General features: G+C 39.0%; 61 protein-coding genes, 1 other RNA gene and 1 riboswitch (2 of these 63 only partly in view). Of the genes, 47 read left to right on the top strand and 15 right to left on the bottom strand.

Annotated features, from left to right (window positions below):
• From MMB68_RS18635 to ssrA, 4 genes are all read left to right on the top strand, one after another.
• A protein-coding gene (locus tag MMB68_RS18635; protein ID WP_221785824.1) for an alpha/beta hydrolase crosses the window boundary here: on the top strand, window positions 1–116 show its final stretch. It extends 625 nt beyond the left edge of the window; the window shows 116 of its 741 coding nt (coding positions 626–741); its start codon lies beyond the left edge, outside the window; its stop codon occupies window positions 114–116.
• 38 nt (window positions 117–154) lie between these two features.
• Window positions 155–2,497 (top strand): ribonuclease R, encoded by a 2,343-nt coding sequence (gene rnr, locus MMB68_RS18630; RefSeq protein ID WP_277549246.1) that lies wholly within the window; start codon window positions 155–157, stop codon window positions 2,495–2,497.
• A gap of 145 nt (window positions 2,498–2,642) precedes the next feature.
• On the top strand, window positions 2,643–3,110 hold the full coding sequence (gene smpB, locus MMB68_RS18625; protein ID WP_013059694.1) for an SsrA-binding protein SmpB: 468 nt from the start codon (window positions 2,643–2,645) through the stop codon (window positions 3,108–3,110).
• A 137-nt stretch (window positions 3,111–3,247) separates the two neighbouring features.
• Window positions 3,248–3,609: a transfer-messenger RNA gene (gene ssrA, locus MMB68_RS18620) on the top strand.
• A 155-nt stretch (window positions 3,610–3,764) separates the two neighbouring features.
• Here the strand turns inward: ssrA and modB are convergent.
• The 4 genes from modB to fdhF all read right to left on the bottom strand — a co-directional run bounded on the left by modB (window position 3,765) and on the right by fdhF (window position 8,782).
• Window positions 3,765–4,421 (bottom strand): molybdate ABC transporter permease subunit, encoded by a 657-nt coding sequence (gene modB, locus MMB68_RS18615; RefSeq protein WP_221785822.1) that lies wholly within the window; start codon window positions 4,419–4,421, stop codon window positions 3,765–3,767.
• Between the two features lie 7 nt (window positions 4,422–4,428).
• A complete protein-coding gene (gene modA, locus MMB68_RS18610) occupies window positions 4,429–5,226 on the bottom strand; it encodes a molybdate ABC transporter substrate-binding protein (RefSeq protein WP_277448459.1) in 798 nt (265 codons plus the stop codon).
• Window positions 5,227–5,351: 125 nt separating this feature from the next.
• Entirely contained in the window at window positions 5,352–5,831 is a 480-nt protein-coding gene (locus MMB68_RS18605; RefSeq protein WP_277448458.1) for a helical membrane plugin domain-containing protein, read from the bottom strand.
• An 11-nt stretch (window positions 5,832–5,842) separates the two neighbouring features.
• The gene (fdhF, locus tag MMB68_RS18600; RefSeq protein WP_277549245.1) at window positions 5,843–8,782 is read right to left on the bottom strand and encodes a formate dehydrogenase subunit alpha; all 2,940 of its coding nucleotides are present in this window, start codon (window positions 8,780–8,782) and stop codon (window positions 5,843–5,845) included.
• Window positions 8,783–9,145: 363 nt separating this feature from the next.
• Here fdhF and MMB68_RS18595 point away from each other — a divergent pair, with 363 nt between their 5' ends.
• From MMB68_RS18595 to moaA, 3 genes are all read left to right on the top strand, one after another.
• Window positions 9,146–9,490 (top strand): Na-translocating system protein MpsC family protein, encoded by a 345-nt coding sequence (locus MMB68_RS18595; protein ID WP_013059689.1) that lies wholly within the window; start codon window positions 9,146–9,148, stop codon window positions 9,488–9,490.
• A gap of 66 nt (window positions 9,491–9,556) precedes the next feature.
• On the top strand, window positions 9,557–10,303 hold the full coding sequence (gene fdhD, locus MMB68_RS18590) for a formate dehydrogenase accessory sulfurtransferase FdhD (RefSeq protein ID WP_372452299.1): 747 nt from the start codon (window positions 9,557–9,559) through the stop codon (window positions 10,301–10,303).
• A 46-nt stretch (window positions 10,304–10,349) separates the two neighbouring features.
• On the top strand, window positions 10,350–11,366 hold the full coding sequence (gene moaA, locus MMB68_RS18585; RefSeq protein ID WP_277549244.1) for a GTP 3',8-cyclase MoaA: 1,017 nt from the start codon (window positions 10,350–10,352) through the stop codon (window positions 11,364–11,366).
• 12 nt (window positions 11,367–11,378) lie between these two features.
• Here moaA and mobA read toward each other — a convergent pair whose 3' ends face one another.
• Window positions 11,379–11,948, bottom strand: coding sequence for a molybdenum cofactor guanylyltransferase (gene mobA / locus MMB68_RS18580; RefSeq protein ID WP_221785817.1), 570 nt, complete (start codon window positions 11,946–11,948; stop codon window positions 11,379–11,381).
• Between the two features lie 161 nt (window positions 11,949–12,109).
• On the opposite strand from mobA, the gene MMB68_RS18575 reads away from it, so the two are divergent.
• The 5 genes from MMB68_RS18575 to moaD are packed head-to-tail and all read left to right on the top strand — an operon-like array spanning window position 12,110 to window position 15,621.
• Complete coding sequence (locus MMB68_RS18575) at window positions 12,110–13,126, top strand: molybdopterin-synthase adenylyltransferase MoeB (RefSeq protein WP_264408665.1); 1,017 nt, start codon at window positions 12,110–12,112, stop codon at window positions 13,124–13,126.
• 17 nt (window positions 13,127–13,143) lie between these two features.
• On the top strand, window positions 13,144–14,409 hold the full coding sequence (locus tag MMB68_RS18570) for a molybdopterin molybdotransferase MoeA (protein WP_269870870.1): 1,266 nt from the start codon (window positions 13,144–13,146) through the stop codon (window positions 14,407–14,409).
• Window positions 14,397–14,924: a molybdopterin-guanine dinucleotide biosynthesis protein B gene (gene mobB, locus MMB68_RS18565; protein WP_264408664.1), complete on the top strand. Its 528-nt coding sequence runs from the start codon at window positions 14,397–14,399 to the stop codon at window positions 14,922–14,924. The genes MMB68_RS18570 and mobB overlap by 13 nt, the downstream gene beginning before the upstream one ends.
• Window positions 14,921–15,385 carry a molybdenum cofactor biosynthesis protein MoaE gene (locus MMB68_RS18560; RefSeq protein WP_025752620.1) on the top strand — a complete coding sequence of 155 codons (465 nt, stop codon included), beginning with the start codon at window positions 14,921–14,923 and terminating at the stop codon, window positions 15,383–15,385. Before mobB ends, MMB68_RS18560 begins: the two co-directional genes overlap by 4 nt.
• A 2-nt stretch (window positions 15,386–15,387) precedes the next feature.
• Window positions 15,388–15,621 carry a molybdopterin converting factor subunit 1 gene (gene moaD / locus MMB68_RS18555; protein ID WP_042991825.1) on the top strand — a complete coding sequence of 78 codons (234 nt, stop codon included), beginning with the start codon at window positions 15,388–15,390 and terminating at the stop codon, window positions 15,619–15,621.
• Window positions 15,622–15,655: 34 nt separating this feature from the next.
• Here the strand turns inward: moaD and MMB68_RS18550 are convergent, their stop codons facing one another.
• The 3 genes from MMB68_RS18550 to MMB68_RS18540 all read right to left on the bottom strand — a co-directional run bounded on the left by MMB68_RS18550 (window position 15,656) and on the right by MMB68_RS18540 (window position 17,864).
• Window positions 15,656–16,297: a nitroreductase family protein gene (locus tag MMB68_RS18550; protein WP_013059680.1), complete on the bottom strand. Its 642-nt coding sequence runs from the start codon at window positions 16,295–16,297 to the stop codon at window positions 15,656–15,658.
• A 27-nt stretch (window positions 16,298–16,324) separates the two neighbouring features.
• Entirely contained in the window at window positions 16,325–16,762 is a 438-nt protein-coding gene (locus tag MMB68_RS18545) for a MarR family winged helix-turn-helix transcriptional regulator (protein ID WP_264408663.1), read from the bottom strand.
• Window positions 16,763–17,237: 475 nt separating this feature from the next.
• On the bottom strand, window positions 17,238–17,864 hold the full coding sequence (locus MMB68_RS18540) for an undecaprenyl-diphosphatase (protein WP_209368010.1): 627 nt from the start codon (window positions 17,862–17,864) through the stop codon (window positions 17,238–17,240).
• Between the two features lie 162 nt (window positions 17,865–18,026).
• On the opposite strand from MMB68_RS18540, the gene MMB68_RS18535 reads away from it, so the two are divergent.
• From MMB68_RS18535 to MMB68_RS18525, 3 genes are all read left to right on the top strand, one after another.
• Window positions 18,027–19,154 (top strand): MGDG synthase family glycosyltransferase, encoded by a 1,128-nt coding sequence (locus MMB68_RS18535; protein WP_115655042.1) that lies wholly within the window; start codon window positions 18,027–18,029, stop codon window positions 19,152–19,154.
• 158 nt (window positions 19,155–19,312) lie between these two features.
• Complete coding sequence (locus MMB68_RS18530) at window positions 19,313–20,038, top strand: response regulator transcription factor (protein WP_221785812.1); 726 nt, start codon at window positions 19,313–19,315, stop codon at window positions 20,036–20,038.
• A complete protein-coding gene (locus tag MMB68_RS18525) occupies window positions 20,016–21,371 on the top strand; it encodes a sensor histidine kinase (RefSeq protein WP_115655041.1) in 1,356 nt (451 codons plus the stop codon). Before MMB68_RS18530 ends, MMB68_RS18525 begins: the two co-directional genes overlap by 23 nt.
• Window positions 21,372–21,404: 33 nt before the next feature.
• Here the strand turns inward: MMB68_RS18525 and MMB68_RS18520 are convergent, their stop codons facing one another.
• Entirely contained in the window at window positions 21,405–22,118 is a 714-nt protein-coding gene (locus tag MMB68_RS18520) for an FTR1 family iron permease (RefSeq protein WP_221785811.1), read from the bottom strand.
• A 213-nt stretch (window positions 22,119–22,331) separates the two neighbouring features.
• Between MMB68_RS18520 and MMB68_RS18515 the strand changes: the two genes are divergently transcribed.
• From MMB68_RS18515 to MMB68_RS18505, 3 genes are all read left to right on the top strand, one after another.
• Window positions 22,332–22,958 (top strand): FMN-dependent NADH-azoreductase, encoded by a 627-nt coding sequence (locus tag MMB68_RS18515; protein WP_221785810.1) that lies wholly within the window; start codon window positions 22,332–22,334, stop codon window positions 22,956–22,958.
• A 157-nt stretch (window positions 22,959–23,115) separates the two neighbouring features.
• Window positions 23,116–24,009, top strand: coding sequence for a LysR family transcriptional regulator (locus MMB68_RS18510; protein ID WP_014457861.1), 894 nt, complete (start codon window positions 23,116–23,118; stop codon window positions 24,007–24,009).
• A 136-nt stretch (window positions 24,010–24,145) separates the two neighbouring features.
• Complete coding sequence (locus MMB68_RS18505; RefSeq protein ID WP_014457862.1) at window positions 24,146–24,577, top strand: carboxymuconolactone decarboxylase family protein; 432 nt, start codon at window positions 24,146–24,148, stop codon at window positions 24,575–24,577.
• Between the two features lie 37 nt (window positions 24,578–24,614).
• Here the strand turns inward: MMB68_RS18505 and MMB68_RS18500 are convergent, their stop codons facing one another.
• Window positions 24,615–25,817 (bottom strand): MFS transporter, encoded by a 1,203-nt coding sequence (locus MMB68_RS18500; RefSeq protein WP_277549243.1) that lies wholly within the window; start codon window positions 25,815–25,817, stop codon window positions 24,615–24,617.
• 129 nt (window positions 25,818–25,946) lie between these two features.
• Complete coding sequence (locus MMB68_RS18495; protein ID WP_221785809.1) at window positions 25,947–26,741, bottom strand: SDR family oxidoreductase; 795 nt, start codon at window positions 26,739–26,741, stop codon at window positions 25,947–25,949.
• A 170-nt stretch (window positions 26,742–26,911) separates the two neighbouring features.
• Between MMB68_RS18495 and MMB68_RS18490 the strand changes: the two genes are divergently transcribed.
• Window positions 26,912–27,496 (top strand): DUF502 domain-containing protein, encoded by a 585-nt coding sequence (locus MMB68_RS18490; RefSeq protein WP_277549242.1) that lies wholly within the window; start codon window positions 26,912–26,914, stop codon window positions 27,494–27,496.
• Between the two features lie 24 nt (window positions 27,497–27,520).
• Here the strand turns inward: MMB68_RS18490 and MMB68_RS18485 are convergent, their stop codons facing one another.
• Window positions 27,521–28,393 (bottom strand): TetR/AcrR family transcriptional regulator, encoded by an 873-nt coding sequence (locus MMB68_RS18485; RefSeq protein WP_129705292.1) that lies wholly within the window; start codon window positions 28,391–28,393, stop codon window positions 27,521–27,523.
• Window positions 28,394–28,662: 269 nt separating this feature from the next.
• Here MMB68_RS18485 and MMB68_RS18480 point away from each other — a divergent pair, with 269 nt between their 5' ends.
• Together MMB68_RS18480 and MMB68_RS18475 are read left to right on the top strand one after the other, a co-directional pair.
• Window positions 28,663–31,785, top strand: coding sequence for an efflux RND transporter permease subunit (locus tag MMB68_RS18480; RefSeq protein ID WP_277549241.1), 3,123 nt, complete (start codon window positions 28,663–28,665; stop codon window positions 31,783–31,785).
• 36 nt (window positions 31,786–31,821) lie between these two features.
• Window positions 31,822–31,959 (top strand): hypothetical protein, encoded by a 138-nt coding sequence (locus MMB68_RS18475; protein ID WP_192997141.1) that lies wholly within the window; start codon window positions 31,822–31,824, stop codon window positions 31,957–31,959.
• Between the two features lie 33 nt (window positions 31,960–31,992).
• Here the strand turns inward: MMB68_RS18475 and MMB68_RS18470 are convergent, their stop codons facing one another.
• Together MMB68_RS18470 and MMB68_RS18465 are read right to left on the bottom strand one after the other, a co-directional pair.
• A complete protein-coding gene (locus MMB68_RS18470) occupies window positions 31,993–32,166 on the bottom strand; it encodes a YozQ family protein (RefSeq protein WP_013085357.1) in 174 nt (57 codons plus the stop codon).
• Between the two features lie 111 nt (window positions 32,167–32,277).
• Window positions 32,278–33,264, bottom strand: coding sequence for an ABC transporter substrate-binding protein (locus MMB68_RS18465; RefSeq protein ID WP_269870862.1), 987 nt, complete (start codon window positions 33,262–33,264; stop codon window positions 32,278–32,280).
• 177 nt (window positions 33,265–33,441) lie between these two features.
• On the opposite strand from MMB68_RS18465, the gene MMB68_RS18460 reads away from it, so the two are divergent.
• From MMB68_RS18460 to MMB68_RS18435, 6 genes are all read left to right on the top strand, one after another.
• On the top strand, window positions 33,442–34,446 hold the full coding sequence (locus MMB68_RS18460; RefSeq protein WP_221785806.1) for a FecCD family ABC transporter permease: 1,005 nt from the start codon (window positions 33,442–33,444) through the stop codon (window positions 34,444–34,446).
• On the top strand, window positions 34,443–35,492 hold the full coding sequence (locus tag MMB68_RS18455; protein WP_013059665.1) for a FecCD family ABC transporter permease: 1,050 nt from the start codon (window positions 34,443–34,445) through the stop codon (window positions 35,490–35,492). The genes MMB68_RS18460 and MMB68_RS18455 overlap by 4 nt, the downstream gene beginning before the upstream one ends.
• 26 nt (window positions 35,493–35,518) lie before the next feature.
• On the top strand, window positions 35,519–36,346 hold the full coding sequence (locus MMB68_RS18450; protein ID WP_013059664.1) for an ABC transporter ATP-binding protein: 828 nt from the start codon (window positions 35,519–35,521) through the stop codon (window positions 36,344–36,346).
• The gene (locus MMB68_RS18445; RefSeq protein ID WP_221785805.1) at window positions 36,336–37,106 is read left to right on the top strand and encodes an IucA/IucC family C-terminal-domain containing protein; all 771 of its coding nucleotides are present in this window, start codon (window positions 36,336–36,338) and stop codon (window positions 37,104–37,106) included. The genes MMB68_RS18450 and MMB68_RS18445 overlap by 11 nt, the downstream gene beginning before the upstream one ends.
• Complete coding sequence (locus tag MMB68_RS18440) at window positions 37,099–37,356, top strand: YusU family protein (protein ID WP_028409614.1); 258 nt, start codon at window positions 37,099–37,101, stop codon at window positions 37,354–37,356. The genes MMB68_RS18445 and MMB68_RS18440 overlap by 8 nt, the downstream gene beginning before the upstream one ends.
• A 173-nt stretch (window positions 37,357–37,529) precedes the next feature.
• The gene (locus MMB68_RS18435; protein WP_221785804.1) at window positions 37,530–38,447 is read left to right on the top strand and encodes a proline dehydrogenase family protein; all 918 of its coding nucleotides are present in this window, start codon (window positions 37,530–37,532) and stop codon (window positions 38,445–38,447) included.
• Window positions 38,448–38,526: 79 nt separating this feature from the next.
• On the opposite strand, the gene MMB68_RS18430 is transcribed toward MMB68_RS18435, so the two are convergent.
• The gene (locus tag MMB68_RS18430) at window positions 38,527–38,676 is read right to left on the bottom strand and encodes a YuzL family protein (RefSeq protein ID WP_013059660.1); all 150 of its coding nucleotides are present in this window, start codon (window positions 38,674–38,676) and stop codon (window positions 38,527–38,529) included.
• A 184-nt stretch (window positions 38,677–38,860) separates the two neighbouring features.
• Here MMB68_RS18430 and MMB68_RS18425 point away from each other — a divergent pair, with 184 nt between their 5' ends.
• The 20 genes from MMB68_RS18425 to yunB form a co-directional block, all read left to right on the top strand.
• Entirely contained in the window at window positions 38,861–41,242 is a 2,382-nt protein-coding gene (locus MMB68_RS18425; RefSeq protein ID WP_277448500.1) for a 3-hydroxyacyl-CoA dehydrogenase/enoyl-CoA hydratase family protein, read from the top strand.
• Window positions 41,243–41,254: 12 nt separating this feature from the next.
• Entirely contained in the window at window positions 41,255–42,433 is a 1,179-nt protein-coding gene (locus tag MMB68_RS18420) for an acetyl-CoA C-acetyltransferase (protein ID WP_014457877.1), read from the top strand.
• 23 nt (window positions 42,434–42,456) lie between these two features.
• Window positions 42,457–44,241: an acyl-CoA dehydrogenase family protein gene (locus MMB68_RS18415; protein ID WP_221785803.1), complete on the top strand. Its 1,785-nt coding sequence runs from the start codon at window positions 42,457–42,459 to the stop codon at window positions 44,239–44,241.
• A gap of 115 nt (window positions 44,242–44,356) precedes the next feature.
• Entirely contained in the window at window positions 44,357–44,713 is a 357-nt protein-coding gene (locus MMB68_RS18410; RefSeq protein ID WP_221785802.1) for an arsenate reductase family protein, read from the top strand.
• Between the two features lie 135 nt (window positions 44,714–44,848).
• The gene (gene gcvH, locus MMB68_RS18405) at window positions 44,849–45,232 is read left to right on the top strand and encodes a glycine cleavage system protein GcvH (RefSeq protein ID WP_013059655.1); all 384 of its coding nucleotides are present in this window, start codon (window positions 44,849–44,851) and stop codon (window positions 45,230–45,232) included.
• Between the two features lie 79 nt (window positions 45,233–45,311).
• Window positions 45,312–45,557, top strand: coding sequence for a YusG family protein (locus MMB68_RS18400; protein WP_014457881.1), 246 nt, complete (start codon window positions 45,312–45,314; stop codon window positions 45,555–45,557).
• Between the two features lie 181 nt (window positions 45,558–45,738).
• Window positions 45,739–46,089, top strand: coding sequence for a toprim domain-containing protein (locus MMB68_RS18395; protein ID WP_025752660.1), 351 nt, complete (start codon window positions 45,739–45,741; stop codon window positions 46,087–46,089).
• Window positions 46,090–46,103: 14 nt separating this feature from the next.
• On the top strand, window positions 46,104–46,403 hold the full coding sequence (locus tag MMB68_RS18390) for a thioredoxin family protein (RefSeq protein ID WP_277448443.1): 300 nt from the start codon (window positions 46,104–46,106) through the stop codon (window positions 46,401–46,403).
• A 180-nt stretch (window positions 46,404–46,583) separates the two neighbouring features.
• Window positions 46,584–46,691: riboswitch (SAM riboswitch) on the top strand.
• 131 nt (window positions 46,692–46,822) lie between these two features.
• A complete protein-coding gene (locus MMB68_RS18385; protein WP_277448442.1) occupies window positions 46,823–47,848 on the top strand; it encodes a methionine ABC transporter ATP-binding protein in 1,026 nt (341 codons plus the stop codon).
• A complete protein-coding gene (locus MMB68_RS18380) occupies window positions 47,841–48,509 on the top strand; it encodes a methionine ABC transporter permease (protein ID WP_013085342.1) in 669 nt (222 codons plus the stop codon). The genes MMB68_RS18385 and MMB68_RS18380 overlap by 8 nt, the downstream gene beginning before the upstream one ends.
• Before the next feature lie 17 nt (window positions 48,510–48,526).
• Window positions 48,527–49,363: a MetQ/NlpA family ABC transporter substrate-binding protein gene (locus tag MMB68_RS18375; protein ID WP_221812507.1), complete on the top strand. Its 837-nt coding sequence runs from the start codon at window positions 48,527–48,529 to the stop codon at window positions 49,361–49,363.
• A gap of 122 nt (window positions 49,364–49,485) precedes the next feature.
• A complete protein-coding gene (locus MMB68_RS18370) occupies window positions 49,486–49,851 on the top strand; it encodes a carboxymuconolactone decarboxylase family protein (protein WP_013059648.1) in 366 nt (121 codons plus the stop codon).
• 239 nt (window positions 49,852–50,090) lie between these two features.
• Entirely contained in the window at window positions 50,091–50,876 is a 786-nt protein-coding gene (gene sufC, locus MMB68_RS18365) for a Fe-S cluster assembly ATPase SufC (protein ID WP_013059647.1), read from the top strand.
• Window positions 50,877–50,893: 17 nt separating this feature from the next.
• A complete protein-coding gene (sufD, locus tag MMB68_RS18360) occupies window positions 50,894–52,201 on the top strand; it encodes a Fe-S cluster assembly protein SufD (RefSeq protein WP_014457887.1) in 1,308 nt (435 codons plus the stop codon).
• Window positions 52,201–53,421: a cysteine desulfurase gene (locus tag MMB68_RS18355; RefSeq protein ID WP_014457888.1), complete on the top strand. Its 1,221-nt coding sequence runs from the start codon at window positions 52,201–52,203 to the stop codon at window positions 53,419–53,421. Before sufD ends, MMB68_RS18355 begins: the two co-directional genes overlap by 1 nt.
• A complete protein-coding gene (gene sufU, locus MMB68_RS18350; RefSeq protein ID WP_013085338.1) occupies window positions 53,411–53,845 on the top strand; it encodes a Fe-S cluster assembly sulfur transfer protein SufU in 435 nt (144 codons plus the stop codon). Before MMB68_RS18355 ends, sufU begins: the two co-directional genes overlap by 11 nt.
• A 45-nt stretch (window positions 53,846–53,890) precedes the next feature.
• The gene (gene sufB / locus MMB68_RS18345) at window positions 53,891–55,288 is read left to right on the top strand and encodes a Fe-S cluster assembly protein SufB (protein ID WP_016765826.1); all 1,398 of its coding nucleotides are present in this window, start codon (window positions 53,891–53,893) and stop codon (window positions 55,286–55,288) included.
• 102 nt (window positions 55,289–55,390) lie between these two features.
• Window positions 55,391–56,245, top strand: a complete 855-nt coding sequence (locus MMB68_RS18340; RefSeq protein ID WP_277549240.1) for a DUF72 domain-containing protein — start codon at window positions 55,391–55,393, stop codon at window positions 56,243–56,245.
• Window positions 56,246–56,365: 120 nt separating this feature from the next.
• On the top strand, window positions 56,366–56,668 hold the full coding sequence (locus tag MMB68_RS18335; RefSeq protein WP_013059641.1) for a YunC family protein: 303 nt from the start codon (window positions 56,366–56,368) through the stop codon (window positions 56,666–56,668).
• An 89-nt stretch (window positions 56,669–56,757) separates the two neighbouring features.
• Window positions 56,758–57,246, top strand: the 5' portion of a protein-coding gene (yunB, locus tag MMB68_RS18330; protein ID WP_013059640.1) for a sporulation protein YunB. Its footprint extends 264 nt past the window's final position; the window shows 489 of its 753 coding nt (coding positions 1–489); it begins with the start codon at window positions 56,758–56,760; its stop codon lies off the right edge, out of view.

Genomic DNA, 57,246 nt, shown 5'->3' with positions numbered 1-57,246 from the left:
CTCCTACAAAAGATATAAAATGGTACGAAGAATCTGGTCATACCATTACCTTTGATAAAGAGCGTGATCAGCTTCATGAGGATGTATATGCATTTTTGGAATCACTTGATTGGTGATAGAGATAATACGAATAAAGAAAAAGGAGGGACATGATGTGAAAGAAGAAAATCAGCCCTATATAAATGAAATATTGGATTTTATGAAAAGGGATAATTATAAACCTTTGACTGTCCAAGAGCTTGCAAAAGAATTCAACACTGAGGATGCAGAGTCATTCAAAGAGTTTGTAAAGGCACTTGTTATTATGGAAGAGAAGGGTTTAATTATCCGAGCAAGAAACGATCGCTACGGGCTGCCGGAACAAATGAATTTTGTCAAAGGGAAAGTAAGCGGACATGCAAAAGGGTTTGCGTTCGTAGTTCCTGAAGAAAAAGATGCGGGTGATGTATTTATTCCCCCTACCGAAACAAACAATGCTATGCACGGAGATATTGTGCTTGCAAGAGTGTCATTAGAATCATCAGGTGCTCGTCGTGAAGGAACCATTGTAAAAATCTTAGAACGAGGTACTCAGCAAATTGTAGGTACGTATACGCAAAGCAAAAATTTTGGCTTTGTGATTGCGGATGACAAAAAAATTGCAGGTGATATCTTTATTCCCAAATCAGCAAGAAACGGTGCAGTTGAAGGGCATAAAGTAGTAGTAGAACTGACAACCTATCCGGAAGGCCGCATGAATGCAGAAGGAAAAGTGGTTCAAATCCTTGGACATAAAAACGATCCCGGGATCGATATCATTTCTGTTATCCATAAGCACGGTCTTCCTCAAGAATTTCCTGCTGATGCTTTAACACAAGCAATTGATACACCTGAAACGATTGACGAAAAAGATATCGGCAACCGCCGTGATCTTCGTGATCAAGTCATTGTAACCATTGACGGAGCAGATGCAAAAGATTTGGATGACGCGGTAACAGTTACAGAGCTTGAAAATGGAAACTACAAATTAGGCGTCCATATTGCAGATGTAAGTCACTACGTTAAAGAAGGTTCTCCGATTGATATAGAAGCAGCAGAGCGCGGAACAAGCGTCTATTTAGTAGACCGAGTTATTCCGATGATTCCTCACCGTTTATCTAATGGAATTTGCTCATTAAATCCAAAAGTTAACCGTTTTACGCTTTCTTGTGAGATGGAAATCGATTCACAGGGTGAAGTAGTGAAACATGAGATTTTTGAAAGTGTCATCAAAACGACAGAACGAATGACGTATTCAGACGTTAACAAAATCTTAGTGGATAAAGACGAAGAAGTGTTAGAACGCTACGAGCCAATTGTTCCGATGTTTGAGCGTATGGAAAAGCTGGCAGCTATTCTTCGTAAAAAGAGAATGGATCGCGGTGCCATTGATTTTGATTTCAAAGAAGCAAAAGTATTAGTAGACGATGATGGCCATCCTCACGATGTTATTTTGCGTGAACGTTCGGTTGCTGAAAAGCTAATCGAAGAATTTATGCTAGCGGCGAATGAAACAGTAGCAGAGCATTTTCACTGGATGAACGTACCATTCATTTATCGTATTCATGAAGATCCAGATGCAGAGAAGCTTACTCGTTTCTTAGAGTTCATTACAAACTTTGGTTACACGGTGAAAGGAACAGGAAACGATATTCATCCGCGTGCACTGCAGGATATTTTAGAAGAAGTAAAAGGTACGCCTGAAGAGATGGTTATTTCAACTGTTATGCTTCGTTCGATGAAACAAGCGAAATATGAAGCAGAAAGTTTAGGTCACTTTGGTTTATCAGCTGAGTTCTATACGCATTTTACGTCTCCAATCCGTCGTTATCCGGATTTAATCGTTCATCGTCTCATTCGCACGTATTTAATTGAAGGAAAAACAGATCAGCAAACGCAAGAAAAATGGCGCGAGCTTCTGCCTGATGTTGCTGAGCATTCTTCTAATATGGAACGTCGTTCAGTTGACGCTGAGCGGGAAACGGACGATATGAAAAAAGCTGAGTTTATGGCTGATAAAGTTGGGGAAGTATTTAATGGTATTATTAGCTCTGTTACTAACTTTGGAATGTTCGTGGAGCTAGAAAATACGATTGAAGGTTTAGTTCACGTCAGTGACTTAACAGATGACTATTATCGTTACGACGAACGTCACTATGCGATGATTGGAGAAAAAACGGGCAATGTCTTCCGAATTGGAGACGAAATTGAAGTGAAAGTTGCCGATGTGAATAAAGACGAGCGTTCAGTTGACTTTATTATTGTAGGAATGAAAGAAAGTCGCAAACGCTTATCTAAAGACCGTCCTAAAGTGATTAAAGCAAAACAAAAGTCACGCAAAGATGACAAAGGAAAAGGTCGTGAGGGCAGCCGAAGCAAAAATGAAGAGTGGTCTACTCAAAGTCCAAAGAAGAAAAAGAAAAAAAGATTCTTCGAGGGTGCCCCAAATGTTAAGCGCAAAAAGAAAAAGCGTAAATAATCGACAGCAGTGAAGCAGAAGGATAGTCCTTCTGCTTCAAAACAGCTCCATTAAACGTTTTAGTTGTTGTTTAGATTTCCATACAGTAAAATAATACATAATATCATACATATACGTAAGTACGGCTGAAGGGAAGGAACGTTTTATGCCAAAAGGTGAAGGGAAATTAATTGCACAAAACAAAAAAGCCCGCCACGACTTTTTTATTGAAGAAACATATGAGACGGGTATTGTTCTACAAGGAACGGAAATCAAATCAATTCGTAATGGGCGTGTAAATTTAAAGGACTCTTTTGCTCGTGTGCAAAACGGAGAAGTATTTCTACACAATATGCACGTTAGTCCTTACGAACAAGGAAATCGATATAATCATGAGCCGTTGCGTACACGAAAGCTATTGCTGCATAAGCGTGAAATCAGCAAGCTAATTGGCTATTCAAAAGAAACGGGTTATTCATTAGTTCCTTTAAAAGTGTATTTAAAAAATGGATACGCAAAGGTTTTACTAGGGCTTGGTAAGGGTAAAAAGAAATATGACAAGCGTGAAGACTTAAAGCGAAAAGAAGCGAAGCGCGATATCGAACGAGCATTTCGTGATCGTCAAAAGATGTGACATTACAAAATCTTACAATTGCAAAATGCTCATTTTGTGATATAATAAGTATTGTTATCAGTTAGATTTCATTTTGCACACTGAAGTCGCTATCTGATGTAAGATTTTTTCTTACACATTCCGACTCCCTTTTATATGGGGACGTTACGGATTCGACAGGGGTAGTTCGAGCTTAGGTTGCGAGTCGAGGAGATGGCCTCGTTAAAACATCAACGCCAATAATAACTGGCAAATCTAACAATAACTTCGCTTTAGCTGCATAATAGTAGCTTAGCGGTTCCTCCCTCCATCGCCCATGTGGTAGGGTAAGGGACTCACTTTAAGTGGGCTACGCCGGAGTTCGCCGTCTGAGGACGAAGGAAGAGAATAATCAGACTAGCGACTGGGACGCCTGTTGGTAGGCAGAACAGCTCGCGAATTATCAATATGCCAACTACACTCGTAGACGCTTAAGTGGCGATATTTCTGGACGTGGGTTCGACTCCCACCGTCTCCACCAATACATATTGTATGGTGGCTTACCTTACTTATAACAGGAGTTAATCAAATGGAGGTTCTTCATTTGATTAACTCCTTTTTAATTTATGATTTATGTAAAATTGAAAAAAGCAGGAAAGAAATAAAAGGATGCCTCTTATACAATGAGACATCCTTTTACTTTTGTTTAAGCTGAACAAAAAGAAGCATAAGAAAGGAAAGAAAGACGATTGAAATAACCCATAGCCAAGCGAGATTCATGTTTCCAGAGTCAATCGCTACGTAGATAGCGGTAGGCACAGTTTGAGTTTCACCTGGAATATTGCCAGCAAACATCAAAGTGGCTCCAAACTCTCCGAGTGCTCTTGCCAGACTTAGCACTCCTCCTGTTACGATGGCTTTAGAAGCTAAAGGGATGGAAATAAAGAAAAAGACTTTCCATTCGCTTGCACCATCTACTCGAGCTGCGTCTTCAATTTCGTAATCTACGCCTTGAAAGCCTGTTTTGGCAGATTGATACATAAGCGGAAACGCAACGACAACGGATGCAATAACAGCTGCCCACCATGTGAAAATGACGGGTTGTTGAAAGACCCATTCAATTGCCCGGCCGAGGAGGCTGTGTTTCCCGAATATGACAATCAATAAAAATCCAACAACAGATGGAGGGAGCACCAATGGGAGCATTAACGCCGTTTCAAGCATCACTTTTCCCTTAAAGTGTTTCCTGGATAACAGTTTTCCTATAACAGTGCCTAAAATAATAACGACAAATCCTGCTACTAATGCAATTTTAAGCGATAGCTGAAGAGGAGATAAAAATTCTTGAATCATAGCGGCCTCAATTTGCAGTGAAACCGTATTTCTTTAAAGTGTCAAGAGCCGTCTTACTTTGTAAAAATTGATAAAAAGCTTTTGCTTCTTGTGGATGTTTCGAATCCTTAATAACGCCTACAGGGTATACAATTGGTTTGTGAGTGCTATTATTTGCAGTAGCGACAATCTTCACCTTTTTTGAAATCAAGGCATCGGTTTTATAAACCACCCCAGCTTCAACGTTTCCTGTCTCCACATAGGAAAGAACCTGGCGTACGTCTTTCGCATAGACGGTTTTTGGCTCAATGTTTTTCCAGAGGTTCAGCTGTTCAAAAGTCTCCTTCGCATACTGTCCGGCAGGAACGGATTCTGGTATTCCAAGTGCAATTTTTTGAACAGTCGGCTTTGATAGATCTTCAAAATTTGTGATAGCAGACGTATTATTCTTTGGCACGATAAGCACAAGGTCATTGCCAACCAAGTCAGTACCATTTTCCTTGGAGATAGCTCCTGCTTTTACTAGTGCATCAAACTTGTCTTCCGCGGCTGAAAAAAATAAATCAACAGGTGCGCCGTTTGTAATTTGCTGTTGCAGCGAGCCTGAAGCTCCAAAATTAAATTTTAAGTCTATATTTGGATGCTTTTTTTCATATTGCTTTTGAATATCAGTGAGCGCATCTTTTAAGCTGGCCGCAGCGGATATCGTTAAGCTGATGTTTTTGTGCTGAGCTGCGGATTGAGCTGTATTTGTTTCGTTCGAACAAGCAGCAGTAAACATAATTAAAAATAATAGTGCGAATAAGGGTTTAAAGTATTGTTGCATCGTGTCACCTCAATTAGTTGTAGTAAAGCAATTTAGTATAACTATATCACGTTCATTTAAAATTTGACTTCCTAAAAAGAAAACAGCGACTTGAAAGGGGGAAAACTTTCAAGTCGCTGCTTCATTTATTCTTCCAACGCTTTGCCCATTCCTTTTAAAAAGTGAAGCCCAAATCCAATTGCACGATTGACATCTGGATCGTTTAGCGCTTTTATAAGAGCTAATGCACTTACTTTTTTTCCTGTTTTTATATATTCATTCGCTTCGTTCATACCAGCTGTTGCGCTATTTACAAGTTTAGCGGTTACCTCTGGATCTGCCTTCATCAAACCGCTGCTTGCACCCATAAGAGTATTAATTAAATTGGTTACCGGTTCTCTGGAAATTTGATGAAGCGCAATTTTTGAGATTTTTTCTTTTGCTTGAATCATTGAATCAGCAGCTTCAAGAACACCCATGTCGTTAAGTTCGCCAACAATACCGAGAATACGGTTCAAAGCTTCTTCATTATCTGCTAGCAGAGAAGTTAAATCTTCTAATTTTTGTTGTTTTTCTTCTTCCTCGCTTAGAAGAGGTTTCCTAATTTCTGTAATAGGTTGTGCCATCTTTTCTCCTCCTATTTACTTGTTAAATGGACGTAGCCAGGACGGTTCCATTTACGCTGAACCTCGACCCCATTTTGAGGATGACGTTTTTTGTTACGGGGATTTGTAGACGGTAAAGGCGTTTCTCCACCTTTACTTAATACTTCCATCCGTACTTTTGTTTGTTTGTAAGCCGGCGTATTTGTTCGTTGGTCAACTGCAGGTCCCGTCAAAAAGTTAATAGCCGAATCTTTATGAACAGAGTGCATTGGAAGATACAGCTCATTTGCTTTTACTCGCTCTGTAATTAATGCCTGTACTTTTACTGCTCCAAACGGTGAGATTAATCTGACAAGCGAACCTTCTTCAATTTCACGCTCCTTGGCAAGCTGAGGTGAAATTTCTACGAATACTTCTGGTACTTTTGATTGGATGCCGCTCGATTTATTGGTCATATTCCCTTCGTGAAAATGTTCTAACATTCTTCCATTATTAATGTGTAGATCATATTCTTCTGGGAATTCGGCAGGAAGTACCCAATGTGATAAAGCAAAGCGCGCTTTTTTATCTGGGAAATTAAACCCATCGACGTAAAGTAACGGCGTGCTTTTTCCCTCTAAACTCCCCCATAAGAAGCTATTCCAGCCTTCAAGGTTTTCGTAGCTGGCTTGGCTGAATAGAGGTGATAGACTAGCCATTTCTGCAAAGATATCACCAGGATGTGTATACGTCCAGTTCGCACCTAAGCGGTTGGCAATCTCTTGAACAATCCACCAATCCGGCTTTGAATCACCGAGCGTTGGTAATGCTTGATACAATCTTTGGACACGTCGCTCCGTATTGGTAAATGTTCCGTCTTTTTCAAGAGAAGGAACAGCAGGAAGTACAACATCAGCATATTGAGCCGTTCTCGAAAGGAAAATGTCTTGGACGACAAAAAAATCTAAATTTGATAATATTTCGTGTACATGGTTAGCATTTGAATCAACAAGAGCCATATCTTCTCCGACAAGGTACATGGCCTTCATTTTTCCTTCATCAATTGAATGCAGCATTTGAATATTATCAAGCCCTGGCTTATCTTTAATTTTTACACCGTATGCTTTTTCAAATTTCGCTCGGGCGACTGAGTCTGTGACGTGCTGATAGCCTGGAAGCCAAGCAGGAAGAGTTCCCATATCACATGCTCCTTGGACGTTATTGTGGCCTCGGAGCGGATAAGCGCCTGCTCCAGGGCGTCGATAGTTTCCAGTAGCAAGCAACAGGTTTGAGATAGCCGCTGATGTATCAGAGCCTCCCGTATTTTGCGTTACGCCCATGCCCCACAGCACACAGGTTCCATCGGCGTCTCGAATCATTTCAGCTATTTGAATGAGCGTTGCTGCTGGAATACCCGTAATTTGTTCAGCATATTCAAGCGTGTACTTTTCAAGCAAAGAGCGAAAGTCTTCAAAATAGTTGACGTTTTCTTGGATGAACTTTTCATTGTGCCATCCCTGGTCAATCATGTATTTTGTTACAGCCATTAGCCATACTTGGTCCGTACCTTGTTTTGGACTGATGAAAATGTCAGAGCGTTCAGCCATTTCGTTTTTGCGCAAATCTGCGACGATTAGTTTTTGGTCATGAAGCTTATGCGCGCGTTTGATGCGAGTTGCTAATACAGGATGACCTTCAGCAGGGTTAGCTCCAACGATGATAACCAGTCCAGCTTTTGCGATGTCTTTTATCGTGCCGGCATCGCCTCCCATTCCCACTGTTCGAAATAATCCATCAGTTGCAGGAGACTGACAGTAGCGAGAGCAGTTGTCTACGTCATTTGTTTCAAACATTTGGCGAGCCAGCTTTTGAATAACATAGTTTTCTTCGTTTGTAATCTTAGAAGAAGAAATAAAACCAACTGATCCATGTCCATACTGCTGATTAATAGAGCTTAACCTGCTTGCTACTAAGTCGAGGGCTTCTTCCCATGACGACTCTACAAATGCACCATTTTTTCGGATTAAAGGCTTAGTAATACGTTTTTCAGAGTTTACAAAATCCCAGCCGAATTTTCCTTTCACACAGGTTGAAATGGCATTTGCGGGAGCATCAGAGCTAGGCTGAACTTTAAGGATTTCACGGCCTTTTGTCCATACTTCAAATGAACATCCAACTCCGCAAAATGTACAGACAGTTTTTGTTTTTTTCGTGCGTGTTTCGCGCATAGCGGCTTCCACTTCTGAAACAGCAAAAATTCCGCTGTATCCAGGTTCTACTTCTTTAACTAAATCAATCATTGGATTTAAAACGTCTTTTGGAAGCCCAGTCATAAATCCAGCTTCTCCAAGCATGGATTTTTCCATCAAGGCATTACAAGGGCATACGGTTACACATTGACCGCAGCTCACACAAGAAGATTCATTGATTGCTACACCGTCATCCCAGAGAACGCGGGGACGTTTTGCTTCCCAGTCGATAGAGAGTGTTTCATTAACTTGAAGATTTTGACAAACCTCTACGCATTGGCCACAAGCGATGCATTGATTAGGGTCATAACGGTAGAACGGATGAGACATATCGACTTCATTCTCTGAGGCCTTTGGCGTATAGGGGTATTTTTGATGTTCAATCTCCATCATTTCGGCTGTGTTATGTAATTTACAGTTTCCGTTGTTATTGTCGCAAACGGTGCAGTATAGCAAATGATTCTCTAATAAACGATCCATTGCTTCCGTCTGTGCCGCTTTTGCGGGTGCTGATTGTAATTCAATCTTCATGCCGTTTTCAGCTTTTGTAGAACAAGAACGAACTAACTCGCCATTCATTTCAACGATACATGTGTCACAAGTTTGAATAGGATCCACTTCAGGAACATAACAAATCTGAGGGTGCTCAATGCTTTGCTGATTAATAATTTCGAGTATGGTAGAGCCTGAAGCTGCTTTGTATTCGTTGCCATTTATATGAACAGTGATGATTTCACGACTCATTTGTTTTCCTCCTTTATATAAAAACAAAAAACCACCATGAATACACACGCCTAATCAAATAAGGGAATGCAATCATGGTGGAATAGTTTACTAGCAGGTCTTACTAATATGCCAATCCGGCCCATTTATATCGTTAAGAAAAAGTGATAGAGTAATAACAATTCATTATTATTATTCCATCTCGGTTATTTATAATTATATCGCTACGTTTTTAAATGCACAACTTTTTTAAATACCCAACTCTCTTCAAAAGTTTTGCTGCAAAGATTTTAGGCTTTTATTTTTTGAAGTGTTGATTTATGATAAAAAAACTGTAGGAATAAAATGTACAATTTAATTTTAATCGGTGGGAGAGCGTTGATTATGTCAAAAACTATTCATGAATTTAATGATATTATTCGGAAGCTTCGAAAAGATTTATTTGGAAAAGGACCGGAAAGAATACATACGGTTTTTGTTGAAAATATGGCTGTCTCAACACTGTATGGAAATTTAACTCCGACAGAAACATTTATTGCAAGCACTTCTGAAGGATGTGACATGGTTCATCTGGCTCGAACAAAAATGATCCAAGATGTATATGCATCGAATCCGCCGGAAGGGCTAGAAGAATTGGTAGGAGCAAAGTTGGTTAATTTATTTTCAGATATGAAAATAAAAGAAAATATAGCGGTTTCCGTATTCGTTTTTGATAAAAACATTATTTAAAAAAGGAGACATCACATGAACTCGACCGTTAAGAAGCGTACAGTTCTTAGATTTAGAAATGGTCAAATGGAAAGCTTCGAAGATAAAATTGTAACGGAGTTTCCTGTGACTGTAAAAATTAACGAAGAAGAGTTTGTCACGATGGTATGTAGCCCTCAATACATTGAAGATATGGTCATTGGTTATTTAGCATCTGAAGGGGTTATTCGAGCATACAAAGATATTAAAAACATATGGGTTCAAGAAAAAGAAGGGTATGTTCATGTTACAATAGATAAATTAAACCCGTATTTTCAAAACCTTCAAAATAAACGATATATCACGTCTTGCTGCGGGGCGAGCAGACAAGGGTTTGTCTTTATAAATGATGCGCTGACTGCTAAAAAAATGAATGATATATCGGTAGAACTTTCAATTAAGGATTGTTTTCAATTGATGAATAAGCTTCAGCAATCTGCTGCTACGTTTCAAGAAACGGGTGGCGTTCATAACGCTGCCATTTGTGATAAAAATGGCTTTATGCTTAGCAGAATGGACATTGGCAGGCACAATGCCCTAGATAAACTATACGGGTATTGCTTAAAACACCATATTTCAATTAGAGATAAAGTAGTCGTTTTCAGCGGCCGTATTTCTTCAGAAATTTTGCTGAAAGTGGCGAAGATCGGGTGTGAAGTGGTTCTTTCAAAATCTGCTCCGACTGAACTTGCTTTAAATCTTGCAGAAGAATTGGGAATTACAACGGTAGGGTTTATTCGAAATGATTCGTTGAATATTTATACATGTCCGGAAAGAATTTTACGAGAAAGTTAATCTGCTGTGAAGAAGCTGACAGCTAGAGAGAGGAGAGATGAGGCAGATGTCATACGCTATAGTTGATACGTTAAAGCGTCCTTTACGAGACTTGCGATTGTCAGTAACAGATCGCTGTAACTTTCGCTGTCGATATTGTATGCCTGAAGAAATTTTTGGAGCAGACTATCCATTTTTACCTGCCGAAAACATTCTTTCGTTTGATGAATTAGAGAGGCTCACTAGATTATTCGCATCGCTAGGAGTAAAAAAAGTGCGTATAACGGGAGGAGAGCCGCTGCTAAGAAAAGGCTTGCCAGATCTAATCAATCGTCTGAAGCAAATTAAGGGTATAGATGATATTGCCATCACAACAAACGGCTCACTGTTAAAGAAGCATGCAGAAGCCTTATCAAAAGCGGGATTATCAAGAGTAACCGTCAGCTTAGACTCGCTTGATGAAGTGAGATTTCAAGAGCTGAATGGAAACCGAGGAAGCGTCAAACGAGTATTAGAAGGAATAGAGGCAGCAGCTCTTGTGGGGATTTCGGTCAAAATAAACATGGTTGTTCAAAAAGGTAAGAATGAGCAGGATATTCTTCCGGTGGCCCAATATTTTAAAGACAAAAAACATACGCTGCGTTTTATCGAATATATGGATGTTGGAAATTCAAACGGATGGAAAATGGATGAGGTTATAACAAAGAAACAAATTCTTGATATAGTTGGACAAGAAATGCCTCTTGAAGAAATTCCACCTCATTATACGGGGGAAGTAGCCACCAGGTATCGATACGTCGGGACAGAAGAGGAAATTGGTATCATTTCATCTGTCACAGATTCATTCTGTTCCACTTGTTCACGCGCAAGAGTATCGGCTGAAGGAAAGCTCTATACCTGTTTGTTCGCGTCAAAAGGATATGACCTCCGCAAACTGATACGATCAGAAGCATCTGATCATACTGTTTGTGACACCATTTCTGATATCTGGAATCATCGGAAAGATCGTTACTCAGACGAACGAGCTAACGGAAGACAGGTCCAAGGCGCTGAAAAAGTGGAAATGTCTCATATTGGTGGATAATTCAAAAAAGCTTTATACATGCCAATCACTGCGATGATTCACATTTATAAAAGTGGGATCTTCTGCTGAAAAAGGCACGCGAAGGACGTTTGTCTGATTCAACAATCCTGTAAGCCTTCTTTCACCTTGTGTAACGAGTTGTTCAATAAGAGGAAGCGTTCTACGGTGATAGAGTGCTAGAAGCGGGTGCATGTGATTTGGCTGAACAGGAAGAACAATATCAGCTGAGTTCGTCTGAGTTAGGGTAATCATATTATGAACAAACTCAGCGTTAACAAAAGGAATGTCACACGAAAGAATAAAGAACCATTCAGCACGGCAATCAATTGCAGTTAAAGCATGATGAATTGCATACAAAGGTCCTTGATATGGGCATTTTTCAACTGCAAATGTAACATCCTTTCTGTGAAAATAAGGAAGTAAATCTTGGTTGGTAGACACAAGTATAGGTGTAACGTGATTTTCTTTTAATGCATCTATACTGTATTCGTAAAATGATTTCTTGTTATAGGTTTCAAACATTTTTGGTTGACCGTAGCGAGAAGATTTTCCTCCTGCTAATACAATGCCGGCAATGGACATCTATTAAATACCTCCATCAAAATATATTTGTATATTTATGCAAAAAAGCCTCTGTGAAGCAGTTTAGCTTTATGTGTATAATAGCATGTTTTTAAAGAAATATCTTTGACGAAGGAATAGACAGTGAAGTCAGAGATTGAATGAGAAAGGGAGAGAAAAGAGTGACAGAACGTTATTCACGTCAGCAGCTTTTCCAGCCTGTTGGAAACAAAGGGCAGCAGCAAATTAGAAGTAAGCATGTTTTAGTTGTAGGTGCAGGGGCTCTAGGCAGCGCTAGCGCAGAAGCCCTCGTGCGTGCTGGAATTGGAAAATTGACTCTTGTAGATCGCGATTATGTAGAATGGAGTAATCTACAGCGTCAGCAGCTTTATACAGAACAAGATGCGCAAAACAAACTGCCTAAAGCTGTAGCAGCAAAAAATCGTCTGCGTCAAATAAATACGGAAGTGAAGATTGAAGCGCTGGTGATGGATGCTCAGCCTGCTAATTTAGAAAGTATCGTCCAAACAGCTGATGTAATCATCGATGCGACAGACAACTTCGACATCCGTTTTATTTTAAATGATTTGTCACATAAGTATGAAGTTCCATGGATATACGGCTCATGTGTAGGGAGTTATGGCGCCACTTATACCGTTATCCCAAATGTAACCCCTTGTCTGCACTGCATATTGAAAAAAGTTCCTGTCGGAGGAGCAACCTGTGAGACAGCAGGAATCATTAGTCCCGCTGTTCAAATTGTGGCAGCCTATCAAATAACCGAAGCATTAAAAATTTTAGTCGAAGATGTTGAAGCTTTGCGCCACACATTTCTAACCTTTGACGTCTGGAATAATCAGCATGCTGAATTTAAGACGGGCAAAATGAAAAGTGATAAATGTTCTTCTTGCGGATCGACCCGAACATATCCGTACTTAGCGTATGAAAATCAGCTTAAAACAGAAGTTCTGTGCGGCAGAGAGACGGTTCAAATCAGACCCTCACAGCAGCATTTACACAACTTTGATGAATTGGAAAAGCGGTTAAAAAAACAGGGGGAAGTGGACCGCAATCCATACCTTCTGTCATGTCAGCTTCCAGAGCAGCGCTTTGTAATTTTTCAAGATGGCCGTGTATTTATTCATGGAACGAATGATATTCAATTTGCGAAAAGCTTATATTATCGTTTACTAGGATGAGTAAAGGAGTGAAAAGAATGAGAGAAAAGCGAACTCCTATCCCTGTTGGAGAATGCGTTGGACGAGTGATGCAGTATGCAAAAAACGGAAAGCAAGAAATCATTGCCCTTGAAGAAGCTCACGGCAGATTTTTAGCTGAAGATTTAATAGCAGATCATGATATTCCTGCTTTTGATCGTTCTCCATATGATGGTTTTGCCGTTCGGTCGCAAGATACGAAAGAAGCATCATCACTTCATCCAGTAGAACTGGCTGTTCGAGGAGAAATAGGAGCGGGTTCTGTTTTTGAACATACAGTCAACGCGATGCAGGCTGTGCGTATTATGACAGGAGCGCCTATTCCCAAAGGCTGCGATGCGGTTGCGATGCTTGAAGTAACAAAAGAATATACGAAAGACGATCAGCCGATCGTTCAAATCAAGCGTTCGTTTAACAGCGGAGATAACGTTTCTTTCCAAGGAGAAGAAACAACAAAAGGCACTGTGTTAGCTTCAAAAGGAACATATATCACTCCGGGAGTAGCTGCTCTTTTAGCCACATTTGGCTATAGTAACGTAGCTGTCTTCAAAAAGCCTGTAGTTGGATTACTTGCAACTGGAAGTGAACTAGTGGAAGTGAGTGATCCTGTTCAGCTAGGGAAAATTCGTAATAGCAATGCTCATATGCTTCGTGCCCAAATTGAAAAAGCTGGAGGCGAAGTGAACTATTTTGGTATCATGCCCGATGATTTAAGTCAGTGCTACAACGCGGTAAAATCTGCACTGTCAGAAGTGGACATGCTGATTACAACGGGTGGCGTTTCAGTAGGAGACTATGATTATCTACCCGATGTTTATAAGCAATTACAAGCCGAAGTTCTTTTTAATAAAATAGCGATGAGGCCAGGCAGTGTAACAACGGTTGCTCGTATGGAAGAGAAGCTTTTATTTGGCCTATCGGGAAATCCTACAGCGTGCTATGTTGGTTTTGAACTTCTGGCACGTCCGGTAATCAGTACATATGCGGGTAAAAGCACCCCTCATCTTCGGAAAGAAAAAGCTTTGTTAGGAAAAGACTTCTTAAAGCCAAATCCTTTTATGCGATTTGTATCTGGCAGGCTTTCATACAGGGAAGGGCAGCTAATTGCTTCTCCATTAAGCTTTACAAAATCTAGTGCGGTTTCGTCTTTAGCTCATGCTGATACGTTAATTATATTTCCTGGAGGGACGAGAGGGTACAAAAAAGGAATGCTGGTTGACGTCTTATTGCTAGATGACGTACAGGGAAGTGAATGGCCTTGGTAGCACGTTGCACCGTTTTACAAGTAGTTGGATTTCAAAATAGCGGAAAAACTACTTTAGTGGAAAAGTTAATTAAAAAAGCGAAACAATTCAATCTATGTGTAGGCTCTATTAAGCACCATGGACACGGTGGGCCTCCAGATAGCAGCAGCGGGTTAAAAGACAGTCATCGCCACCAGCGAGCAGGTGCCGATGTGGCAGGTGTAGAAGGAGGTGGAATCCTTCAGCTTACGGCAGATAGTAAAGACTGGAGCCTAAAAAAGCTGATTGATTTTTATCAATTTTTCTCGCCAGAGATCATTTTTGTTGAAGGATATAAAAAAGAATCCTATCCAAAAGCAGTCTTGATTCGAAGTGAAGAAGATCTTGTTCTGCTTTCCTCTCTAACCAATATTATATGCGTGATTAGTCACGTGCCGCTTAAAAAACAAGTGCAGGGAGTATATCCAATGTTTCACTTACAAGAAGACGAGCTTTATCTTAATTTTTTATTGAAAGAAGTGGGGGAAAGAAGATGAACCAGCACTTATTTGAAGTGGTAAATCAGCCAATTGCCGTAGATGAAATAATTAAAAAAGTTTCTAGAAGAGACGCGGGAGCTATTACGACATTTATTGGAACGGTAAGAGAATTTACAAAAGGCAAGAAGACGCTCTCTCTTGAATATCAAGCCTATGTGCCAATGGCAGTGAAAATGCTGAGCCAAATTGGTGACGAAATTCAGGAAAAGTGGCCCGATGCGTTGACAGCTATTACTCATCGAATCGGGAAGCTTGATATAACAGAAGTTGCAGTAGTTATTGCCGTTTCTTCTCCGCATCGTAAAACAGCTTATGAAGCAAACGAGTATGCTATTGAACGTATTAAGCAAATTGTGCCAATTTGGAAAAAAGAATTTTGGGAAGACGGAACAAAATGGATTGGAGATCAGTTAGAAACAAAAGAATATCCTGAAGGAAAGCCATTGAAGGAGATGTAAAAATGATTAACGTCTTATTTTTCGCTGCTATACGTGAAGAGGCTGGAGTGGAACAAGTAACAGTTGATAAGCAAGATATAACAGTGAAGGAATTAAAGGAATATGTGCAAAAAACATATAAGCTGTCCTCTCTGAATCAAACGATGACAGCAGTCAACGAAGAGTTTGTAACAGATGAAGAAACCATTGGAACGGGAGATACCGTTGCATTTATTCCGCCTGTTAGTGGAGGATAAAAAAAAGGTGCTGAATACACAGCACCTTTTTTTATTATCTAAATTGAGCTACTTTTTCGATTGGTAAACGTACAGACGGGTAACCACTATTTGCTGCTTTGCCGATTGAAAGTAACATAACAGGTGCATAGCGCTCTTTGTCTAAACCGAATGCTTCGGCAATTTGATCTTTTTCATAACCGCCAATAGCGTTTGTATCATAACCGTGAGCACGTGCAGCAAGCATTAACTGCATAGATACTAAACCGCCGTCAATTAATACCGTTTCTTTATTTAATTCTTCAGAAGCAGCTGCGTAGTGCGCTTTGATTTTAGGAATTTGCATGTCTCTAATTTCTTGTGGCATATAGCCTAGTTCAACAGCCTTATCGTAAATTTCATCTAAATTTTCTTCACTTTTTAAATCGCCGAATATCGCAATAACAGCTGCTGATGTTTCTACTTGTGACTGATTAAATTTAGCAAGCGGAGCCAATGTTGCTTTTCCTTCAGGGCTATCAATTACTAGAAAGCGCCAAGGCTGTGCATTAACAGAAGATGGAGCTAGCGTCGCTTCTGTTAAAATTTCTTTCATTTCTTCACGGCTGATTTTGACAGATGGATCGTAATAACGAATAGATCTGCGCCCTGTAATAATATCTTGGAAATCATTGTTTAGTGTTTTTGTTTGTGTCATGATGAACTCTCCTTTATGTTAAAAATGTTATGACCGTTCAATGGCCGAAATGTTTGCTTTTAAACGCTCGAGCATTTTGGAAAGCAGCAGCTGTTCTTCTTCGCTGAAATCTTTAAATGCTTCATCAATAAAGCGAGCTTTTTCGTTTCGAAATGCACCGATTTTTTCATGTCCGCTTTTCGTAAGCTTTACAAATGTTACGCGGTTGTCATCAGGATTTTTACGGCGTGATACAACATCTCTTTCTTCGAGCTGCTTTAAATGCCTTGTAATTGCAGCATTGTCAATGTTCACTTGCTGTTGAAGCGCCTTTTGACTCATTTCACCTGTTTCATAAAGCTGATGTAAAATATCAAGACGTGATTGGCTAACACCGGTACAATGCTCAAACTTTTGATTAATTTGTTTATTAACTTCTTGCAGAGCATACAGAACATTTGCTTTTTCAGAACATGAATGTGACAAGAAAGTCGCTCCCTTTTTTCTATGATATTTATTGATGGATTAATATTTGATACATCAATGTTTGATACATCAACTAATATAAAATAAATAAAAGTGAAAGTCAAGAAAGTGAATAATCTTTTTTTATAAATAATAAAAAGAGATTGAGATGTAACGAAATCAATTTAATCTAAAGACGAACAAATCGGATAAATGAGCCCTTATGGACCGCTTGTGACACGGCAGTTGATTTCCGTGCAAGACTTCGCTTTCCGCGGGCGGCCGGTGAGCCTCCTCGTCGCTTGCGCTTCTGCGGATTCTAACCTGTTCCGCTGTTCCGGCAGGAGTCTTCTTTTTGCCCTCCAATCAACTGCCAGAAGGAACGAAACAGATAAAATCTACGTTCATCGTAACCCAAAAAAACGAACCACTGATCAAACGGTTTGATTAGTGGTTCGTTTTTCACTTCAACTATACTATTTTTGTCTCAGCGTCTTTAAGCTGAATGATTTTTTTTACTAATTTGTTCATGCGTGTAAGGAGACAGAAACGGAATACGCTTGATAATCACATCGTGAATCCAGAATAATCGCTGGATAAGAGGAGCTGTTTTATCTGAAAGATAGATAACAAAGCAGCTGATAGCTCCCGCAATTACCATGCCTCCAAGTACATCTGCTGGATAGTGGACACCTACGTAAATGCGTGAAAGGCCCGAGATGACAGCCCATATAAAAATGATGCTTCTCCATTTGTTTTTTCGTAACCACATGATCCAAGCAGCAGAAAAGACTAAAATCGAATGATCACTGACAAAAGATGAATTAGCCGGGTGCGGAATCAGCTTATGAACGTGATGAGTTACAAACGGACGCGGGTGGTAATACACCAAGTGAATGACTTCATTGATACATAGAGAAAGTACAATTGTAAACAAGATGTATAAAGCCGTGTAACGGTGATAAATTGTTCTTTCTGTTTTTCCGCTAAACCAAAGCAAAAGCAAACAAGCCATTATAAAATAAGGAACGCTATTCGTAATCATAACCATTACAGAATCCATTGCGCTGGATTTACCAGCAAACGAGTTAATCCATTGAAATACTTCGTAATTGAGGTTCATTTGTTTTCTCCTTATACAGTACTTTTCACTCTTAGTTTAGATTGACACTCTAAAAAAACGATGAATTTCACATTAAAAATCAATTAAAATCCGAAATTTAAGGGTATTTAATGATATAAAAAGGAGAGGAAGAAACTGCTTTTAGAATAGGAGATGAAACAGTTGAAAAAGGTTTTATTTTTACCTCTTCTAAAAATGCCTTCTGGCCATCATCAAGTGGCAGAGGCGTTAATGGATATAATGGAAAGAAGAACAACAAATATTTGTTATAAAAAAATAGATTTATTAAGTTACACGAACGAACTATTAGAAAAAGTGGTTACAGGCACGTATTTGAAATGGATTCGTTATGCTCCAGAAACGTACAATATGGCATACAAACATCTCTTTTATGAACCGCCTGTTCATTCATTCAAATGGTATCATCACGTATTCGCAAAAAAAATGGAGCACTTAGTTAAAGAAGAAAATCCGGATTTAATTATATGCACACATGGATTTCCTTCTTATTTGCTCAGTCAATTAAAAGCAAAAGGAAAGTGCAATGTTCCTATTATAAATGTCTACACGGATTTCTTTATTAATAATTTATGGGGGAAAGAAGAAATTGATTTTCACTTTCTTCCTAGTGAAGAAGTAAAAAGAGGGCTTCGTGCTCAAAGTGAAATCCCACTTCAAAATATGTTGGTCACAGGAATACCGGTACATGAAGAAATAACAAAAACAAGAACTGTTAAGCATCATGGTAACCAAAATATTTTAATTGCCGGAGGCAGCAGCGGTCTAGGTAATATTATGGATTTCTACAATGATTTAAAAGAAGCGCGCCATTTTCATTATTTTGTTTTATGCGGCAAAAATCAAAAGTTATACGAAGAAATCAAGGGATGGGAATTACAGCACGTTACACCAATTCCGTACATTTCATCACGCACAGAAATGAATGAACTGTATGAACAAGTGGATGCTATTGTAACAAAGCCAGGTGGTATCACGGTCAGTGAAGCTCTTCGCAAAAATTTACCGATTTTTGTTCATTCTGCTTTACCGGGTCAAGAAGAAGTAAATTTACGCTATTTAACAGAGCGAAACTTAGTTCAAGAACTAAAGACAGATCAATCGTTAGAAAATCAGCTACAGGAAGTGCTGCAGGATGCTGATAAAATGAACACATTATATAACGCCATTGCTGCTTATCATAAAGAAATCGAAGCACAAACGCCTGAAGAACTTTTAGCAGTAGTCAATTGGATTTTAGGTGAAAAGCAAACAATTGGTCTTCATGCGTAAAACATTCATGTTTATAAACAATAAGGATAAGCTAAAGAACAAGTATGTTGAAAAAGTAGGGTTTAGATAAAAAAACAAACATCTTTTGAAAAAGGTGTTGTTTTTTTATCTAAAGAAGCTATTCTTTCACTTAAGACACGTGGTGAGAGGTGTATAACATGAAAGAGAAAATTTTAATTGTGGAAGATGAAGCGCAAATTGCGAAAGTGTTAAAGATTGAATTAGAATTTGAAGATTATGAAGTAGATATTGAGTACGACGGGAAAGCGGGGTTAGAGACGGCAATATCCGCTCAATATGACCTCATTTTGCTAGACGTGATGCTTCCAAGTCTGAGCGGTATAGAGGTGTTAAGAAGACTTCGGAAAGCGGAAGTATTTACGCCAGTTATTTTATTAACTGCCAGAAACACGACGCTAGATAAGGTAATGGGCTTGGATCAAGGGGCTAATGATTATGTTACAAAACCGTTTGAAATTGAAGAACTGTTAGCAAGGGTTCGCTCTTGTATTCGCTATCGTTCGCTTGTAGAAGCATCAGGAACGAAAGAAGCTGAAGCGGAGCTCTTAACGATAAGTGATTTGACTATTAATCTTGAAACAAGGGAAGTCCTTAGAAACAACGAATCCATTACGCTGACACCGAAAGAGTATGATTTAGTCGTGTATTTGCTTACGAATAAAAATAAAATTGTCACGAGAGAAGGAATTCTCACAAACGTTTGGGGCTATGAATATGAAGGAGAAACGAACGTAATTGATGTATATATTCGTCACTTAAGAAAAAAAGTAGATGAAGGTTTTTCTACTTCTCTCATTCATACGGTGCGAGGCGTAGGATATATGATGAAAGAGGAGAAAAATGAAGATCACGACGAAGATTAATTTGCTGACAACAGCATGGCTAGTGGTTATTTTATTAATCATGAACATCGTTGTTTTTTTCTCCTTCACTAAATCTACGGTGAATATGGAACAGGACATTTTATTCGAAAAAGCACACGAGATTATTCAAAAAGGTCAACAAGATCATTCCGTGGAGCTCTCGCCGGAGTTACTAAAATTTTATTTGACCAATCATTCATTTATCCGAACAGTCTCAGAAAATTCTACGGTCATTAACCAAGTATCAAATGATCCTCATCTGGTGAAAATTAAGCCCGAATTTTCAAAGAAAAAAAAGGTGAAACTTCGCAAAATCAGAGAAAAGCAAGTATTGGTTATTCGCATGCCTGTCAAAGTCAATAATCAAGTCGTTGAAACGCTTGAGATTGGTGAGCTCCTGACTGGTTTTGAAACCCGTAAAGATATTTTGCTGTCGATTTTGATTTTTTGTTCGCTTGTTTCCATTTTACTGTCGCTTTTAGGAGGAAGATGGTTATCACGCGTCATTATGCATCCTATTAAAAATATGGTCACAACAATGAAAGAGATTGAAGAGAGCGGTGTTCCTAAAAAAGTTCTCATTCAAACGGAGACGAGAGATGAACTGCAGGGTATGACCGTTACGTTTAATCATATGATTGACCGCTTGCGAGAAAATATTGAAAAGCAAAACCAGTTTGTTTCCGATGCTTCTCATGAATTAAAAACCCCTCTAACCGTTATTCGCAGTTATTCTAATTTATTAAGAAGAAGAGGGATTAAAAATGAAGAAATTACGCTAGATGCGATCGACACCATCTATGCGGAAGCAACCAAAATGCAAAAAATGATTGAAACGCTGCTTGATCTGGCAAGTGTGGAAAAAGAACAAACGCTTGATATGAAGCAAACAGATCTTGTTCTTATTTTTGAACAAATCGTTAAGCAGCTGCAGCAGGTATACAAAAGAGAATTAGTTCTTCATTATGATCAAACGCCAATTATGATTGAAGTGGATGAACTAAAAATGAAGCAAGTGCTGATTATTTTGCTTGATAATGCAATTAAATACAGTACGGATAAAATTGAAGTGACCGTTGAAAAAAAGCAGGAAGATGTCATTATCAAAGTAAAAGACTATGGAATTGGTATTCCGAAGGAAGATCTTGCACATATTTTTGAACGTTTCTATCGAGTCGATAAAGCTAGAAGCAGAGCTACGGGAGGAACGGGGCTTGGACTATCGATTGCACAAACTATTGTCCGTCAGCATAAAGGCGAGATTTTTATTAATAGTGAAGAAGAACAAGGAACGGAAGTTGTGATTCACCTTCCCGTTTCATCTACAAATTAAGAAAGCCGCCGTTAACAGGCGGCTTTTGTGTAATTATGATGCCGATTTTTGTTTTCTTACTCGTAATTTTTTCAAGTCCGTTTGGAAAAACAGATAAAGTGATGCAACTGTAAAGATACTAAATCCAATTATTTCAAGTGATTCTCCACCAGCTTCAAATAGCTTAGCCAAACCTTCACCGCATAACTCTCCGCCAATAAAAATAAGAAAAACACCAAGCGCTTTAAAGATAATCCACAGGTTCAGCTTAATAGCCGTTTTAAACAGAATGTATGTAATAACGACGGCCAGCAAAATACCACTTATACTTCCAAATGCGATAGAAGAGGCGTGTTGATTTACTTGTGTCAGATTAAAAATAATTAGTTCTGTTCCTTCACGAAAGACAGATAAAAAGGCTAAGGTAATTAATCCCCATTTAGAAGAGTTGCTGGAAATTTTTGATGTGACCGAAGAAGTCATTTCTTTGCTTCGATGCAACCATAGAATAAAATAAGCGATAAGACCTGCAGCTAAAAGCATCATGACTCCTTCAAAAATTTCTTCTGACTCTTCTTCTAACTCTTTCGCCTCATTGAAGCCAATGAAGCCAAATACTAAGCTGAAGATAAGACCAGCAGCAGCCCCGATGAAGACAGGATACTTTAAATCTTTTCGGCCAACTTTTGTAACATGAGCTAAAATAATTCCAATGATAAGTGATGCTTCTAAACCTTCACGAAGCGACAAAGCCAAACTTGACCACATAAAAAGCTCCCCTTACTTTAAATGATAATAATCAATTTCCCTCTAATTTTAATGATAATGATTATCGTTGTCAATGTGATTTTTGGCTCTTTAATAAATTCTTATATAGGATTTTTCAGACTAAAGTATGAGAGTATTTCATTATAAAGTCGTTCGAAACGTAAGGACAAAGCGAATAAAATAAGAGTATCAATAATCAGTGGAGGTTTTAGTATGAGTTATACTCTTTTTATAAAAGCAAATGATAGGTCGGCAAGTGAAGCGGTTAGCGTGAAATTATATAATGCGTTTTTAGAAAGCTATCAACAATCCCACCAAGGTGAAGAAATAATAGAACTAAATTTGTTTCAAGAAGAACTTCCTTATCTAAGTGCCGATATGATAGACGGTCAGTTTAAACTAGCAAGAGGGCTAGGAGTGACGGCAGCGGAAAATAAAGCAGCCGAAATTGCTAATCATTACTTAGAACAATTTGTGAAAGCTGATAAAATTGTCATTGCCTTTCCGCTTTGGAATTTTACTGTGCCAGCAGTGCTTCATACGTACTTTGATTATTTAAATCAAGCAGGCAAAACGTTTAAGTATACGCCAGAAGGTCCTGTGGGATTACTAGGCGATAAAAAGGTGATGTTATTAAACGCGCGAGGCGGAGTATATTCAGAAGGTCCAGCAGCTGAGGTCGAAATGGCCGTTAAATATGTCAGCAGCGTACTTCAATTTTTTGGAGTTACGGATGTGAACTCTGTTATTATTGAGGGACATAATCAGTTTCCCGATCGTGCTCAAGAAATTATTGAAAGTGGCCTAGAACAAGCAGCACAAGCAGCCAAAACATTTTAAATAACCGTAGTAAAAAAGGACAGGACAAAAGTATTTTAGGTGAAGGTATATCCGAACGATAAATCGTTCGGATTTTTCGCTGTATATCTTAAAAGTTAATAGGTAAAATGAATAAATAAGATAAAAGATATTCGCTTGATCTATAGGAGGAGCAGAGATGGATATTCGTCAGCTTAATTATTTTTTAGAAGTCGCTAAATTAAGGAGCTTTACTAAAGCATCTCAAAGTCTCCATATTTCACAGCCGACCTTGAGCAAAATGGTGAAAAACTTAGAAGAAGAATTGGAAGTAGAATTAATTGATCGGTCCGCAAGACAGATTGATTTAACGGATGCCGGGGAAGTTGTGTATGCGCAAGGACAAAAAGTTATGGCATCCATTGATGAGCTATCGACTTATTTATATGATGTGATGAATCTGAAAAAAGGGATGATTAAAATTGGAATTCCTCCATTGATTGGAGTACTGTTCTTTCCAAAGATTATTAAAGGGTTTCAGCAGCTCTATCCAGATATCACAATTAAACTTATTGAATACGGAGCCAATCGTGTTCAAAAAGCAGTAGAAAAAGGAGAGTTAGACCTAGGTGTAGCGGTGCTTCCAGTAAATGAACATCTTTTTGACATTAATCCTTTTATCTCTGAAAAAATGCTTTTATATGTTCACCACTCTCACCCTTTGGCCTCTAAAACTCATGTGGAAATTAATGAACTAGCCCAAGAGAAATTTATTTTATTTAATGAAGATTTTACGCTTCACGACCGGCTTATTCAGGCGTGTCAACAAGCAGGATTTGAACCTAATGTAGCTTACGAGAGCTCTCAATGGGATTTTATCGGTGAAATGATCGCGGAAAACTTAGGTGTATCTATCTTTCCACAATCCATTGCAGCAAAAGTGGATTCTGCTATCGTAAAAGCAGTTCCTATTACTAATCCTTCAATTTCATGGGATTTAGGATTGATTTTAAAAAAAGATAAATATATTTCATATGCCTCTAAACAATTCCTCCACTATATGAATGAACAGCATTCTGTTTTATATAGATAAAATGCATATGTTGTATTGAATATATGTATTTTACGAAAGAAAGAATGTGCGCTAAAGTAGATAGTGTAGAAAACATACACGAAAACAAACATTGATTCCGCGCGGTGTCAGTAAAAAATACGGAGGCTGATTTTACATGGCACAAAATAGTTATCAAAAAGGTTTAGATAAATTAATGGAATATACGTTAACGAGTAACGATGATATTTCGACTCATTTAAAAATTACGGAAGACTTAAAAGACCTAGCTCCCGACGTTGGGAAATATATTATTGAATTTGCCTATGGAGACATTTATTCACGACCAGGTTTAACGAATAAGCAGCGAGCATTAGTAACCATTTCATCACTGGTTACTCAGGGTACAGAGCCTCAGCTTGAGCTGCATTTAAACACAGGTTTAACAGCTGGACTAGAGCCGAATGAAATTGTGGAAAGCATCATTCAATTAATTCCATACACAGGTTTCCCTCGCGTGTTAAATGCTTTAAGCGTAGCTAAGAAAGTATTCGCTCAGCGTGACGTGGAAGTAGAGACAGGCGAAAAAGAGCTAGTAGAAAATAAATAATAAGCACAAAAAAGACGCTCTAAAAGAGCGTCTTTTTTTATGCGAGCTGCTTTTGTTTGGTTTCTTTTCCTAGAAAAACAACCGAACCAACACCGATTAAAATAGCTGCACAAAAGCTTGAGAACGTAACGGTTAAAGAAGCACCTTGAGTTGACATATACCCAACTAACAGCGGTCCTAGAATTCCTCCAATTCGTCCAAAAGAAGCGGCCATTCCAGCTCCTGTGCCTCGAATAGATGTCGGATATTGCTCAGGTGTATACGCGTATAAAGCTCCCCAAGCGCCTAAGTTGAAGAAAGACAACAACATTCCTGCTGTTAGCAGCAGCCAAAGTGACTCCGCATTTCCGAAGATATATGCGCTGGCAGCCGTACCTAACAAGTATGTGACCAATACGAATTTTCGGCCCATGCGTTCAATAAACCAAGCAGCAGTATAATAGCCAGGCAGTTGAGCTAATGTCATAATCAATACGTATTCAAAGCTTTTGATTAAGCTAAATCCTTTAATGACCATGACGCTAGGTAGCCATAAAAACATGCCGTAATATGAAAATACAACGCAAAACCACAGAACCCACAGCATAATCGTAGATTGACGATAAGGCTTAGACCACACGCTTCTTACATTGTCCGCAATCGACGGTTTCTTTTCTTTTGTCGCCTCCACAAACTGAGGAGAATCTGGCAGTTTGATGCGCAAATAAATGGCATAAAACGCTGGTATAGCCGTTAGGATAAGAGCTAGCTGCCACCCGTAAGCTGGGATTACAAAGTAAGAAATAAGCGCTGCCAGTAGCCAGCCGAACGCCCAAAAACTTTCTAACAAGACGACCACTTTACCCCGTTTTTCCGGCGCCACGGTCTCAGACACAAGTGTAGAAGCAACAGGCAGCTCTCCTCCTAAACCCATTCCAATTAAAAATCGAAATACTAAAAAAGCAGCAAGGGTAGTAGTAAGAGCCGAAAGGCCGCTTGCCACTGAAAAAAGAACAAGAGTCACAATAAAAACGGTTTTTCGCCCAATTCGATCAGCCAGCAACCCGAACACCAGAGCTCCAACGGCCATTCCGATCGAATTAACGCTGCCTATCCAACTCATTTCAGTAGGGGAAAGTCCCCATTCAGCGTGAAGAGCTGCAATGATAAAAGACAAAATGCCAACATCCATTGCATCGAAGAGCCATCCGAGCCCTGCGATGCCAAGAAGCTGACGTTCTGATAATTGTTTTGTTTTCATGTCTTCCTCCTAGAAGCAAAGAATTTTGCTTTAAGTTTACACCTGTCTTGACATAATGTCACGTCTATTTTAAAGAAAAAATTCAAACGGAAAAGCTCTATACCTTATGGTATAGAGCTAATTGTATTCTCACATTTTATCGTAAAGCATTTTTCCAGGCCATGTATACGCCATATGACCGCCATCTACCGTAATGCAATCACCCGTTACATACGAGCTGTCATCAGATGCTAAAAATAATACAGCCCCGGCTACTTCTTCCGGTTTACCTAAACGGCCCATCGGATCCACCCATTCATATGCTTTTCTGAATTTTTTTCCTTCTTCAGCGCCTGATAAATCATCAAGAAGAGGTGTTTCAATTGTTCCAGGAGCGATTGAGTTAACGCGAATACCTTCACGAGCGTAGTCAATTGCCATGGTTCTTGTTAAGTTGGTAATAGCACCTTTCGCTGCGTTATAGCCAGAACGGTCTAAGTCTGCTGCCAGTCCGGATACGGATGAATTATTAATAATCGATCCGCCATTTTCTAACATCAGCGGAATAACGTATTTGCTTACAAGAAATGTTCCGCGTAAATCTACCGACATTAAGCGATCCCAAAGTTCTACTGGATATTCGTGAAGCTTGCCGCCTTCTGTGTCTGTCCCTGCATTATTAAAAAGAATGTCCACTTTTCCAAATTTCTTTTCAATTTCCTCCGTGAACTCTTTTACTTTTTCTTCTTCAGCTACGTCGATATAGTAGGCATGGGCTTTACCGCCAGCATCTTTAATTTCTTGTGCTACTTTTTTCACACCGTCTAAATTAATATCGGCACAAATAACAACCGCTCCTTCTTTCGCAAAGCGTTCAGCAGTTGCTTTTCCTATGCCGGAGCTTGATCCTGTAATCACTGCGATTTTTGATTCTAAACGTCCCAATTGTATCCCTCCGCAAAAATAAATATATAAGTATGTATGTTCATGTACCCATCTATTATTTTGATAAAACGTCGTTAGGTTATACGTGTGTGAATAGAAATAAAGAGACGCAGCAAAACAAATTCATTGTATAATAAACAGCAGTATGTCAGAAAAAATGAGGTGTTTGCATGAAAGCAATCATAAAAAGTTTTATTAATGGACTCTTAACGATTGTTCCTATTATCCTTGTTATTTATATTTTAGTAAGAGTGTTTAATTTTTTAGACAGCATTTTAGGAAACGTATTGAAGCCCTATATGAAGCAGGATTATATACCGGGGATTGGCATCTTAGCGACGCTTGTTTTAATTACGTTCTTAGGATGGTTATCCACTCGTTTTTTTGTAGGGAAAATCATTAGCTTAATTGATCGATTGTTAGAAAGAATACCGCTTGTTAAAACGCTATATACCGTTATTAAAGATACGTTTCAATCTTTTCTTGGAGAGAAAAAGTCATTTTCAAAAGTCGCTTTAGTGACGATGCCCGGCACGTCAATGAAAGTCATAGGGTTTGTGACCTCTGAAGAAGTAGAAGAGGTCATTCATTCATTAAAAGACCACGTAGCCGTTTATGTTCCACAGACTTTTCAAGTAGCCGGTTTTACTTTTTTGATTCCAAAAGAAGAAATTGAATGGTTAGATATTAAGCCGGAAGAAGCCATGAAGTTCGTGTTATCTGGGGGAGTATCTAGTTCAAAAGCAGAAAAATAACAGAAGGCTTGTTGAAGCCTTCTGTTATTTTTGTTGGAGTAAGGCTGTTAAAAGATTAAGCGGTTCTTCCAACGGTTTAAGTTCCGTTAAATTTCCAACCATGCCTTTTACAATAGCAGCGGTAGGCTTATCTTTTTTTAGCTCCGTTTGTAAAATGTGAAAGCTGTCTGCGTGTTCATCAGAAATATGATCGCTGGTGTCTAGCAGATGTTTAATTTCCTCAAGAGCTTGTTTTACCTGCTCATTTTTACTGAGAAAAGTAGTTCGTTCCTTTCCATATATATCTTCACCAAAAGAAGCGGGAATAAGGGGACGAGGTTTTCTAGCTAATAAATCTTCTACTAATACATCAACTCGGTCCATTATGTACTGCGCTACTTCTTTAAAGGTAAGCTCGTATTGATTGAAGATAATAATTTCTAAAAAGGAATGATGAATACCTTCAATCATTTTTGTTAAATCGGAGATATAAGGAGTTACGTCTTCTCCGTATACGCTAACGAGGCTTTTGCGATGGAAGTAAAACGTTTCTCGCTGCATTTTATGAACAAAGGTCTCCACTTCTTTGTTAAAGGGAATAGATTTTTCACGGATTTGCATGATAATAAAATCTCTGTGCTCTGTAATAAATTCATAGAAATAGATGAGCTGATTCATATAGCGGCTGCGGGCATCGTTTACTTCCTCGTCGAGAGCATAAACAGAGCTAAAGAGCTTTTCATAGTAAAAGTTTAAAATTGATAATAAAAGTGCATCCTTAGATTTGAAGTGCAGGTAAAACGCACCTTTTGAAATGTTGCATTCATCTACAATTTCTTGCACAGAGGTAGCATTAAATCCTTTTTTTGCAAAAAGCTTAATCGAAGCTTCAATTATTCTTTTTTCTTTTTCCTTCATGTCTTCTACCTCCTTTATTGAACAATTTGGCCATTCATTTCGTTAGATAATAGTATCATACACTAAAAAAGATAAAGGTATATATCAAAGTTGAGAACGAGAGTCAGTTCCTTTAAAAAACGATTTATCGTAAATATGTCTTTATTATGAACATGTTAGGAGAGAGCCTGCTTAGGGTTGACACTGACCGGTTAGTCATTTATATTTTAAGTTGTTGTGACCGATCAGTCAATTTTATTAGTATACATATATTTGAAGGAGGATATGCATTGGGGAAGTTTATTAAATTTTCATTGAAAAATAAATTTGCAGTATGGCTGTTAACGCTCTTTGTCATTATTGCAGGGCTGTATTCAGGGTTTAATATGAAGCTAGAGACCATTCCTGATATTTCAACGCCTGTTGTAACAGTCAGTGCAACTTATCCGGGAGCCACTCCGGAACAAGTGGCAGATAAGGTGAGTAAGCCGATTGAACAAAAGCTCCAGGGACTGAGCGGCGTTGACACAGTTAGCTCATCTTCTTATGAAAATATTGCTACCATTCAAGTTGAATATAGCTTTAGTAAAAATATGGAGAAGGCAGAAGACGAAGTTAGACGAGCTCTTTCAAACGTAGATCTGCCAGATGATGTAGAGGAACCAAATGTTTCAAGACAAAGCATTAGTGACTTTCCGATTATTTCATTAAGTGTTTCAGATGATAAAAAATCATTAGAAGACTTAACGAAGTATGTAAAAAATACTGTTGTTCCACAAGTTGAAAAAGTGCAGGGAATTTCTTCGGTCAGCGTGTCAGGAGAGCAAGTTGAAGAAGCAGAACTTGTATTCAAACAAGACAAGCTCAAGCAGCTGGGACTCGATGAAGATACGGTAAAAAAGCTTATCCAAGCATCTGATGCAAAAGTGCCGGCTGGTACGTATACGATGGATGGATCTCAAAAATCTGTTGTGGTAGACGGAAAGATGACAACAGAAAAAGATTTGGAAAACTTAGAGATTCCAGCTGTGCCTAGTCAAGGAGCTGCTCAAGGAGCTGCTCAAGATCAGCAACAAGGAATGAGCCAGCAGCAGGCACAAGGCGCCGTGCAGCAGGCGCCTTCCGCAGCTTCTATTCCAACTGTGAAATTAAAAGAAATTGCGGATATTAAAGTGACGGGGAAAGCAGAATCCATTTCTCGCACGAACGGAAAACCTTCAATTGCTGTACAAGTTGTCAAAGCGAAAGATGCGAACACAGTAAATGTTGTAAATGATATTAAAGAAAAAATGAATAGCCTAGAAAAGAAAAACAAAGACCTTCACGTTGACAATATTTTTGATCAAGGTAAACCGATTGAAGATTCTGTTCATACTATGCTAAATAAAGCTATTATCGGTGCGGTCTTTGCGGTTATTATTATTCTTTTATTTTTACGTGATATTCGTTCAACGATTATTGCCGTTATTTCGATTCCGCTTTCGTTATTGATCGCCATTTTAGCGCTGAAATCAATGGATATCTCTTTAAATATTATGACGCTTGGAGCGATGACTGTAGCCATCGGAAGGGTTGTAGATGATTCCATTGTCGTTATTGAAAATATTTACCGCCGCATGGCTTATCAGGAAGAAAAGCTTAAAGGAAAAGATTTAATTGTCGCGGCGACGAAAGAAATGTTTGTTCCAATTTTCTCTTCTACAATCGTAACCGTGGCCGTATTCTTACCCTTAGGTCTAGTAGAAGGACCGGTAGGAGAGCTATTCTTACCGTTTGCGTTAACCGTTGTTTTTGCACTGTTAGCATCACTGCTAGTAGCGGTAACACTCGTGCCAATGCTTGCTCATTCGTTATTTAAAACAAATGTAAAAGTAAAAGAAGAAAAACCAAGCAAACTAGCGCACGGATATAAGCGAATTTTGAACTGGACGCTAAACCATAAGCTTATTTCCTTTGGATTAGCCGTACTACTGTTAGTAGGAAGTTTATTCTTAGTTCCTTCTATTGGGGTGAGCTTCTTATCATCCGATCAAGAAAAAACGCTGACGCTTACGTATACACCGAAAGCCGGACAGTCTCAAAGCGACGTAGAAAAAGCAGCGAATCGCGCAGAAGCGTACTTGATGAAGCGAGATGGTGTCAAAACGGTTCAGTATTCGTTCGGTGAAGGTAACTCTTTTAATCCGGGAAGCAAAAATAACGTTTTAACATTTGTGCAATATGACGAGGATACACAAAACTTTGATAAAGAGCAGGACAAAGTATTAAAAGCTCTTAATAAACAAGCGAATCAAGGTGAATGGGGCTCAATGAATACGGCGTCTAGCGGCAGCAATAATTCATTAAACGTCCTTATTTACGGAGATAGCTTAGATGAAATCAAACCTTATGCTGATAAAGTTCAGCATGTTTTAGAAAAGCATAAAGAGCTGAAAAATGTCGATTCTACGCTTTCAGATACGTTTGATGAATATACGCTAGTACCGAACCAAAAGAAAGCTGCTGAACTCGGCTTGTCTGCTAGTCAAATCGGCATGCAAATTTCGAACCTTGGACAGCGTGAAGTATTAACGACTATCCAAAAAGACGGAAACGAAATTAACGTATACCTTCCAAAAGAAAAAGGGGATTTCTCTACTTTTGCCGAACTTTCAAGCACAAAAGTGACCTCTCAAACTGGACAGGAAGTTACATTAAATGAAGTTGTCGATATTAAAAAAGCTAAAACATCCAATACGGTAACTCGCCGTGATAATAAAATTTATGCAGAGGTAAGTGCCGATATTAAGAGTGACGATGTAGGCGGTGTTTCTTCTAACGTCCAAAAAGAAGTGAAGAAAATTGATTTGCCAAGTGATATGGATATTAACTTTGGCGGAGCATCAGAGCAAATTAATGACTCATTTAGTCAATTAGGAATTGCTATGCTCGCAGCCATCGGTATCGTGTACTTCGTACTAGTACTGACATTTGGTGGAGGGCTAGCACCATTTGCTATCTTATTCTCACTTCCATTTACACTCATTGGTGCACTAGTGGCACTTTTAATCTCTGGAGAAACGATCAGCATTTCTTCGATGATTGGAGCTCTTATGCTGATTGGAATTGTGGTAACAAATGCAATTGTGCTGATTGACCGCGTGATTCATAAAGAGCAAGAGGGTCTGTCGACGCGTGAAGCGTTACTAGAAGCTGGAATGACACGTCTTCGCCCGATCTTAATGACAGCTATTGCAACGATTGGTGCACTGCTTCCATTAGCTTTTGGATTTGAAGGTGGAGGCCTTATTTCAAAAGGGCTAGGGGTTACGGTAATCGGAGGACTAACAAGTTCTACGCTGCTTACGCTCATTATCGTTCCAATTGTCTATGAGTTTTTTATGAAGTTTAAGCGCAAAAAAGTAAAAAAGTAGAAGCAAAACAAATTTCCGCTTTTGAGGTGAATAGCGATGAAGTCAATTGATAAACTAATGAAACAGCTGATTCAACAAGGAATTAAAGCAAAGAAAGTAACGATTGATAAATCAAAGCGCCAGCAGTGGATGGCCATGTCATTGCCTAAAACGGCATGGCAGCATTCAAAATAAAAAAGAGCTGACTTTAAGTCAGCTCTTTTTTTATTAACGATCTGTATCTTCAAATGATCCTTCTTGATAGGCGTCGCTTACTTGCTCATGTGTTTCTGCTAGACCTTGTGAGAGTGCATCTTGTCGGTTATAATCTTCTGTTTCGAACTGACGGTCAGCCATTTCATTTGTATCAGGCTGCTTTTTAGGCTGTTTTTTTGAATTCATTTTCACCACTCCTATTTAATAAAGTGAGACCACGGTTAGTGTGCGATGAAAGGAAATACATTATACATGCAAAAAGAGCTTCGATTCGTCGAAGCTCTTTCTTTCATATTATTATTGTTTTTTATCTAAGAAGATTTTTTCAATATCATCAAGTACGATATTAGCTGCTAACACACCGCCTGCTGTATTCCACGTAGCATCATCTACTTTATGAACATGGTCTTCTTGAGCCACTTTTAACTTTTTGAAAAGCGGATCGTTTATCCATTCTTTTTCAAGCTTTGTTGCTTCGCCGTCTCCCGTTTCATAAGAGAAGTAGAATAGCTGATCGCCGTCCATTGCCGGAATGCGTTCTTTTGTTGCATTCATTTCAGCAAAATCATCCTTGTCTTGAGACTCAGGTCGAGCAAATCCAAGCTGGTCTAAAATAACGCCTGAGAATGAATCTTTATGATAAATACGAACGTCTCCAGCTGTAAAGCGTACAACTGAGATTTTTTGTTTTAACTGATCTCCAAGGCGTTTCTTTAAATCTGCTACGCGATTGTCATAGTCAGCTAATACTTCTTTACCTTTTTCTTCTTTATTTACAGCTTTTGCATATAGCTTAAAGTTTGATTTCCAGTCTCCGCGCAGCTCTTCAGAAAATACAGTCGGAGCAATTTGACTAAGCTGGTCGTATACTTTTTCTTGACGCATTTTATTTCCGATAATCAAGTCAGGTTTTAAAGCAGCGATTGCTTCTAAGCTTGGCTCACTTTCTGTACCCACACTTTTAACGCCTTTCATCTGACCTTTAATATGGTCGTACCACGGATTTCCTAACCATGATTGAACAGCACCAACAGGCTTTACACCCATTGCAAGAAGAGCTTCAGTACCTTCGTTTGTTAAAACGACAACTCGTTTAGGTGTTCCTTTAATCTCTGTTTTATCCATTGCATGTTTTACTGTATAAGTTTCGCCAGAACCCTCAGTTTTTTCTTTTTTATCATCGTCAGCGCTGTTCGAATTACCGCAGGCTGCCAGCACAAGCAGTGTCATAATGGTAAGAATGGATAACAAATATGACAACTTGCCTTTAGAATATGTATTCACATCTCTTCCCCCTCTTAAGTGATAATGATTTTCATTAACAATTAAGATAATATTCTAACTTTTAAGCGGTGTCAATTAAAAATTGAAAATGATTCTCAAAATCATTGACACTTTTTTCAATGTTTCCTAAACTAAAGGTTAGATATATAGGAATCATCTTAGAGGAGAGCAATGAAAATGATGCTACGCAGTGTTCAAATGAAAGTAATGGGGCTCATCATTGGAATCATGCTGCTTTTAATCTGTATTGGATTAAGTATCGTACTCGGATACACAGATACAAGTATCAAGACAGCATTTGAAGCTTTTCAAGCGTTTAACGGTTCGAATGAGCACATAGTTATTCAAAATATTCGATTGCCGCGCGCTATAATCGGTGCTGTGGTAGGTATTTGTTTAGGAATTGCAGGAGCAATGATGCAGGCGTTAACGAAAAACCCACTTGCTTCACCGGATATTATCGGTGTGAACGCTGGGGCCAGCTTTTTTATTGTTGTTGCAGTGATGATTTTTTCGGTCAATTCACTTCAAGCTTTTACATGGATTGCATTTGTAGGAGCGGCATTAACCGTAGTGGTTGTCTATTTTCTTGGGTCCCTCGGAAAAGAAGGATTAACGCCTATTAAATTGACGCTCGCAGGAGCGGCTATTGCAGCCTTTTTCTCTTCTTTAACACAAGGACTGCTGGCTGTGGATGAATCTTCGCTTGATCAAGTTCTCTTTTGGCTGGCTGGATCTGTGCAAGGACGCAAGGTGGAAATGCTGTATGGCATACTCCCTTACATAGTACCAGCAATCATTGTCACGTTTTTTATCGCTTCAAAAATTAATATTTTAACGATTGGTGAAGATGTAGCTAAAGGATTAGGTCAAAGAACGATTCTTGTCAAAATTATAAGCGGCATCATTATTGCCATTTTAGCTGGTGGAGCCGTTGCAGTAGCCGGTCCGATTAGCTTTGTCGGAATTATTGTTCCGCATGTTGTAAGAACAATTGTAGGACAAGATTATCGTTGGGTATTTCCCTATAGTGCGGTTGCCGGAGGCATCTTAATTTTATTAGCCGATGTTGCGGCCAGGTATGTCATTATGCCTCAAGAAATCCCTGTTGGAGTCATGACTGCTGTTATTGGTACACCTTTCTTTATCTATATGGCAAGGAAAGGAGCAAAGGCGTCATGAAAACATACTTATCTCTTCGCTTAAAGAGAATTTCATTTTTGGTTAACATAAAAGCAGCTCTGATCATTATTGGATTTTCAGCTGCACTTGTTGCTCTCTTTTTATTGAGTGCAGGTACGGGTGACTTATTTATTAATCCACTTCGTGTGATTAAAATTTTAGCAGGTCATGGATTGGAGTTTGAGCGATTAGTTGTTACATCTTTTAGACTTCCACGCATTATTGTTGCCATTTGTGCCGGTATTTGCCTAGCTATTGCAGGCGCTATCTTGCAGGGGCTTGTGAGAAATCCGCTTGCTTCACCAGACTTAATTGGATTAACAGGAGGAGCGTCAGTTGGTGTAGTGTTATTTTTGACACTATTTAGTGATAAAAGCAACTCGTTAACCGTAAGTATTAATTGGATGCCTGTTAGCGCATTTTTAGGTGCAGTGGCAGTGGCGCTTTTACTTTATGTGTTTGCCTGGAAAAATGGCGTCTCTCCTATTACACTAGTATTAATAGGAATTGGATTAACAGCGTTAACGAAAGCTATGACCACGCTGTTTATGATTATGGGTCCTATCTATCGCGCCAGTCAGGCAAATATTTGGATCACAGGAACGGTGTATGGCTCAAATTGGGCCAGTGTTTCCATACTAGTTCCTGTTACAATAGGGCTGGTTATAATCACGATTTTAATGATTCGAAATTTAAATGTTCAAGAATTAGGTGAAGAAATTGCGACTAACGTTGGAAGTCGCGTTCAAAAAAATCGTTTGGCACTATTGCTGATGAGTACAGCTTTAACAGGAAGCGCCGTTGCATTTGCCGGTGGAATTAGCTTTGTAGGATTGCTTGCTCCACATATTGCCCGAAAGCTGGTAGGTTCTTCATTCGGAGCTTTAATACCGCTATCGGCATTGATCGGAGCAATCTTAATCACAGCAGCAGATTTAATTGGCCGAACATTTTTCTTGCCAATCGAAGTGCCAGCAGGTGTATTTACAGCTGCAATTGGCGCACCGTACTTCATTTATTTACTATACAAACAAAGAAACGTATAGCATTCTTTGTAGAAGGAGCGATTCGCATGCATTCGTTAGAAACAAAATCGCTAACATTATCATATGGAGAAGCGATGATTATAGATGAGCTTGACGTTACCATCCCAAAGGGTGAGATTACGGTTTTTATCGGCAGTAATGGATGCGGAAAATCTACGCTGCTGCGTTCACTAGCAAGATTATTAAAGCCACATGCCGGCTCTATTTTACTAGAAGGCTCTAAAATTTCCTCTCTTCCGACAAAGGAAATTGCAAAGCAGCTAGCAATCCTTCCGCAAGGTCCTGTTGCACCTGAAGGGTTGACCGTGCTTCAGCTTGTTAAACAAGGGCGCTATCCGTATCAAAATTGGTTCCGTCAGTGGTCTCAAGAAGATGAAGAAAAAGTACAAAATGCACTCGAAGCAACAGGGTTAGCAGACTTGGCTGATCGTCAAGTTGATTCGCTTTCTGGAGGACAGCGTCAGCGCGCATGGATTGCCATGACATTAGCACAAGATACGGATATTATTTTACTTGATGAACCGACAACGTATTTAGATATGACGCATCAAATTGAGATCTTGGACTTGTTGTTTGAACTGAATGAAAAAGAAAATCGTACCATCGTAATGGTGCTGCATGATTTAAACTTAGCCTGCCGCTATGCTCATCATATTGTGGCGCTTCAAGATAAAAAAATCTATGCACAGGGAAGACCAGAAGAAGTCATTAACTGTGATTTAGTACAGCGAGTCTTTAATATGAACTGTGAAGTGACGGTGGATCCGTTATTTGGAACGCCTCTTTGTATTCCTCATGGGCGCGGACGATGTATTGTGAATAAGCTGCGCGTTGAAACGCAGCATGCTCAATAAGAAAGAGCAAAGCGAGTTAGCAGAAAAATTCCGCTGTACGTTTAAAGATAACTCGCTGTACAGGTTGTCTCCCTCCAGCTGCATGGATGAAAGCACGCTGAGGGTGCAGCTGCTATGGATTCAACAGACGATGAAGGCTGCTAACTTGAGAGCAGCTGCTTCCATGTTAGCGAAGCGGTATAGCTTTGTTGTGGTGGCGGCTTTGTATTCATTTATTGTGTTTCAAAAAAAGATAAACGCATCGACTAAAAATGTTTCTTTGCATACAGAAGACGCTGAAACGATGTGGCTCCCAAAAGTGTTTATCTCAGAAATTGAGACGAAAGAAGTAACAGAGGACAATCGGAAAATTCTTCTTGACGAACTTCTTGATGAATTGTTTGCTCATCACATTGAGCCGATATGGTCATCGCTGCGTAAAGTGACAAAAATCTCGAAGCTGACGCTGTGGGAAAACGTAGCTGTTTATATCCACTGGCTTTATGATTTGCTTTTAGCAAATGAAGAAATAGACAACATGCAAGTGCAAAAGAATTTACGATATGTGATAGAAGAAGCTGAGGGTCATCACTTTGGTTCATATCATCATAATCCGCTTGCTCGGTACAGTTCACCTCCTCCATATGTAGAAAAGCAAAAGCAGGAGATAAGGGTTCGGCAAACGTGCTGTTTGTCTTACCAAACAGGAGCTAAAGAGACTTATTGTCAAACGTGTCCGGTTATTTGTAAACCAAAGAAAGGAGTGATTGTGCATGAATAAAACCTTTCAAGAGCAATTCGACGGTTTGATTGAAAAGTATACAGAACTAATGGTCGGTGAAAGTGACGAGCAGCTACAAGAAAAAGTAAAAATGTGGGCACTTTACAACCATATCTCAAAATCCATGCCGCCTTTAACCAAGCATTGGAATCAATTATATCCAGAAGCAAAAGCGGAAATGGTCGAGATTGTAAAGGAAATCAAAGAGCTGAATGAAGCGCATCGAGCGTCACAGCGAAAACCAGAATAAAAACATTCATCACGAAGCTGATGGATGTTTTTTTATCCAAAAGCTCCCGGTCGCGTTTTGGTTTTGTGTGCATACGTTAATAAAGGGTGCCTATCTAGTTTGAAAAATGGTAAAATTAATGATAATTAAATAAAATTTGTGAGGTGTATGACAAGTGAAGGCGGGGGGTTGCTTTGGAACAAACGATAAGAAACTTTTTTTTATTGTTATCAAAAAGCAAAAAGTTAACAAAGCTGGCTAAGCGCTATGGCTTACGTTTTGGAGCAGCAAGGTTTGTTGCAGGGGAAACCATCGATGAAGCTGTTAGTGTGATAAAAAAGCTAAATGAACAGGGATTAAAAGTAACGATTGATTATCTTGGCGAGTTTGTGGAAAGTGAAGCTGAAGTGGATCATGCTGCAGCTCAATGCATAAAGGCCATTCGCCTTATACACAAAGAAAGATTAGATTCAGAAATTTCTTTAAAATTAACGTCTATGGGATTGGATATTTCAGAAGATTTGGCGCTTCATCATATGCGGCGTATTCTTGAAGAAGCGGAAAAATATAGCGTATTTGTGACGATTGATATGGAGGACTATAAGCGATGCAGCAAGACGATTAAGCTATTTAAACAATTAAAAAATGAGTATGAACACGTAGGGACGGTGCTTCAAGCATACTTATATCGAACAGAAAGTGACATCCGTGAATTAGATGCTTATGCTCCTAAATTAAGGTTAGTGAAAGGGGCGTACAAAGAAGCAGCAGACGTGGCGTTTCCTGATAAAGAAGACGTGGACGAAAACTTTCAAAACATCATTGGACTTCACTTATTAAACGGTCACTATACAGCAGTTGCTACTCACGATGAACGAATCATTCAGTATACAAAAGAGTTTGTTAAAAAGCATGGAATTTCAATGAATCAGTTTGAATTTCAGATGCTATACGGCATTCGATCAGAAAGGCAAGTTCAGCTCGTAGCAGAACAATATAAAATGAGAGTGTATGTTCCTTACGGAACGGACTGGTATGGGTATTTTATGAGGCGCCTTGCAGAAAGACCTGCAAACGTCGCATTTGTCTTAAAAGGAATCGTAAAAAAATAATAATGAAATGGTCGTGATGACAAAGTAAGAAATAATCAAAAATCGAACATGATTCGATTACTCATGTTCGATTTTGAGGTTAATGTCCTTGGGTATTATGCTTGGTATACTGTTGGTTTTGAGATGTCTTTTTGCCGCGGCCGTGCGGTTCATTGACCGGTCCAGCATTTCCTTTAACGCTTGCTGCGCTTACGCCTGCTGACGATGGATCTTTCTTTAATTTGCTCACAAAATCACCTCCTGTGTATTAAGATAACCAAACACATTAAAAATAGTTAGAGATAATATTGTTAATATATTGCGAAAATTTAAAAAATGTTTTATAGTAAAAATAGAGATTAACAGTGACTCTCTTTTTTTACGCATAAAATGAATGACCATTCATTCAATATATTAAAGGGGATGTGGGGATAATTATGAAGATAAAAAAAGCCGCCGTTTTAGGTTCAGGAGTTATGGGCTCTGGAATTGCAGCTCATTTAGCGAATGTAGGAATTCCAACGCTTTTGCTAGACGTGGCTCCAACTTCATTAACAGCAGACGAGGAAAAAAAACAGTTAACGCTTGAAGATAGGCAAGTGAGAAATCGGTTGAGTACAACTGCTCTAGCTAAATTAACGAAGCAAAAACCGGCGCCTTTAACGTCTAAGTTGTCACTATCGTTAATTACGCCAGGAAATCTTGAAGATCATTTACAGCAGTTAAGCGACTGTGATTGGATTATTGAAGTAGTAGTCGAACGTCTTGAGATTAAACAGCAGTTGTTTGAAAAAATTGATAGTGTACGAAAAAAAGGAAGTATCGTAAGTTCAAATACTTCGGGAATATCGATCCACGAAATGGCTAAAGGACGCTCAGAAGATTTTAAAGCGCATTTTTTAGGAACGCACTTTTTTAATCCACCGCGTTATTTAAAGTTATTAGAAATCATTCCAACTCATGACACAAAATCAGAAATTGTTGAATATATGAAAACGTTTGGTGAAGATGTATTAGGTAAAGGAGTAGTTATTGCAAAAGATACGCCTAACTTTATCGCCAACCGTATCGGTACGTACGGTTTACTTGTGACCGTTCAAGAAATGTTAAAAGGTAATTACAGCGTGGGAGAAGTTGACTCTGTGACGGGCCCTTTAATTGGAAGACCAAAAAGCGCAACGTTTCGAACGTTAGACGTAGTGGGACTAGACACATTTATTCATGTGGCCAACAATGTATTTGACAAAGTAGAAGGCAAAGAAAAAGAAGTGTTTGATGTGCCTTTATTTATGAGACAAATGCAGGAAAATGGCTGGCTGGGAAGCAAGTCGGGGCAAGGCTTCTTTTTAAAGAAAGGCAAGGAAATTTTAGAACTTGATCCTAGTACACTTCAATACGTTGAGAGAAAAAAGTTAAAAACAGCTTCTACCGAATTAAGCAAGCAGGCAAAAGGGCTGCAAAATAAAATGAAAGCGCTTATATATTCTGATGATCGTGCCGGACATCTTCTTTGGAATGTGATCAGTCCCGTTCTTGTATATGCAGCACAGTTAAAAAATGAAATCGCCGACGATATCGTGGCCATTGATCAAGCTATGAAGTGGGGATTTGGCTGGAAAATGGGTCCTTTTGAGACGTGGGATGCAATTGGTTTAGAAAAGTCAATTGAGAAGATGGAGCAGTCCGGTTTAGCAATTCCGCAGTGGGTAAAACAAATGCAGGAAAATGGATTTACAAGCTTCTATAAAGAGATGGAAGGTCAAACGCTTTACTATGAAGATGAAGAGTATAAAGCGGTAAAAGAAAATAAAAAGGTGATTCACCTGTCATCTTTACGTTCTCAAAATAATGTCATTTTAAAAAACAGCGGAGCGAGTTTAATTGATTTAGGAGATGATGTGGCGTGCCTGCAGTTCACTTCTCCTAACAATGCAATCGGGCTAGATATTATTAGCTTATTAAATCAGTCTCTTGAAGAAGTGAATAAGAACTATAAAGGACTGGTCATAGGAAATCAAGGGAAAAATTTCTGCGTTGGCGCTAACTTAGCTATGATTTTAATGGAAGCACAAGATGACAATTATTTTGAAATTGAATTTGTCATTAAACAATTTCAACAGGCAATGATGAAGGTGAAATACAATGAAAAGCCGGTTGTTGCAGCTCCATTTGCGATGACTCTCGGAGGAGGAGCAGAAATTTGCTTACCGTCAGCTAAAATCCAAGCTTCTGCTGAAACTTACATGGGCCTTGTAGAAGTAGGAGTTGGACTCATTCCTGGTGGAGGAGGTAATAAGGAGCTTTATATCAAACAGCTAAATGGTTTACCGAACGGTGTAACGCTTGATCTTCAGCAAATTGCCAATAAAACATTTGAAACAATTGCTACTGCAAAAGTATCTGCTTCTGCTGCAGAAGCTAGACAGCTAAACTTTTTAAACCGCCATGATGCTATCAGCGTAAACGGAGATCATTTGCTGAATGATGCGAAGAACTCAGTCCTTGCTTTACATGACACAGGCTATAAACCACCTGTAAGAACTAAAATTCCTGTGGTTGGAGAAACAGGATATGCAACGTTGCTGCTAGGAGCTCAATCCATGAAATATTCAGGATATATATCAGAACATGATTATAAAATTGCTAGTAAGTTAGCATTTGTGTTAGCCGGAGGACGTGTAGCGTTTGGTTCGGAAGTTGATGAAGAGTATTTGCTGGACTTAGAGAGAGAAGCATTTTTAAGCCTTGTTGGAGAAGCGAAGTCTCAAGAACGTATGCAGCACATGTTAGTTAAAGGAAAACCACTGCGTAATTAAGGGGGAGAAAAAATGAGAGAAGCAGTTATTGTAGCAGGTGCTAGGACACCGGTCGGAAAAGCAAAAAAAGGTTCACTGGCAAGTGTTAGACCTGATGATTTGGGAGCCATCGCGGTTAAAGAAACTCTTCGCCGAGCAGGCGGATACGAAGGACCAATTGATGATTTAATTATTGGTTGTGCGATGCCTGAAGCAGAACAAGGTTTGAATATGGCTCGAAATATTGGCGCTCTTGCGGGTTTGCCTTATACGGTGCCAGCAATAACGATTAATCGTTATTGCTCATCAGGTTTGCAAAGTATTGCCTACGGTGCAGAACGAATTATGCTAGGGCAAGCCAAAGCAGTGTTAGCTGGAGGAGCAGAATCAATGAGTTTTGTTCCGATGTTTGGAAACGTAGCCCGTCCGAATGTTCAGCTGGTTGAAAATGCGCCGGAATATTATATGGGCATGGGACATACAGCAGAACAAGTAGCGATGAAATACGGCATTTCACGTGAAGACCAGGATGCGTTTGCTGTACGCAGCCATCAAAAAGCAGCAAAAGCACTTCAAGAAGGGAAGTTTAACGACGAAATTGTTCCGGTGGAAGTGACGCTTCGGAAAATTGATGAAAACAATAAGCTGCGTGAACAAAAGCTGATGTTCTCTCAAGATGAAGGAGTTCGTCCTGGGACAACTGCGGACGTATTAGGGAAACTTCGTCCAGCTTTTTCGATTAAAGGATCCGTAACAGCTGGAAACTCTTCGCAGACAAGTGACGGAGCTGCATCCGTTTTTCTAATGGATAAAGAACAAGCTGAAGCAGAAGGCTTGAAGCCTTTGCTTAAGTTTCGCTCATTTGCAGTTGGGGGAGTTCCGCCTGAAGTAATGGGGATTGGACCGGTAGCTGCCATCCCTAAAGCTCTTAAACTAGCAGGCCTGGAGCTTTCTGATATTGGATTATTTGAATTAAATGAAGCATTTGCTTCTCAAGCACTTGGCGTTATTCGTGAATTAAATATTAATGAAGATAAAGTAAATGTAAACGGAGGCGCTATTGCTTTAGGTCATCCATTAGGCTGTACCGGAGCTAAGCTGACTCTTAGCTTAATGCACGAAATGCAGCGTCGAAATGAGCAGTTTGGAATTGTCACGATGTGTATTGGTGGAGGAATGGGAGCTGCTGGTGTATTTGAATTGTTAGCATAATCATTTCAAAGGGGGATATGAACATGTCAAATAAAACAAAACAAATGATCAAAGGTGGAAGCTTTTTAATTGAGGAAGGCGATGCAAGCCGCGTCTACACGCCGGAGGATTATACATCTGAACAAAAGATGATTGCCAAGACGACAGATGAGTTTGTAGAAAATGAAGTCCTTCCGCAAGTGGAATATTTAGAAAAGCATGAGTTTGACCGTTCTGTAAAGTTATTAAAACAAGCTGGTGAATTAGGGTTACTTGGTGCAGATGTACCGGAAGAATACGGTGGACTCGGTTTAGATAAGATTACCTCGGCTTTAATTGCTGAAAAAATGTCTCGAGCAGGCGGATTTTCCATCACGCACGGTGCTCACGTAGGGATTGGGTCATTGCCAATCGTCTTATTTGGAACAGAAGAGCAAAAACAAGCATATTTACCTGCTTTAGCAGTCGGGGAAAAAATAGCAGCATATGCGTTAACAGAACCTGGTTCTGGTTCCGATGCCCTCGGTGCTCGCACAACAGCTCGCCTTAACGCAGAAGGCACACACTATGTGTTAAATGGAGAAAAGCAGTGGATTACGAATGCCGGATTTGCTGATGTATTCGTCGTGTACGCAAAAATTGATGGCGATAAATTTTCTGCTTTTATCGTTGAACGCGAATTTCCAGGTGTTTCGGTTGGACCGGAAGAGAAGAAAATGGGAATCAAGAGCTCATCAACCAGAACGTTGATTCTTGAAGATGCGCTTGTTCCAAAAGAGAACGTGCTAGGTGAAGTTGGAAAAGGCCATGTGATTGCCTTTAACATTTTAAATATTGGGCGCTACAAACTTGGAGTTGGAGCAGTTGGAGCAGGGAAACGTGCGTTAGAAATTACGTCTCAATATGTTAACCAGCGTCAGCAGTTTAAAACGCCAATCGCTAAATTTTCATTAACTCAAGAAAAATTAGCAACAATGGCTTCTAAATTGTATGCAACTGAAAGCTCTGTCTATCGTACGGTAGGACTTTTTGAAGACCATATGGGCCAGCTTTCAGAAGAACAGCAAAAAGACGGAAAGCAAATTGCTGCTTCCATTGCTGAATATGCTATCGAATGTTCACTAAATAAAGTGTTTGCCACGGAAGCTCTTGACTACATTGTAGATGAAGGCGTGCAGCTTCACGGAGGCTACGGTTTTATGAGTGAGTATGAAATTGAGCGTCTGTATCGCGATTCTCGCATTAATCGTATTTTTGAAGGAACAAATGAGATTAACCGTCTTTTAGTACCAGGCACATATTTACGCAAAGCGCTAAAAGGAGAGCTTCCACTGCTTCAAAAAGCACAAACGCTTCAAGAAGAATTGATGATGCTTATGCCGCAGGAAGTAGGAAATGAGCCGTTAGATCAAGAAAAAATGCTTGTGCAAAACGGGAAGAAAATTGCGCTCTTGCTTTTGGGATTAGCTGCACAAAAGTATGGCAAAGAATTAGAGAAAGAACAAGAAATTCTCGTTAATATTTCCGATATGATTAGTAACGTATATGCAATGGAATCCACTGTTTTACGTACTGAAAAAGCCATTTCCAAAACAGGAGCAGATCAAAACAGCTTAAAAGTAAAATACACGCAAGTATTCTGCCAAGAAGCATTTAATCGAATCGAAGCAGATGCAAAAGAAACGTTAATTGGCGTTGAACAAGGTGATACGCTTAGAGTCATGCTTTCGTCTCTTCGCAAATTAACTCGCTATACACCAATTAATGTAATTAGTGTAAAGCGCGAGATTGCAAAAACACTTCTAGAAGTAGAGAAGTTCACAGTTTAAGGAAAAAGGAGCTCGTTTTACGAGCTCCTTTTTGTTTAAGAAGCCTCTATCTAGGTAAATGATAAAGGATGTGTTAAAATACGAAAAAAGCTTAAAATAAAGGGTGGTTGACGAAATGTCATTATTTTTTTATTCATATCCAAAGTGTGGTACGTGCCGAAAAGCAAAGAAGTGGCTGGATGATAACGGAGTAGCGTATGAAGAAATTCATATTGTAGAAAACCCGCCAACAAAAGAGCAGCTGCAATCTTATTATCAGAACAGCGGCTTGGAATTAAAAAAATTCTTTAATACAAGCGGTAAAAAATATCGGGAACTAGAGCTTAAAGATAAAGTAAGCAGTGCGAGTGAAGATGAACTTCTGTCGATTCTTGCGTCAGATGGCATGTTAATTAAGCGTCCGCTGCTAACAGATGGACAAAAAGTAACGCTTGGTTTCAAAGAAGAGCAGTTTGAGGACGTGTGGAAGTAAGTTTTCAAATAGAAAATTTTTACCTTTTACGTTACACTGTTAATAGGAAGTTATTTTAGGTTGTAGAAAGTGTTCTCCACGTTGAAGGCGCTTTTTATATAAACAAATTAAGATACATATTTTGGAGGGATTAAGATGAGTACACCAAAAGATTTGCGTTATTCTGAAGAGCATGAATGGGTAAAAACAGAAGGAGACGTTGTCCGCGTAGGTATTACACATTTCGCTCAAGCTGAGCTTGGAGACATCGTATTCGTTGAACTGCCAGAAGTAGGAGCAACAGTAGAAGCTGACGAGCCGTTTGGCAGCGTTGAATCAGTAAAAACAGTTTCTGAGCTTTATGCACCAATTAGCGGTGAAGTTGTAGCAGTAAACGACAACTTAAGCGATAGCCCTGAGCTTGTTAATGAATCTCCATACGAAGAAGCATGGATGATTACAATCAAACCATCCGATGCTTCTCAAGTAGACAAGCTAATGACAGCAGAGCAATACGAAGAAATGACAAACGAAGGATAATATTCCTCCATAAATTGTCTTTATGAAAAGTTTTTGACTGGACACTCTATTAGTAAACAAGCTAAAGGAGTGTCTTTTTATGTTTGAAAAACAAAAAATGGACGTTACAGATCGCGTTACAGCTAAATTTCATGACGGCGGTATGAAATTATATGTTGATAAGCAGCCAATTGGTGAAGTTAGTTACGGAACAAGCGGCAATGAATACCGTTTTGAAGAAGGATATTCGCAAGAAAATAATAAGTTCTATCAATACGCGGACGTACAAAAACAAGGTGAAACGCAAAAATATACAGACTGCGACGAAGAAGCAGGATGGTGCTAAACAGTGGCAACTGCCGCTGTTTTTCTTGTTTTATGGAAACAATATGGCCTAAACTGCCTTTTAAAAGAGTTCTTTCTTGCAAATTTCTTTTAAAAAACAGGTGAACTGTGATACATTAACGAATATTGTATAGCATAAAGAAATGATGTTACTATACAACTGACGATTATGGGTGATGAAAATGGGGCTAATTGAAATTGAAAAAGTAATTATTGTCGAAGGAAAATCAGATAAAAAGCGTATTCAAGATATCATTCGAGAACCAATTGAAATTATCTGTACAAACGGTACGATTAGTTTATCAAAGCTGGATGAAATTATTGACTGTACGTTTAACAAAGAGGTATACATACTCGTTGACTCTGATGATTCAGGGAATAAGCTGAGAAAACAATTTAAACGAGAGCTTCCGGAAGCAGAGCATCTATATATTGATAAAATGTACCGAGAGGTTGCTGCCGCCCCTAGACATCACATAGCAACAGTATTACTGAGTGCCAATATCGATGTTAATGCAGAATTTTTAACATAAAAGGAATGAGCAACATGCAAGAATGGAGTGAAAAACAGCTTGACGATCAGTTAAAAGAAGGACAAAGAGCGTTTATCTTTTTCCATACCCCTTTTTGCGGGACATGTCAGCTGGCAAAAAAAATGTTAACCGTAGCAGAAGCGATGCTGCCCGGTGTGACCATCGGAATGAGCAATTTAAATTATATGCCTTCAAAAGCAGAAGCATTTTCAATTGAAAGTGTACCTTGTTTGATTGAAGTGAAAAATGGCGAAATGGTAAAAAAACTCTATGCCTTTCATTCCATCGAGCACGTACTTGAAGAGCTTCGATAATCAAACGTTTGTTTAAAATGAAGAAATGGAACGAGAGCAAACCGTTGGGGCTGTTGAAATCTTGGGATATTATCCCAAGAACAAAATCTGTTGACAGCCTATCTGACACATGCTAAAATCACACTCATGAATGTTCATAAATGAATGAATATTTCCTAAAAACAAAATAATTGTTGCGAACTCTTATCAAGAGAGGTGGAGGGACTGAGCCCTGTGAAACCCGGCAACCGTCAGACTAACTGAAATGGTGCCAATTCCTGCAAAGCTATGCGCTTTGAAAGATGAGAGAAAGGATTAAATATCGAGCCTTTCTGTCATGCGCAGAGAGGCTTTTTTAATGGGGAAAATTGTTTTACGGCTTTTTTATCCTATAGGGCAACCTAACATAATTAAGTTTTTACTAAAGAAGGTGAAGAAATATGATTACATTAACAGGCGTTACAAAAATTTATCAGGCTAAAAGCGGTCAAGTAACAGCTGTTGATAATGTGAATCTAACCGTTAACCAAGGCGAAATTTACGGAATCATTGGTTACAGCGGAGCGGGGAAAAGTTCTTTAATTCGCTTGCTAAACGGGTTAGAAACACCAACGACAGGAACGGTCGAAGTAGCAGGTAATGATATTGGAAAAATTAAAGGCGGAAAACTCAGAAAAGCTAGACAAGAAATTAGTATGGTATTTCAGCACTTTAATATCTTGTGGTCGCGTACGGTGCGAGAAAATATTGCCTTTCCGTTAGAAATAGCAGGGATCTCAAAAGAAAAAAGAATGAAACGAGTAGACGAGCTTATCAAGCTAGTCGGGCTTGAAGGGCGTGAAAATGCTTATCCATCCCAGCTTAGCGGTGGACAGAAGCAGCGTGTTGGTATTGCTCGAGCGCTAGCCAATAACCCAAAAGTATTGCTGTGTGATGAAGCAACATCAGCGCTTGATCCTCAAACGACAGATTCCATTTTAGATCTGTTAGTAGATATTAATGAGAAGCTAGGGTTAACCATTGTACTCATTACTCATGAAATGCACGTTATTCGTAAAATTTGTCATCGAGTAGCCGTTATGGAAAATGGGGCAGTGGTAGAAGAAGGACAGGTGTTAGAAGTATTCAGAAAACCTAAGCAGCCGATTACAAAGCGATTCGTTCAACAAATTTCTGAACCAGAAGAAACGTTTGAAACAATTGAACAAGTAAAAGAGCTGTATCCAAGCGGGCAAATTATTCAGCTGACGTTTGTTGGCGGAAAAGCAGAGCAACCGCTCATTACAACGATTTTAAAACAGTTTGATGTAACGATTAATATTTTGCAAGGAAAGATTTCGCATACACAAACAGGTTCATACGGAACGTTGTTCGTTCATTTAGACGGAGAATTAACAGAAGTTGAAAAAGTCATTGCATACATTCATGAGCAGCAGGTAGAAGTGGAGGTAATGACAAATGCTTGAGAAACTATTTCCAAACGTTATTTTAGATGATTTTATTCAAGCGACAAATGAAACACTATATATGACGGCTATTTCAGTTATAGCCACGTTTGTTCTAGGTATTTTATTGGGCTTGCTTTTATTTTTAACGTCCAAAGGACAGCTTTGGCAAAACAAACCTTTATATGCCATTGTGTCAGCAGTTGTAAATATCTTTCGTTCCATTCCATTCATTATTTTAATTGTTTTACTGATTCCATTTACCAAAGCATTGGTAGGGAGTATTTTAGGCGCTAATGCAGCGTTACCTGCTTTAATTGTTGGAGCAGCACCATTTTATGCGCGTCTTGTAGAAATTGGTCTGCGCGAAATTGATAAAGGTGTTATTGAAGCTGCTAAATCAATGGGAGCAACAACAAGCACTATTATCTTTAAAGTGCTGTTACCTGAATCGCTGCCAGCGTTAATTTCTGGTTTGACGGTGACGACGATTGCGTTAGTCGGCTATACGGCAATGGCGGGTGTGATTGGAGCTGGAGGTCTTGGTAATCTTGCATATTTAGAAGGATTCCAGCGCAGTCATAATGATGTAACGCTAGCTGCTACGATCTTAATTTTGATTATTGTATTTATTATCCAACTTATTGGAGATGCGATTACTGCAAAAATTGATAAAAGATAAAGGGAGGATTATTTATTATGAAAAAATGGCTTTCGGCTATAGCATTAACATCTGCGCTAGTAGTAGGATTAGCTGCGTGTGGATCTAACAATGGATCAAAAGATGAAAAGAAAATTGTTGTGGGTGCCTCTAATACGCCTCATGCTGAAATTTTAGAACAAGCAAAACCGATTTTAGAAAAACAGGGAATCGACTTGGAAATTAAAAAATTCCAAGATTACATCTTACCGAACACAGCTCTTGCAAACAATGAAATTGATGCAAACTACTTCCAGCACGTTCCTTATATGAATTCAGTGCTAAAAGATCACAAGGGTGAAAAAGGGTATGATTTTGTAAGTGCCGGTGCCATTCACATTGAACCAATCGGTATCTACTCTAAAAAATACAAAAGCTTAAAAGATCTTCCGAAAAATGGCACAGTTATTATGCGTGATGCAGTAGCAGAGCAAGGACGTATTTTATCGATTTTTGAAAAAGCTGGCGTAATCAAATTAAAACCAGGCGTAAAGAAAACAGATGCACAAATTAAAGATATCGTAGAAAACCCGAAGAATTTAAAATTTAAAGCCGATGTTGAAGGCGGATTGCTACCTCAGATGTACAAAAATAATGAAGGTGACGCTGTTGTTATCAATGCTAACTATGCTATCGATGCTGGTTTAGATCCAGTAAAAGATCCAATCGCAGTGGAAAGCAAAGAAAATAACCCTTATGCAAACATCATTACGGTTCACAAAGGCGACGAAAATAAAGATACAGTGAAAGCTTTAGTGAAAGTTCTTCACTCTAAAGAAATTCAAGACTACATTAAAGAAAAATACAAAGGCGGAGTACTGCCGGTAAATAAATAATAGAAGAAAAGCGCTTGCCCAGTCTGGGCAAGTGCTTTTTTTGTATGTGGGAAAACGAATAACTCTTATTTTTCTCACGCATACTAACCGTGAAAACTTTACTGATGATGGGAGCTGACGTTATGCAGCAAGAAGCACGTCATTCAACTGAGCAAGCACTTCATGATTATAAAATGGGTGTTGGGAAATTTAGCGAAAAATTGCCGGAAGTAACAAAAACGTTTAATGCGTTTACTGAAGCATGTTTTGGAGAAGGTTCTCTTTCTAAAAAAGAAAAGCAGTTGATCGCGTTAGGAATCAGCGTAGTAGCTCAAGACGAGTACTGTATGATTTATCATACAAAAGGCTGCATTGATCAAGGTGCAACTGAGCAAGAAATTTTAGAAGCATGCGGAGTGTCAGCAGCATTTGGCGGAGGCGCAGCGATGAGTCAGTCCGTTACGCTTGTCCAAGAGTGTATTTCAGAATTGACTAGCCACACGCACTAAGTAAATAAAGCGGGTAAAAAAGCTTGTCTTAGAAGGCTCTATAGAGTCTTTTAAGGCAACTTTTTTATGAGTGGATTTAGTCTTGAAAAACGTACATAATGGTTTAAAACCTTTTGGGTCAAAAGGTTGCTATAAGTTTTCATTTGTTATAAGATTGTAATGAGAATAAAATGAGAATAATTAAAAAGATATAGGTATATCGTTTTTTACTATATACGTCTATAACTGGAGGTTTTAATATGGCAGGGTCAACTTTAACAATTAAAGATCTTCATGTTGCAATTGAAGGTAAAGAAATTTTAAAAGGTGTTAATTTAGAAGTTAAGGGCGGCGAAATCCATGCAATCATGGGACCAAACGGTACTGGTAAATCAACATTATCTTCAGCAATCATGGGACATCCTAAATACGAGGTTACACAAGGAAGCATCACGCTAGACGGCGAAGATGTACTTGAGATGGAAGTAGATGAGCGCGCTCGTGCAGGTCTATTCTTAGCTATGCAATATCCAAGTGAAATCAGCGGGGTAACAAATGCTGACTTCTTACGTTCAGCAATTAATGCTCGTCGTGAAGAAGGCGAAGAAATTTCACTAATGAAATTCATCCGTCAATTAGACAAAAACATGGATTTCTTAGAAATGGATCAAGACATGGCTCAGCGTTACCTAAACGAAGGTTTCTCTGGCGGTGAGAAGAAGCGTAATGAAATTCTTCAATTAATGATGCTTCAACCAGGAATTGCAATTTTAGATGAAATCGATTCTGGTTTAGATATCGATGCGTTAAAAGTTGTATCAAAAGGTATTAATGAACTGCGCGGCAGCGAGTTTGGTTGCTTAATGATTACTCACTACCAACGTTTATTAAACTACATTACACCAGATAAAGTTCACGTTATGATGCAAGGTCGCGTTGTAAAATCAGGCGGACCAGAATTGGCACAGCGTCTAGAGGCAGAAGGTTATGACTGGATCAAACAAGAATTAGGTATTGAAGACGAAACTGTAGAGCAAGAAGCTTAAGAGTTAGGAGGATCTCTATGACTATTGATACGAAATTACCATTTGATCAAGAGTACATCAGCAGCTTTTCAAAAGAAGCTAATGAACCAAGTTGGCTGCTAGATCTTCGCTTACAAGCTCTTGCGAAAGCAGAAGATCTTGCACTTCCAAAGCCAGATAAAACAAACATTTCGAAATGGAACTTTACTGCATTTGACAAGCACACTTCACAGGCAAGCACAATCTCATCTGTAGACGAGCTTCCAGAAGTGGTTAAAGCATTGATTGATACAGAAGCTGTTAAAAATCTATATGTTCAGCGTGACCAAACAGCTGCATATTCAACATTAACAGAAGAGCTAAAGTCTCAAGGCGTTATCTTCACAGATATTCAAACAGCTGCTAAAGAGCATAGCGACCTTGTTGAGAAGTACTTCATGAAAGACGGAGTTAAAGTAGATGAGCACCGTTTAACTGCATTAAACGCAGCGTTATTAAACGGCGGTGTATTTGTATACGTTCCTAAAAATGTAGAAGTACAAGAGCCTCTTCAAGCTGTATTTGTCCGTGAAGATGAAGAAGCAGCTTTATTCAACCATGTGATTGTTGTAGCTGAAGACAACAGCTCAGTAACATATGTAGAAAACTACATTGCTACTGCTGAAGAGTCAAACGGTGTTGTCAATATCGTGACGGAAGTATTCGCTAACAGCAATGCAAAAGTAACGTTTGGAGCTGTTGACTACTTAGCTAAAGGTACAACTACTTATGTGAACCGCCGCGGCGTAGCGGGCAAAGATGGTCGCATTGAGTGGGCTTTAGGCTTAATGAGTGAAGGAAATACAGTTTCAGAAAATACAACGTATCTAATGGGCGACGGTTCATATGGAGATACAAAAACGGTAACAGTTGGACGTGGAGAGCAGTCTCAAAACTTAACAACAAGTATCGTACACTTCGGAAAACATTCTGAAGGCTACATTTTAAAACACGGCGTTATGAAAGAAAGCGCGTCTTCAATCTTTAACGGTATCGGTAAAATTGAACACGGTGCATCTAAATCAAACGCTGAGCAAGAATCTCGTGTGTTAATGTTAAGTGAAAAAGCACGTGGAGACGCAAACCCAATTCTTCTAATTGATGAAGATGATGTAACAGCAGGACACGCTGCATCTGTTGGACGCGTAGATCCAATTCAGCTTTACTACTTAATGAGCCGCGGTATTCCGCAAACAGAAGCAGAACGTCTAGTTATTCACGGGTTCTTAGCACCAGTGGTAAACGAGTTGCCAATCGAAACGGTTAAAAAGCAATTAACAGATTTAATTGAAAGGAAAGTTCGATAATGAATATCTCTGATATTCGTAAACAATTTCCTATTTTAGACCAAGAGGTAAATGGCAGCCCGCTCGTTTATTTAGACAGTGCAGCAACTTCACAAAAGCCGCTTGCTGTAATTGAAGCAATTGAGAAGTATTATAAAGAATATAACTCAAACGTACACCGAGGCGTTCACACGCTTGGTACAAAAGCAACAGACGGATACGAAGGCGCTCGTGAAAAAGTTCGTAAGTTTATTAATGCAAAATCAACGGAAGAGATTATCTTTACGCGCGGTACAACGACAGCTCTTAATACAGTAGCTGCAAGCTATGGCCGTGCTAATCTCAAACCTGGTGATGAAATTGTGATTACTTATATGGAGCATCACAGTAACATCATTCCTTGGCAGCAAGTTGCCAAGGAAACAGGTGCAACGTTAAAATATATTTCATTAACAGAAGATCATGCACTTTCACTAGAAGAGGTAAAAAGCACGATTACGTCCAACACCAAAATTGTATCGATTATGCAAGTATCTAACGTATTGGGAACGATTAACCCAGTAAAAGAGATTGCGGAAATTGCACATGCTAACGGTGCAGTAATGGTTGTGGATGGTGCGCAAAGTACGCCTCACATGAAGGTGGATGTACAAGATTTAGACTGTGATTTCTTTGCTTTCTCTGGACATAAAATGGGTGGACCGACTGGAATTGGCGCTCTTTATGGAAAGAAAGAGCTTCTTGAAAAAATGGAACCAATCGAGTTTGGCGGCGAAATGATTGACTTCGTAAACCTATACGAATCAACGTGGAAAGAGCTTCCTTGGAAATTTGAAGGAGGTACGCCAATCATTGCAGGTGCAATTGGTTTAGGTGCAGCGATTGATTTCTTAGAAGAAGTTGGTTTAGATAATATTCAAGCACATGAGCACAAGTTAGCGCAGTACGCACTGGATCGCTTATCGCAAGTAGATGGAATTACGATTTACGGACCGAAAGAGCGAGCGGGTGTTGTGACGTTCAATATTGAAGATGTGCATCCGCACGACGTTGCCACAGTAGTAGACGCTGATGGAATTGCGATTCGTGCAGGTCATCACTGTGCGCAGCCGCTGATGAAATATTTAAACGTATCTTCTACTGCACGTGCAAGCTTCTATTTGTATAACACGGAAGAAGAAGTAGATAAATTGGTATCATCATTAATAAAAACGAAGGAGTATTTTACAAATGGCTTTTAATAATTTAGATACTCTCTATCGTCAAGTAATTATGGACCATTATAAAAATCCGCGTAATCGTGGAACGTTGAATGAAGATACTGTGAACATTCATATGAATAACCCGACGTGTGGAGACCGCATTGAACTTTCTTTAAAAGTAGAGGACGGCAAAGTGGTGGATGCAAAGTTCGAAGGTGAAGGATGTTCAATTTCAATGTCATCAGCTTCAATGATGACACAAGCAATTAAAGGTCAAGAAGTAGACAAAGCGTTTAAAATGGCCCATATCTTCTCTGACATGATGCAAGGTAAAGAGTATGATGATAGTATAGATTTAGGAGATATTGAAGCACTTCAAGGTGTAGCAAAATTTCCTGCGCGTATTAAATGTGCAACACTAGCGTGGAAAGCGATGGAAAAAGGTCTTAACGAACAAAAATAAGACCTTCATTCATTCCCAATCCTATCAAGTAGGGGGTAATAAAAGATGGCTAAAAAAATGCCAGAAATCGGCGATTATAAATATGGATTTTCCGATAAAGACGTATCAATTTTCCGCTCAAAACGCGGTTTAACGAAAGAAATCGTAGAAGAAATTTCTCGTATGAAAGAGGAACCACAATGGATGCTTGACTTCCGTTTGAAATCTCTAGAGCACTTCTACAACATGCCAATGCCACAGTGGGGCGGAGACATGGCAAGCTTAGACTTTGATGAAATTACGTACTACGTAAAACCATCTGAGAAGTCTGAACGCTCTTGGGATGAAGTTCCTGAAGAAATTAAACAAACGTTTGATAAACTAGGTATTCCTGAAGCAGAGCAAAAGTATCTTGCGGGTGTATCAGCTCAGTACGAATCTGAAGTTGTTTATCACAATATGAAAGAAGATCTTGAAGCACAAGGTATCGTATTTAAAGATACGGATACGGCGCTAAAAGAAAACGAAGATATTTTCCGTGAGCATTTTGGAAAAGTTATCCCGCCGACGGATAACAAATTCTCTGCACTTAACTCGGCGGTTTGGTCTGGTGGATCATTCATTTACGTACCAAAAGGCATAAAAGTAGATACACCATTACAAGCTTATTTCCGTATTAACTCTGAAAATATGGGACAGTTTGAGCGTACGTTAATTATTGCTGATGAAGGCTCACACGTTCACTATGTAGAGGGCTGTACAGCACCTGTTTATACAACAAACTCTCTTCACAGTGCCGTTGTAGAAATCATCATCAAAAAAGATGCGTATTGCCGCTATACAACAATTCAAAACTGGGCGAACAACGTATACAACCTTGTAACAAAACGCGCGGTTTGTGAAGCAAACGCAACAATGGAATGGATTGATGGAAACATCGGTTCTAAGTTAACAATGAAATATCCAGCTGTTATCTTAAAAGGTGAAGGTGCACGTGGTATGACATTATCTATTGCCCTTGCTGGTAAAGGACAGCACCAAGATGCTGGTGCAAAAATGATTCACTTAGCACCGAACACATCTTCAACGATCGTATCAAAATCAATTTCAAAACAAGGCGGTAAAGTAACATACCGCGGTATCGTACACTTCGGCCGTAAAGCAGAAGGTGCACGTGCGAACATTGAGTGTGATACGCTGATTATGGATAATCAATCAACTTCTGATACAATTCCGTACAATGAGATTTTAAACGATAACATCTCACTTGAGCATGAAGCGAAGGTATCGAAAGTATCTGAAGAACAATTATTCTATCTGATGAGCCGCGGTATTTCTGAAGAAGAAGCAACAGAAATGATTGTAATGGGCTTTATTGAGCCATTTACAAAAGAGCTTCCAATGGAATATGCAGTAGAAATGAACCGTCTAATCAAATTTGAAATGGAAGGTTCAATCGGTTAATAATAGATCAAAACTCGTTTGCTGTTTATGCAAACGAGTTTTTTTGTATCGTTTGTATTAAAATAAAGAAAAGCGAAGTTAAGAACATAGAGGAGGAGTGGCATGATTTATATTGGAGTTACAGGCTGGGGAGATCATGATTCATTATATGAAGCGGGGGTTTCATCAAGAGACAAGCTTGCCGTATATGCAGGCCATTTTCCAATTGTTGAAGTCGATTCATCTTTTTATGCAATTCAACCAACATCAAATGTAAAAAAATGGGTGAACGATACACCGGAATCTTTTCGTTTTGTGGTAAAAGCCTATCAAGGTATGACAGGGCATATGAGAGAAGGAAATCCGTTTGATAGCAAAGAAGAAATGTTTCATGCGTTTTTAGAATCAGTGAAGCCGTACGTAACATCGAATAAACTTGGTATGATTTTATTTCAAATGCCGCCCTGGTTTGACTGTACAAAAGAAAATGTAGCCTATTTGAGATATAGCCGTGAGAAGTTTGGCGATTTGCCAGTAGCCCTTGAGTTTCGAAATCAGTCCTGGTTTAAGCCGTTTTTCTACGATAAAACGCTAACGTTTATGGAACAAGAGAAGTGGATTCACGGTATTTGTGATGAACCGCAGGCAGGAGAAGGATCTATTCCCATTGTGATTCATGCTACAGATAAACAGAAAACACTCATACGTTTTCATGGACGAAACGTACATGGTTGGAACAAGCCCGCAGAAGGCAATTGGCGAGCGGTAAGGTTTTTGTATCGTTACAATGAAAAAGAGCTCCTAGAGTGGAAAGAACGGCTTGAAAAGCTGCAAAAACAAACGAAGGACATTTACCTGTTATTTAATAATAACTCCGGCGGAGATGCTGTACATAATGCCAAACAGCTCATGAATTTATTAAATATTGAATATGAGAATTTAGCTCCTAAGCAACTAGATTTTTTTAACGAATTTTAGCACCGAGTTCTATAAAATGTATGAGGATTACTCTAAACGTCAAATAGGTAGAAAAGTATATGTAAAACCTCACTTTTTTCTTTCAAAATCATAAATTGATTAAGAAAGGAGTGAGCTACTATGATTACCTTAGCGCCTATCGTAATTGAAGGTCATACGTTTAATGCAGTTACCGTATTGCTGCCAAAAACAACTCTGTTAACAATTTCATCAGATAAAGGGTACATTATGTGCGGAGCACTAGACGTAGGTCTATTAAATGATAAATTAGCTGATCGTCAAATAATAGCTGGAAGAGCTGTAGGTGTACGTACAATTGAGCAGCTTCTTGAAGCGCCCCTTGAATCTGTAACGCTTGAAGCTGAAAAAAGAGGGATTTTTAAAGGCACAATTGGCAAAGATGCTTTATTGAAAATGCTTTAATATAGTGGAAAATTTAAGATAAAACTTTTTAAAAGAAGCGTGAACCTCCTTATACATGCATACATATAGCTTGTAAGGAGGGATTTTTTTTGGTTAAACTTCGTCGGAAATTAACAAGAAAAGGCCCGCTTCCTTTTCGCTACGTTCTGTTGCTCACCTTTCTTTTTTTTATGCTTTCCACAGGGGTAGGATTATGGCTAATTAATAGAGGGATTGAACCGACGTTAATGAAATATGCTGAAGCACAAACAAAAGAGATTGCAACTTTAGTTATTAATAAAGCGGTGAATAAACAGGTACTTGATCAACTGGACGTAGATGTTATTAAAGTGGAATCTACACCTAACGGTCAAGTAGCCAAAATTGACACAGCACTTGTAAATCGGGTTAGAGCTCAGACTACGTCATTTGTTCAAGCTAATTTAAAAGAGGCAGAGAAAGGGAATTTAGATGCACTTGAACTTCCAACAGATATTCGTATTGAAAAAAATGAAAAGCTGCGGAATCAAGGAATTGTCTACCAAGTTCCTCTTGGGCAAGCAACTAATAATGCGCTGCTTGGAAATCTAGGTCCGCTG

It is taken from the genome of Priestia sp. Y58, from assembly GCF_029522095.1.
GTDB lineage: Bacteria > Bacillota > Bacilli > Bacillales > Bacillaceae_H > Priestia > Priestia megaterium_E.
Note: the sequence above shows the minus strand (reverse complement) of the source record. Positions and strands in the feature narration are given on the sequence as shown.

Excerpts from the sequence above, each read along its gene's own strand:
- smpB (WP_013059694.1), top strand. The coding sequence starts at position 2,643 with ATGCCAAAAGGTGAAGGGAAATTAATTGCACAAAACAAAAAAGCCCGC.
- modB (WP_221785822.1), bottom strand. The coding sequence starts at position 4,421 with ATGATTCAAGAATTTTTATCTCCTCTTCAGCTATCGCTTAAAATTGCA.
- modA (WP_277448459.1), bottom strand. The coding sequence starts at position 5,226 with ATGCAACAATACTTTAAACCCTTATTCGCACTATTATTTTTAATTATG.
- MMB68_RS18605 (WP_277448458.1), bottom strand. The coding sequence starts at position 5,831 with ATGGCACAACCTATTACAGAAATTAGGAAACCTCTTCTAAGCGAGGAA.
- fdhF (WP_277549245.1), bottom strand. The coding sequence starts at position 8,782 with ATGAGTCGTGAAATCATCACTGTTCATATAAATGGCAACGAATACAAA.
- MMB68_RS18595 (WP_013059689.1), top strand. The coding sequence starts at position 9,146 with ATGTCAAAAACTATTCATGAATTTAATGATATTATTCGGAAGCTTCGA.
- fdhD (WP_372452299.1), top strand. The coding sequence starts at position 9,557 with ATGGAAAGCTTCGAAGATAAAATTGTAACGGAGTTTCCTGTGACTGTA.
- moaA (WP_277549244.1), top strand. The coding sequence starts at position 10,350 with ATGTCATACGCTATAGTTGATACGTTAAAGCGTCCTTTACGAGACTTG.
- mobA (WP_221785817.1), bottom strand. The coding sequence starts at position 11,948 with ATGTCCATTGCCGGCATTGTATTAGCAGGAGGAAAATCTTCTCGCTAC.
- MMB68_RS18570 (WP_269870870.1), top strand. The coding sequence starts at position 13,144 with ATGAGAGAAAAGCGAACTCCTATCCCTGTTGGAGAATGCGTTGGACGA.
- mobB (WP_264408664.1), top strand. The coding sequence starts at position 14,397 with ATGGCCTTGGTAGCACGTTGCACCGTTTTACAAGTAGTTGGATTTCAA.
- MMB68_RS18560 (WP_025752620.1), top strand. The coding sequence starts at position 14,921 with ATGAACCAGCACTTATTTGAAGTGGTAAATCAGCCAATTGCCGTAGAT.
- moaD (WP_042991825.1), top strand. The coding sequence starts at position 15,388 with ATGATTAACGTCTTATTTTTCGCTGCTATACGTGAAGAGGCTGGAGTG.
- MMB68_RS18550 (WP_013059680.1), bottom strand. The coding sequence starts at position 16,297 with ATGACACAAACAAAAACACTAAACAATGATTTCCAAGATATTATTACA.
- MMB68_RS18540 (WP_209368010.1), bottom strand. The coding sequence starts at position 17,864 with ATGAACCTCAATTACGAAGTATTTCAATGGATTAACTCGTTTGCTGGT.
- MMB68_RS18530 (WP_221785812.1), top strand. The coding sequence starts at position 19,313 with ATGAAAGAGAAAATTTTAATTGTGGAAGATGAAGCGCAAATTGCGAAA.
- MMB68_RS18525 (WP_115655041.1), top strand. The coding sequence starts at position 20,016 with ATGAAGATCACGACGAAGATTAATTTGCTGACAACAGCATGGCTAGTG.
- MMB68_RS18520 (WP_221785811.1), bottom strand. The coding sequence starts at position 22,118 with ATGTGGTCAAGTTTGGCTTTGTCGCTTCGTGAAGGTTTAGAAGCATCA.
- MMB68_RS18515 (WP_221785810.1), top strand. The coding sequence starts at position 22,332 with ATGAGTTATACTCTTTTTATAAAAGCAAATGATAGGTCGGCAAGTGAA.
- MMB68_RS18510 (WP_014457861.1), top strand. The coding sequence starts at position 23,116 with ATGGATATTCGTCAGCTTAATTATTTTTTAGAAGTCGCTAAATTAAGG.
- MMB68_RS18505 (WP_014457862.1), top strand. The coding sequence starts at position 24,146 with ATGGCACAAAATAGTTATCAAAAAGGTTTAGATAAATTAATGGAATAT.
- MMB68_RS18500 (WP_277549243.1), bottom strand. The coding sequence starts at position 25,817 with ATGAAAACAAAACAATTATCAGAACGTCAGCTTCTTGGCATCGCAGGG.
- MMB68_RS18490 (WP_277549242.1), top strand. The coding sequence starts at position 26,912 with ATGAAAGCAATCATAAAAAGTTTTATTAATGGACTCTTAACGATTGTT.
- MMB68_RS18485 (WP_129705292.1), bottom strand. The coding sequence starts at position 28,393 with ATGAAGGAAAAAGAAAAAAGAATAATTGAAGCTTCGATTAAGCTTTTT.
- MMB68_RS18475 (WP_192997141.1), top strand. The coding sequence starts at position 31,822 with ATGAAGTCAATTGATAAACTAATGAAACAGCTGATTCAACAAGGAATT.
- MMB68_RS18470 (WP_013085357.1), bottom strand. The coding sequence starts at position 32,166 with ATGAATTCAAAAAAACAGCCTAAAAAGCAGCCTGATACAAATGAAATG.
- MMB68_RS18460 (WP_221785806.1), top strand. The coding sequence starts at position 33,442 with ATGATGCTACGCAGTGTTCAAATGAAAGTAATGGGGCTCATCATTGGA.
- MMB68_RS18455 (WP_013059665.1), top strand. The coding sequence starts at position 34,443 with ATGAAAACATACTTATCTCTTCGCTTAAAGAGAATTTCATTTTTGGTT.
- MMB68_RS18450 (WP_013059664.1), top strand. The coding sequence starts at position 35,519 with ATGCATTCGTTAGAAACAAAATCGCTAACATTATCATATGGAGAAGCG.
- MMB68_RS18445 (WP_221785805.1), top strand. The coding sequence starts at position 36,336 with ATGCTCAATAAGAAAGAGCAAAGCGAGTTAGCAGAAAAATTCCGCTGT.
- MMB68_RS18440 (WP_028409614.1), top strand. The coding sequence starts at position 37,099 with ATGAATAAAACCTTTCAAGAGCAATTCGACGGTTTGATTGAAAAGTAT.
- MMB68_RS18420 (WP_014457877.1), top strand. The coding sequence starts at position 41,255 with ATGAGAGAAGCAGTTATTGTAGCAGGTGCTAGGACACCGGTCGGAAAA.
- MMB68_RS18415 (WP_221785803.1), top strand. The coding sequence starts at position 42,457 with ATGTCAAATAAAACAAAACAAATGATCAAAGGTGGAAGCTTTTTAATT.
- MMB68_RS18410 (WP_221785802.1), top strand. The coding sequence starts at position 44,357 with ATGTCATTATTTTTTTATTCATATCCAAAGTGTGGTACGTGCCGAAAA.
- gcvH (WP_013059655.1), top strand. The coding sequence starts at position 44,849 with ATGAGTACACCAAAAGATTTGCGTTATTCTGAAGAGCATGAATGGGTA.
- MMB68_RS18400 (WP_014457881.1), top strand. The coding sequence starts at position 45,312 with ATGTTTGAAAAACAAAAAATGGACGTTACAGATCGCGTTACAGCTAAA.
- MMB68_RS18395 (WP_025752660.1), top strand. The coding sequence starts at position 45,739 with ATGGGGCTAATTGAAATTGAAAAAGTAATTATTGTCGAAGGAAAATCA.
- MMB68_RS18390 (WP_277448443.1), top strand. The coding sequence starts at position 46,104 with ATGCAAGAATGGAGTGAAAAACAGCTTGACGATCAGTTAAAAGAAGGA.
- MMB68_RS18385 (WP_277448442.1), top strand. The coding sequence starts at position 46,823 with ATGATTACATTAACAGGCGTTACAAAAATTTATCAGGCTAAAAGCGGT.
- MMB68_RS18380 (WP_013085342.1), top strand. The coding sequence starts at position 47,841 with ATGCTTGAGAAACTATTTCCAAACGTTATTTTAGATGATTTTATTCAA.
- MMB68_RS18375 (WP_221812507.1), top strand. The coding sequence starts at position 48,527 with ATGAAAAAATGGCTTTCGGCTATAGCATTAACATCTGCGCTAGTAGTA.
- MMB68_RS18370 (WP_013059648.1), top strand. The coding sequence starts at position 49,486 with ATGCAGCAAGAAGCACGTCATTCAACTGAGCAAGCACTTCATGATTAT.
- sufC (WP_013059647.1), top strand. The coding sequence starts at position 50,091 with ATGGCAGGGTCAACTTTAACAATTAAAGATCTTCATGTTGCAATTGAA.
- sufD (WP_014457887.1), top strand. The coding sequence starts at position 50,894 with ATGACTATTGATACGAAATTACCATTTGATCAAGAGTACATCAGCAGC.
- MMB68_RS18355 (WP_014457888.1), top strand. The coding sequence starts at position 52,201 with ATGAATATCTCTGATATTCGTAAACAATTTCCTATTTTAGACCAAGAG.
- sufU (WP_013085338.1), top strand. The coding sequence starts at position 53,411 with ATGGCTTTTAATAATTTAGATACTCTCTATCGTCAAGTAATTATGGAC.
- sufB (WP_016765826.1), top strand. The coding sequence starts at position 53,891 with ATGGCTAAAAAAATGCCAGAAATCGGCGATTATAAATATGGATTTTCC.
- MMB68_RS18340 (WP_277549240.1), top strand. The coding sequence starts at position 55,391 with ATGATTTATATTGGAGTTACAGGCTGGGGAGATCATGATTCATTATAT.
- MMB68_RS18335 (WP_013059641.1), top strand. The coding sequence starts at position 56,366 with ATGATTACCTTAGCGCCTATCGTAATTGAAGGTCATACGTTTAATGCA.